Source organism: Mesorhizobium sp. M0048, from assembly GCF_040323405.1.
GTDB lineage: Bacteria > Pseudomonadota > Alphaproteobacteria > Rhizobiales > Rhizobiaceae > Mesorhizobium.
Genome location: NZ_JAMYUV010000002.1, coordinates 285,190 through 340,747, shown reverse-complemented (window position 1 = coordinate 340,747; position 55,558 = coordinate 285,190). Strand labels below are relative to the sequence as shown.

The window sequence follows — 55,558 nt, the reverse complement described above, 5'->3', positions numbered from 1 at the left end:
CAGCCTCTACCTCGGCAGCGTCGCTCTGTCGTCCCTGACAAGTGCCGTGGCGGGCGGCGAATATGAAACGCGCAGCTTCGACATGCCGAAATGGCTGGTCTTTCTGCCCATCATGCTCGCCTTCTACCTCTCGGCGCTGGAATGGCTAAGATATTTTCTCGGCCGTGACACGCTGTACACGCTGGATCCTCTGGAAATGGAAGGGCTCTGACCGGTGGCCTGGCTGTTTCCATTCGCCGTGCTCGTTGGCACCATCCTGGTATTGATGGGGCTGGGGCTGCCGGTCGCCTTCGCGTTCTTCGTCACCAATGTGATCGGGCTGTATCTGTTCTTCGGCGGTTCGATCGGCGTGACGCAGATGGTCGCCAACTTCTCCGACGCTGTCTCGACCTATGCGCTTGCCCCGCTGCCGATGTTTCTTGTCATGGGCAGCCTGTTCTTCCGCTCCGGCCTCGGCGAGAAGGTCATCTACGCGCTCGACCTGTGCATCGGCAATCTGCGCGGTCGCCTCGCCTATGTCGTCCTCGCCGCCGGCACGATCTTTTCCGCGCTGTCGGGCTCGAGCCTCGCCAATACCGGCATGATGGGCTCGCTGATGGTGCCCGAGATGCTGAAGCGGGGCTACAAGCCGCATATGGCCTACGGCCCGGTGCTTGGCGCCGGAAGCCTTGCCGTCATCATCCCGCCATCCTCGCTGGCCGTCTTGCTCGGCTCGCTTGCCCAGATCGACGTCGGCGCGCTGCTCATAGCGGGGGCTCTGCCCGGGCTGCTGCTCGTTGTCATGTACGCAGCGCTGATCTTCGCCCAGACGAAGATCGACCCGGACGCCGCTCCGCACTATCCGGTGCCCGCCGTTCCCGCGGCCGAGAAGGTGAGGGCGGTCGCCGTCAACATCATTCCGATGAGCGTCATCGTGTTCATGGTGGTCGGCACGATCATCCTTGGGATAGCGACGCCGACGGAATCGGCGGGACTCGGCTGTGCCGCGGTTTTCGCCTTGTTGTTTGTCTACCGACGGTTCAGCTGGTCGGTTGTCTGGAAGTCGCTGGACGATGCGATGAAGGTCACCGGCATGACCTTCCTGATCATCTCGGCTTCGACGACGTTCTCGCAGATATTCGCCTTCTCCGGCGCCTCCAACGGCTTTATCCAGTTCATCGTCGGCTACGATCTTGGACCGTATCCCATGCTGCTCATGATGGTGCTCGTCATCCTGCTGCTCGGCATGTTCATGGATCAGGTCTCGATGATGCTGATCACGCTGCCGATCTTCCTGCCGATCGCCCAGCAATTCGGCTACGAGCCCGTATGGTTCGGGCTGATCCTGCTGCTCGCCTACGAGGTCGGCTTCACCACGCCGCCGTTTGGCCTGCTGCTGTTCATCATGATCGGTGTCGCGCCGAAAGGCACATCGCTCAAAACGGTTGCCATGTCAGCGGCGCCTTACATCGCGCTGACGCTTCTGCTGATCCTGCTGATTGTCCTCTTTCCGCAGATCGCTCTCTTTCTTCCGAATTTGATCTAGCCGAACTCGATCCAGAGGGTCTCCACATGCGCTTTGCCTATCTTGCCTTCTTCCATGACGACCGCGAGGCAAATTTGGCCATCGCCGGTGAAGACGTTGACGCTGTGCGGCGCGTGATTGCGTCGACCCCGGGCCTTGCGCTTGCCAACATCTACCTGCCCGAAGTGGCGACGGACATGTTCAACAACGATGGTCCACCGCCGGTCTTTGGCTTCCAGCTCTATTTCGACGACTTGGCGGACATGGAGGCGGCGCTGGCGCCGTCCGGCCATCTGCAGGCACTTGCCGCACCCGGCATGCTGTCGAGCATCGCCGGTTCGAGGCCGACGCAACAGGCAATGTGCGTGCGTCCGTTTCCCGTCGATGACGCTGGCGTCAAGACGTCCGGGCTGCCCTGCAGCTATCTTGTCCACTATCCCGGGCCGGCCGAAGACATGAATGTCTGGCTCCACCACTATGTGACGCATCATCCGCAATTGATGCGGGGCTTCCCCGCCATCCGCCACATCGAGGTTCTGTCGCGACTGGATTGGTGCGGTTCGCTGCCCTGGCCGCGGATCGACCATATGCAGCGCAATCGTGTCATGTTCGACAGTCCCGCTGCATTGACGCACGCGCTGCAATCGCCGGCGCGGCTGGAGATGCGCGCCGACTACAAGACTTTTCCGCCGTTTTCAGGCGGCAGCCGGCATTTTCCGATGTCGACGGAAGCCGTGCATCCTTCGTCAAGGGCCACATAGGCAAACAGGTTTTGCCGACGCCGAAAATTTCTGGAGATTTCATGTACGACTTTCGCAAGAAATGTATCTCTCTCGATCGCCTCATCGGCACCTTCTGCGCCATCCCGCACCCTGTGGCGGTCGAAGTGGCGGCCGCGAGCGGGGTCGATTTCCTGTGCATCGACTGGGAGCATTCGCAGATCGGCCGCGAACGGCTCGAGGATCTGATCCGCGCCGCCGATGTCCACAAGGTTCCCGCGATGGTGCGCGTTCCCGGCCACGCGCCGGAGTGGATCGCGGCCGCGCTCGACGCCGGCGCGTCGGGCGTCCTGGTGCCGCGTGTCTCCACGGCCGAGCAAGCCCGCATGGCGGTCATGGCCTGCCGTTACCCGCCGGTCGGCGCACGCGGTGTCGGCCCAGGCCGCGCCGCCGGTTATGGCTACAGCATTCCGGACTACCTCAAATCGGCCAACGAGGTCCTGGCGGTCGCCATCCAGGTCGAGACGGCGGAAGGCCTCGCCAACATCGACGACATCGTCCAGGTCGACGGCGTCGACGTGGTCTTCATTGGCCCCGGCGACCTGTCGGTCTCGATCGACGCCATGGGGCCGTCCGGCCAGGACAAGCTCAATGCCGCGATTATGAGGATCGCGGCCGCGGCGCGCACGGCCCGCAAGGCCGTCGGCATCTTTCGCCCTTCGGCGGATGATGTCGGCAAATGGTCGCGGCACGGCATCAGCTTCCACGTGCTGGCCAGCGACACGATGTTTCTCGGCGCCGGCCTTGCCGCCGGTGTCGCGTCGGCGCGCAGTGCCTCATAGCAAGAGTTTGGCATGAAGATCATCAAGACCGACGGCGTGTTGTCAGTCGAGGAAGAGCAGTTGCGCTACCTCGACGGCTTGGGCGCCGAGTTTGTCGAAAAGACGCTGCTCACGGAAGACGCCCTGATCGAACACTGCCGCGACGCCGACGCATTGATGGTATTGCGCGAGCCGATCACGGCTCGCGTTTTGGCGGAACTGAAGAGGCTCAAGGTCATCGGACGGTTCGGCGTAGGGCTCGACTCGATCGACGTAGAGGCCGCCAGCCGTGCCGGTGTTCAGGTAACCTACGTGCCGGACGCCAATCTGGTGGAAGTCAGCACCCACGCCATGGCCCTGATCCTGGCCTTGACGCGCAGGCTGAAGCAGTTCGACAGCGCGGTGCGCGCCGGCCGCTGGGCTGCAATGACCGATGGCGCCGGCATCACACGGCCCGACAGGCAGATCATCGGCCTGATCGGCTTCGGCCAGATCGGGCGCCTGACTGCCGAACGGGCGCGGGTCTTCGGCTACCACATCATCGCCTACGACCCGTACATGCCGGCCGAGCGCATCACGGCCGGTGGTGCTGAACCGGTCGGCTTCGACGAGTTGCTTGCCAGCGCCGACGTCGTCTCGCTGCACGTTCCCGCGACACCGGAGACCAGAAACATCATGTCGGCGCAAGCCCTGTCGCGGATGAAGGAAGGGGCGATACTCATCAACGTGTCCCGCGGCGGCCTCGTCGACGAGGTCGCCTTGGCGGATCTGATCCGGCGTCGCCATCTGGCTGGCGCCGGCATCGACACTTTCGAGCGGGAGCCGCCTTCGCCCGACAATCCGCTGCTGGCGCTGGACACCGTCCTGGTCAGTCCACACGCGGCGCACTACTCGACCCAGTCCTACGCAGAGGTTCGCAACAAGGTGTTTGCCGATGTCGCGTCGGTCCTGCGCGGCGGCAAGCCGGTATATCCGGTCAACCGGATATGACCATTCCCGATGTGGACACCATCCGCTGCCTGTCGATTCCACCTTAACGGTCCGGGGCAGGCGCCCCTTGAGCGCGACCTCGGCAAGCGGATAAAGACGGGAACGGGTGAAGAGTGAATTCGCATTTTTTGCCGACAGCGCCACATTTTGTTCTTGCTTTGTGCCGGCAGCTATGCTATTAATTTGTGCATGGTGCTGATTCGCACCGAGGACCCGCCGCAAGGCGGGTTTTTTGCCTTTAGGTTTCAGCGCCATCCGTCGAGGCTCTGCTCGGCTTGTCGCGACGCTCGACGATGTAGATGTGGTCGGCGACCAACACCACGTCGCCATGCTGGTTGATCACCTCGCAGCGCTCGACGACCCGGCCTGAATCGGGTCGCTTCGGGTCGTCTTCCCTGGCCGAGATGGTGGTGCGGGTCCGGATCGTATCGCCGATGAACACCGGCTTGATGAAGCGCAGCCTGTCGTAGCCATAGGAGAAGGCAACCGGATTGACGACGCTTGCCGTCAGCCCGACGCCGACCGAAAAGACCAGCGTGCCGTGGGCGATGCGCTGGCCAAACGGCGTCGTCTTCATGAACTCGGCGTCCATGTGGTGGGGAAAGAAATCGCCGGTATGGCCGGCATGGACGACGAAATCGGTCTCGGTGATGGTGCGCCCGCTGGTCATGCGCGACGACCCGATCTGGTAGTCCTCGAAGTAGATCGTCTGCTCCATGTCAGGGCCTCGCCGCTATCGGTGTTGCCGGCGCCGCGCTCGATTGATAGGCGGCTTCGACCAGCGCCATGGTGCTCCAGCCGTCCTCGACGGAACTGACAAGCTCGGCGTCCTCGCCCGACGCGTAGCGCTGGACATTGGCCATGCGGCCGGCAAAGGCGTCCGGAAACCATGAGCCGACGAGTGGAACCGCAATCCAGTCCCTGCCGCCTTTGGGGTAGATTTCGAGAATGTCCGGCTCGCCGCGCGGATAGTCGAGGTTGACGCCTAATTTGAGGTAAGCGGCGCCCTCGGTGCCGCAGATGCGGAATTCGCAGGCCTGGTGTTTTCGGCCGAATTTGTGATCGTGGTTGATCGACAGTGCACAGCGCACGGTGTCGCCATAGTCGAGGATCGCGCTGGTGCGCGTTTGCGCAACCTTATGGCCGGGGTGGCCGAGTGTCTTGGCGTGAACCCCCTTGGGATCGCCGAGCAATTGCCGGATCAGGTCGAGATAATGGATCGAATGCATGGCGATCTCGACGCGCGGCGCCTGCAACAGGAATTCCCAGAGCTGCCAGGGTGTCGCCAGCGCCAGCCATGCGTCGAAATCGACCACTTCGCCCAGCCAGCCCTTGGCGATCGCATCCTTCAGCGCCAGCATCATCGGCGCAAAACGGAGTTGGAAATTCACAGCGGCCCTGAGGTTTTTGGAGCGGCAGATTTCGAGGATCTCGGTCGCCTCGGTGAGGTCGCTGCCCATCGGCTTCTGGATCAGCGCCACCGCACCATCGGGCAGCGCCCTGAGCACGCCGGCGTGATTAGCCGGCGGTGTCGCCAGGTCGAAGACGGCGTCCTTGATTGACGCAGCTTCCTCGAGCGACCGGTAAGCGGTGACGCCCCATTTCTGCGCCAGTTTTTCCGCCTTGGCCAGGTCGGGGTCGAAAAGCCCGACAACCGGGAAACCGGCTTTCCCATAGGCCGGGAAATGCGCATCGCCGACGATCGAGCCGGCGCCGAAAATCACGATCGGCCTGGGCTTTGACGGTTGTGCCCAGGCCTGGGAAAGCGAGGCAGGATCGAAAATGTCATCAGTCATAATGGAAGACTTCGTCCATCGACGCCCACCACTCGCCCTCCTTGCGGGTCGGCAGTGGCTCCTGGCATGGCATGCACAGCGCCCACCATTCCTGCGTCGTGGGATCAGCAGCCATCTTCGCCATGTCGGAGGCATAGTCGGTGCCGTGGTACTCGAAGGTGCTGAACAAAAGGTGCTCCGGCTCCCTCAGATAGATCGAATAATTCTTGATGTTGCAGGCGGAAATCATCTTGAGGACGTCCGGCCAGACGGCAGCGTGAAGCCGCACATACTCGGCGACTTTCTCCGGCTTGAGACCGAGCACCATTCCCATTCGCTGCATGTCCGCCTCCTATTTCACTATCGCCATGGTGAATTCCGCGATGCTCTTCGACTTGATCGCATCCCAATCCCAGTCGATGCCGATGCCGGGCTCGTCCGGCGCCAGCGCGTGCCCGTCCTCGATACGCATTTTCTTGCCGGTCAGCTCGTCGAGCTGGGGAATATACTCGACATATCTGCCGTTCTGAACGGCGCATGTCAGGCTGACATGCAGTTCCATCAGGAAATGCGGGCAGACCGGTATGTCGAACGCCTCGGCTGCATGCGCCACCTTCAGCCACGGCGTGATGCCGCCGATGCGACCGACATCGACCTGCACGATCGAACACGCGCCCTTTTGCATATATTCGCGGAAATGCCGGATCGAATAGAGCGACTCGCCGATGGCGATCGGCGTCGATGTGGCACTCGACAGCCGCACATGGCCGTCAATGTCGTCGGCCGGCAGCGGTTCCTCGATCCAGGCGAGGTCGAGTTCACGCAAGCGCTCGGCCCGGCGGATCGCCTCGTCGACAGAAAAGCCCTGGTTGCAGTCGGTCATGATCTCGTAGGAGTCTCCAACCGCCCGGCGCACCGCCGTCAGCCGGGCAAGATCCTCGGAACCGTGCGGCTTGCCGATCTTGACCTTCGAGCCGCGAAACCCCTTGGCCTTGGCGGCCAGCGCATCCTCGACCAGTGCCTCGGTTTCGATATGCAGCCAGCCGCCTTCGGTGGTGTAGAGCGGGCAGCGGTCCTTGGCGCCGCCAGCAAGCTTCCACAGCGGCAGGTTTTGCTTCCTCGCCCACAGATCCCAAAGGGCAGTGTCGATGGCCGCCAGCGCGATTGCCGTGATCGCGCCGATCGTCGTGGCGTGGGTGGCGAACTCCAGCTCGTGCCAGACCGCCTCGATCATGTCGGCGTCGCGGCCGATCAGCCGCGGTGCAAGGTGGTCGGCCAGGAGCCGCATCACCGACGAGCCGCCGGTGCCGATCGTGTAGCTGTAGCCGGTGCCGACCGCGCCGTCGGCGTCGGTGATGGTGACGATCGGTGTTTCCTGGCTGACAAAACTCTGGATGGCATCGGTGCGCTTGACCTTCGGCACCAAGTCGACCATGCGCAGTTCGACTTTCTCGATCTTTGCCATGATTTTAACCTCGCAATGTCTTGCCCGTTTCGGCAGAAAACAGATGGGCCTGCGACAGGTCCAGGCTCATCTTGACCCTGTCGCCGGCCCTGAGCGGCTTTGGATTGAGCATGCGGGATACCCAGTCGCTGCCGTTGAATTCGGCAAACACCAGCGTCTCGTTGCCAAGCGGTTCGGTGACGGTCACCGGCAGTTCCACCTGGTGGACGTCGACCTCTTCGCCGGAGCTGATGCCGTGTCCCGTCGGATAAATGTCGTCGGGCCTGAGGCCGAATACGACCTTGTCGCCGGTTCCGACATTTGCCTTGAACTGGCTGGGCAGAGGCAGTCTCTCGCCGCTGGCGAACAGCAGCTGTCCGTCGTCGACAACCGCCTCGTGCAAATTCATCGGCGGCGAGCCGATGAAGCCGGCCACGAAGCGCGTCTGCGGCCGGCGGAAGACCTCGTCGGGTGTGCCGACCTGCTCGATGAACCCGTCACGCATGATGACGATGCGGTCGGCCAATGTCATCGCTTCGACCTGGTCATGGGTGACGTAGATCACCGTCGACCGGACCTTGGCATGCAGTTTCTTGATCTCGGTGCGCATCTGCGTCCGAAGCTTGGCGTCGAGATTGGAAAGCGGCTCGTCGAACAGGAAGACGTCGGGATCGCGCACGATGGCGCGACCCATGGCGACGCGCTGGCGCTGTCCGCCCGACAACTGCGACGGCCGGCGGTCGAGCAACTGGTCGAGGCCGAGAATGCCGGACGCTTCGGCTACGCGACGGTCCATTTCTTCTTTCGCGGCGCCGGCTATCTTCAGCGAGAAGCCGAGGTTTTCGCGCACCGTCATATGCGGATAGAGCGCGTAGGACTGGAACACCATCGAGATGTTGCGCGAGCGCGGCGGCAGGTCGTTGACCATGCGGCCGCCGATCTCGATGATCCCGTCGCTGATCGCCTCGAGGCCGGCGATCATGCGCAGGGTTGTCGACTTGCCGCAGCCGGACGGCCCGACCAGCGCGATGAACTCGCGGTCGGCGACCTCGAGGTCGATGCCGTGCACGACCGCCACCGGACCATAGCTCTTGGTGAGTTTCTTGAGCGATACAGTTGCCATGTCAGCCTTTCACCGCGCCGGAAGTGAGGCCGCCGACGAGATGTTTCTGGACGATGAAGGTAAGCGTGAGCGCCGGTATGATCATAACCACGGCCAGCGCGCACATGCCGCGCCAGTCGATGGTGAATTCGGCCGTATAGTCGAGCAGGCCGACCGGCAGGGTCTTGGAGTTGATCGAGCGTGTCAGCTGCGAGGCGAGCGCGAACTCGTTCCAGGAGGTGAGGAAGGCAAAGATGCCGGCCGAGGCGATGCCAGGCCCGGCCAACGGAAACTCGACCTGCCAGAAGGCCTGCCAGCGCGTGCAGCCGTCGATCTGCGCCGCCTCGGCAAGGTCTTTCGGCACCTGGCGGAAAAAGCCGTCGATCAGCCAGACGGTGAAGGGCACGTTGAGCGCGACATAGACCAGGATCAGCCCGAAATGCGTATCGATGATGCCGAGCCGCGCAAAGACGAAGAACAGCGGCAGCGACAGCGCAATGCCAGGCACCGTGCGCGTCAGCATCAGGCCAAGGAACATCGCCGATTTGGCGCGAAAGCGGTAGCGCGCAAAGGCATAGCCGCCGGCCATGCCGATAACGATGGCGATCACCGTCGAGGTCACCGAGATGATCAGCGAATTGCGGAAGTAGTCGAGCACCGGAATGCCGCCCTGGCCGACGCCGCTGAACATGGCTATGTAGGCATCGAGCGAGAGTTGCTGCGGGATCCACACCGGCGGCTTGGCCATGATCTCGACGGTCGGCCGCAGCGACGACAGCACGATCCAGATGCCGGGCAGGCAGATGACCAGCATGGCCAGGAACAGTCCGATGCCGTGAACGATGCCGAGCGCTTTGTTGCCGACGCGATGCAGGCTGTCCTGGTCCATCCTCACCACTCCGCCGCGATCTGTGTGCGCGCCGCGGCGAGCTTGCGGTAGAAATAGACGGTGAACAGGATGGACAGCAGGATGGAGAAATAGGCCATGGCATTGGCCATTCCCATCCGGGCATCGCCATAGGCAGTGCGGGCGACGAGCGTCCAGACCAGTTCGGTGCGGCCGGCAGGACCGCCGTCGGTCATGATCTTGACGATGTCATAGGCGCGCGCGACGTCGAGCGAGCGGATGGTCATGGCGATGAAGGCAAACGGCATGATGAACGGCCAGGTGACATAGCGGAATGTCTGCCACGGCGTGCAGCCGTCGACGCGCGCCGCCTCGACCGGTTCGCGCGGCATCGCCAGCAGCCCGGCAAGGATCAGGATCGCGAACACCGAGGTCGACGACCAGATCTCGGCGGTCAGGATGGCGATGAAGGCGAGATTGCCGTCGATCAGCCACGGGATGGCGCGGTCGGTCAGGCCGAGCCCCTGCAGGGCGTTGTTCACCAGGCCGATATTGTCGTTGAACATGAATTTGAACTGGAATCCGACCAGGATCGGCGAAAACATCATCGGAAACATCATGATGGTGCGCAGAACCCGCTGGCCGCGCGATGCCTTTTCCACCAGCAGCGCCAGCCCGAGCCCGATCACCATTTCCAGGTTGAGCGCCACCGTCAGCAGGACCACGGTGCGGGCAAAGGCAACCCAGAAAGCGCGGCTGGTCAGGATGGCGACGTAGTTGCGCGCGCCGATGAAGACCCAGAACGTCTCCGGCCTGGTCAGCCGGAACGGCGTGAAGCTGGAATAGAGCGACAGCAGCAGCGGCACCACCACCACCGCCGCAAGCACGATCACCGCCGGCAGCAGGAGCAACAATGGCGGCGAAGGTCTCCAGCCTTTCATGGCGATCCGGTTCTGGTTGGTGCCCGGACACCGAAGGCCGCCATTGGCGAGCTGGGATCAAGACACAGCGTGTTGCGCATGGTTCGAAAAAAGTTCGGGGCGCCGCCCTTCAATGAGCGCGGCGCCCCCCTTGGTTGAATGATCAAAGCTTGCCTGCGTCCTCGAGGATCTGGGTGGCCTTGGCGGCAGCGTCGTCCAGCGCCTGCTTGGAGGTCTTGTCGCCAAGGATGGCGGCCTGCAATTCGGGATAGACGGCGTTGGAGATTTCGATCCATTCAGCTGTCTGCGGCACGGCAAAAGCGTGCTTTGCCTCTTCCTGGAAAGCCGCCAGCACTTCCTTCTTGTAGGGATCGCTTGCCGCCTGCTGGATGTCCCAGTCCCACACCGCCGTGCGGGTCGGCAGTGGGCCGCTTGCCGCCTCGAGCTTCTGGCTGTCCTCATTGGTCAGGAACCAGACCAGCGACGCCGCAGCCTCCTTGCTGGCGCAGTTTTCGGTGACCGAAAATCCGTGGTGCCCCGACCAGCCGGTGCGAATGCCGGCCGATCCCTTCGGCGCCACCTTCACCCCGACATTGCCGGCGACCTTCGACGACTTCGGATCGTTGAAGAAGCCTGCCCAGCCTGGCCAGTCGAGGTTGATGGCGACGGTGCCTGAGGCAAAGCCCTGGCCGAGATCGTCCCACAGATAGTTGGTGGTGCCGGCCGGCACCGCCTTGGCCTTGTAGAGATTGACGAACCAGTCGAGTGCGTGCACGCCGGCTTCCGAGTTGAAGGCCGGCTTGCCATCCTTGTCGAGGTATTCGCCGCCGTCGGCGATGAGCATCTCGTAAAACCGGCCGTTGATCGCCTCTTCCTTGCCGGCGAACTGGGTGCCGTAGAAATCGGGCGGGCTGGCGAAGAATTCCGCCTGCTGGGCGACCTCGTCCCAGGTGTCGGGCGGTGTCAGCTCCTTGCCGTACTTGGCCTTGTAGGCGGCCTTCTTGGCTTCGTCCTGGTAGAGGCTCTTCTGGTAATAGAGCGCCGACACGTCGAACTGCGCGCGCGGCAGCATCACCAGCTTGCCGTCGAGCGTCGAGGCCTTGATCGTCGACGGCACGAAGGCGTCGATCTCCTCCTTCGGCAGCAGCTTGTTGAGGTCGGTGTAGATATCAGGATACTGCGGCGCGAAGGACGAGTGGTTCGACCCAACGCACCAGTTGATGCTGCCGGAGGCGATGTCCGACTTGATTTCCTTGTCGAGCTCGAAGTGGTTTTTCTTCGAGATCACGTTGACCTTGGCGCCGGTCAGTTTTTCCCATTCGCCGATGCGCGCGTAGAGCCCTTCATATTGCTGGCCGCCGATCAGCTTGGCGTCGATAGTGACGCCGTCGAATTTGCCGGGCAGGTCGGCAGCAAGGGCAGCACTCGCACCAAGTGCGAGCAGCGTTACGCCGGCTGACAGGCCGCAGAACAGTTTCGTCATTGGTATCCTCCCAAGAGCCTGCATCGATCGCGTAGTGAGGTCGATCGGCAGCTTCATTCATATACAAACAAAACATTCATAGGATCGTCAAGCCGAAAGTTCTTTCGGAAGCAATACCGTTATGCGTATATGAAAAATGCAATTCACTGGAGAGGCGGAATGGCAGAGGACGAGGAAGACGACCGCTATCGAGCCCCGGCGCTGGACAAGGGGCTCGACATCCTCGAGCTGCTGGCCGGGGTCGATGGCGGCCTGACGCAGGCGGAAATCGCCAAGAAGCTCGACCGCAGCCCGAACGAATTCTATCGCATGCTGGACCGGCTGGTGCGGCGCGGCTATGTCACGCGGCCGGATGGTGACCGTTACTCGCTGACGCTCAAGCTGTTTGGTCTGGCGCAGCTGCACGCGCCGGTGCGCCGGCTGGTTTCCTATGCGACGCCGCTGATGCGCGAGCTGGCCGAGACCACACAGCAGGCAAATCAGCTGGTCGTCTTCGATCGCGGTTCTGCGGTGGTGATCGCACAGCAGGAGGCGCCGGATTACTGGGGCATCTCGATCCGCGTCGGCTCGCATATCAGCCTGTTCGACACCGGCTCCGGCCATGTGCTGCTGGCGTTCCGCCCGCCGGAAGAGCGGCAGATGATGATCTCAGAACATCTGCGCAGCACCGACAAGCCGCCGCAATCGCCGGAGTTCTTTGCCCGCCTCGACCAGATCCGGGAACGCGGCTACGAGATGATGGCATCGATGCAGACCGCCGGTGTCTTCAACCTGTCGACACCGGTTCTTGGCTCGGACGGCAGGGCGATCGCCGCGCTGTCGATCCCCTACATAACCCTGGTCAACGCACCCAAGGCGCCCGACATTACGAGGACGATTGAGCTGCTGCTGGCAGCGACCGAAAAGCTGTCGCAGCTGGCGGGATCGACCGTCAAGCAATCGCGATGAATTCTTATTTGAATGAAGAATTTCTCCGTGAGATGATCGCGAAGTCGCCAAGGAGGAGCGCGCCACCATGATCTTCGACACTCATCTGCACCTGATCGACCAGTCCGCGCTGCGCTATCCCTGGCTGGCCGGTGTGCCGGCGCTCAACCGCGATTTCTCCTACGACGAATATGCAGTCCAGGCCCGCCGCGCCGGCATCGAGGGCGCATTGCACATGGAGGTCGATGTCGATCCTGCCGACATCGAGGCCGAGACCAGCCATGTGAAAACGCTGTCGCAGCAGAAGGGCAGCCTGCTACGCGGTGCAATCGCCTCCTGCCGTCCGGAAGAGCCGGGCTTTGCCGGCTATCTCGAGCGCCAGCGTGAAGATTCTTTCGTCAAGGGCTTTCGGCGTGTGCTGCACGTCATGCCGGATGAACTGTCGGAAGGCGCGCTGTTTCGTGAAAACATCAAGCGGCTTGCCGGCAGCGGCCTGACCTTCGACCTCGTCGTCCTGCCGCACCAGATCCCCAAGGCGATCGTACTCGCCGACCTCGCGCCGGATGTGCAGTTCGTGCTCGACCATTGCGGCGTGCCCGACATCAAGGGCGGTGCCGAGCACCCCTGGCGCGAGCACATGGCGGAGATCGCGCGGCGCCCGAACGTCGCCGGCAAAATTTCCGGTGTGGTCGCCTATGCGGATGCTGGATCCTGGACTGTCGAAACGCTGCGTTCCTATGTCGAGCACACCATCCAATGCTTCGGCTGGGATCGCGTCGTCTGGGGAAGCGACTGGCCGGTCTGCACGCTCGGCGGCGGGCTTGCGACCTGGATTGCGGCGACGCACGCGCTGCTTGCCGGCACCAGCGACGATGAACGGCAAAAGCTGCTGTCCGGCAACGCCAAGCGGCTGTGGAGTTTGTAGAGCATTTTGCAGCCAAGTGGAATCACTTGGCGTCGCACAAATGCGGCTAAAACGAATAGACGGCCTCAGATGGTCGCCGACATGTGCCGCTCGCGACCGTAGAGCGAAACCAGGAGCACGACGACCAGGCCAAGTGCCGCCCAGGCCGACGGCAGCACCTTCTGCGGCGCGCCGTCATATTGCGCCTTCAGTTCGGTCGGCAATCCAGCGATCACGCCCGAAACAGGCGATTGAGATCGGCAACGACGCGAGCCGCATTGTGCCTTTCGCTCAGGCCAAGATTGATGCGATCTGACGCCGCCTGCTGGAAGGCCATGTAGCCGTCGTGCCGCGGCCTGACCCAGGCACCTTCGAGCGTGGCTCGGGTGTCCTTGTAGAAATTGCCGCTGGCGGCATTGACGGCGGCGTCCGCCCAGGCTGCCGCATGGCCGGGCTGGCCGCCGGCCGAGGCGTAAGGGCCGCGCTGCACGTCACCGCTGGCGATCCAGTAAGCGAAGTCGATGGCCGCCCGCCTGGCCTTCGAAAAGGCCGACACGGCGATGCCGGTCCCGCCAAGCGCCGAGCCTTTGGGACCGACATTGCCCGCAGCAGGGATATCGGCGAAAACAACGCGGCTGGGCCGGAATCCGGCGATGGCGTAGGAGACATAGCCATAGATCAGCGGCGCACAGGCGATCCGCGATCCCGATCCGGCCATTTGCTCAAGAACCGCGATCGGGTCCATGCCAAGACAGGCCGGGTCGACGAGCGCCGCGATCTCGCGCATCATCTCGAAAACCTGCTTGCCGATTGCAGGATCCACATGGTCGCCCGGGCCTTCACCGGCGGGCCGGCCGAGATTGCCGGCGAGCGTGTAGAACACCATCAGCGAATGCGGCGGCCTGAGCGGCAACAACACGCGGCCCTGCCGCGCCAGATCGAGCGCATCGGCCCAGCTCGCCGGCGCAGCCGAGAGCATGTCGGGGCGCCATGCCTGCACCTGGCTGGCCGCGTCGATCGGAAACGCCCACTGCCGGCCCTGCCAGTTGTAGCTGGCATAGGACCGGCCGACGCTGCCCGCCGCAAGTGCTGCACGTTCGGCTTCCCGGCCGGCAACATCGAGCGGCGTCAGGCAGTTCTCGGCGGTGATCCGGCCGACATGCGGATGGTCGATGACGATCAGATCATAGGCGTGGGCCAGTTCCTCGACCGGAAAGGTCTCGAAATCCTGCAGCGAGCGCTTGTCCCATTCGATAGCGACGCCGGTCCGTTCCTTCCACAGCGCCGAACAGGCGACCATCGGGTCATAGCCGCGCGGATGGCTCCAGGTCATGCCTTTGAGCGTGACGTCGCTCAAAGCCCGAATTCCGCGCGGATTTTTGCGCTGTGCTCGCCGATGCGTGGCGCGGCCCGCTCGACCTTGGCGCGGATGCCGTCGACCCTGAGCGGCGAGCGCGTGGTAAGGATCGAAACGTCATCCTCGCGCGTCACCGTCTGCAACATGTCGAGAACCTGGAAGCCTTCGCTGGCCATCATTTCCGGCCAGGTCAAAACCTTGGCGCACCAGATGTCGGCAGGTTCGAGGATGGCAAGCCACTCGTCGACCGTTTTCGTCGCGATTTTTTGTGCGATGATCGCCTTGATCTCGTCGCGGGCAGTGAACCAGGTCGACGGCTGATCGCGGTAGGGCGCAAGTTCCTCGAGGCCGAGGAGATCGGCGAGTTTCGAGATCGGCGTCATGGCGATCGCCAGATAGCCGTCCTTGGCCGGATAGACGCCGTAGGGCGCCGACAGATAGGCGTGTGCGCTGCGGAAGCTCGACCGCCGCGGCAGCCGGCGCCCATCATTGAGATGCGTGGTCAGCACCTCGAACTGGAAGTCGACCAGCGCTTCGAGCAGGCTGGTCTCGACATGGCTGCCCTTGCCGGTCACACCGCGCCGCACCAGTGCGGCGAGGATGCCTTGCGCGGCGGCCGAACCCGCCAGCATGTCGGCGATCGCCAGGCCGAAGGGCACCGGCCCCTGGTCCTCGTCGCCGTTCAGCCACATGACGCCGGAGCGGGCTTGCGCCAGCAGATCCTGCCCGGGCCGCTTGACCCATGGGCCTTCCTCGCCATAGCCGCTGATCGAGGCATAGACCAGCCGCGGATTGATCTTGCGCACCGCCTCATAATCGAAGCCCAGTCGTTCGATGACGCCGGGCCGAAAATTCTGGATCAGCACGTCGGCCCTGGCCAGCAGGCCGCGCAGTGCCGCAAGATCGGCCTCGTCCTTGAGGTCGATGGCAAAGCTTTCCTTGGCACGGTTGATCGCGTGGAAAATAGTGGAATCGCCGCCGATCTCGGTGTCGCTGAGATAGAGTCGGCGCGACAGGTCGCCGCCATCCGGCCGTTCGATCTTGATGACGCGAGCGCCGAGGTCGAGCAGTCGCAGCGAGCAGTAGGGGCCGGACAAGAACTGGCTCATATCGACAACGATGAGCCCGGTCAGCGGCAGTTCGGCAATGGCAGCCATTGCCTATTTCTCCGTCTTGCCGGCGAAATCGGCCGGATTGCGGTACTTCACCGTCTGCAGGTGCTCGCAATAAAGCACAAGCTCGCCTTCACCTTTGAAGACTTCATAGCTGGCGCGGATCAGCCCCATTTCCTTGTATTTTGGCTTCTTGTCGAGGTTGGAGCGGATCGAATAGATCGTGTCGCCGATGAACACCGGCTTGATGAAGCGCAATTTGTCGTAGCCATAGGAAAAAGCGTTGATGCAATTGGTGGCAACGAGGCCGAGCCCGGCCGAGAACACGAAGGCGCCGGCGACCAGGCGCTTGCCGAAGATGCCTTCTGTTTCGGCGAACATCTGGTCCTGCACGTAAGGATGGATATCGAGCACCAGCGCGTTGAAAAGATGGCTGTCGCCCTCGGCAATGGTCCTGCGCAGCGAGCGGATCTTCTGGCCGACCGGCCAGTCTTCGTAGAACCAGTTCTCCGCGTTCCAGACGGGAAGGTCGGCGTGATCCCTAGGCATGTTGGCGGGGTGTGTCGATGCCACGCCCACGGTTGGCGCGAAACCGCTCATGACGACTTCCTCTGGAGCGGGAATCGTCCATCAGGGCGCGCCGCAGACCAGCGAAATGCATGATCGATCCTCCCGTCAATCTTCTTTTGTGAATAGTATTTTCACATATGGGGTTGTGATGCAAGCGAGTCTCGGTGAAATTTTGGCGGCTCCGTCGCGGCCAATGCCGGCGGAACATGGGAGGAAGTGATGCAGAATGCCTGTCTGGTTTTCGTCGGCAGCCTCAATCGCGACGCCCCATATTTTCAGGGCGCGCGCGGCGTCGGGCTGGGCGTCTACAGTTTCGACGAGGGGACGCTGGAGACAAAGAAACTGGCCGAGACGGCAGACATCGACAATCCGACCTTCCTGTCGGTGACGCCGGACGGCTCCCACGTCTACGCCAATTCCGAAGTGTTCACCTGGCGCGAAGGGGTTGTCTCGGCCTACCGTTTCGACAGGCAGACCGCCACGCTGTCCTACATCAACAAGCAGCCGACGCTGGGCAGCATCACGGCGCATAACACCATCACGCGCGACGGGACCAAGCTGCTGGTCGCCAATTACGGCATGGGCGAGGGCGGCCCCGATCGCTCGGTCGTGGTCTTGGGGCTGCGCGAGGATGGCGGCCTGACCGCACCGTTGTCGAGCGTCGCCCATAGCGGGACCGGACCAGACCCCGCACGCCAGGAGCGGCCGCACGCCCATAGCGTAACCGAGACGGTTGCCGGCGGCATTGCGATCGTCGCCGACCTCGGCATCGACCAGCTGGTGTCCTATCGCATCGGCTCAGACGGCAGTCTGACGAAGCTCGCCGAATCGGCGCTTGCGCCGGGGGCTGGTCCGCGCCATCTCGCGCTGCATCCGGGCGGCCGCTTCGTGTTCGTCATGAACGAGCTGGATTCGACGGTCGTCTCGCTGGCGCTGGAAGACGGATCAGGCAAGCTTGCGGTGATCGACAGTAAGCCGGCGGTGCCGCCCGAGGCGCGCGACGGCAATCACTGCGCCGACATCCAGATCTCGCCCGACGGCCGCTTCCTCTATGGCTCCAACCGCGGCCATAATAGCATCGCCGTGTTTTCGGTCGACCAGCAAGCCGGCAGACTTGCCCTTGTGGGCTATACGCCTTGCGGGGGCGCCACGCCGCGCAACCTGGCCCTGACGCCTTCGGGCGGCCATCTGTTCTCGGCCAACCAGAATGCCGACCGCATCTCGATTTTCGCCCGTGATGCCGCAACCGGCCGGCTGACCGATACCGGCCGATCCATCGACATCGGCACGCCGATGTGCGTGAGGATCGTGCGTTGAAGTGACCTCAGAACTCGAGCGCCTGCCTGAGTGCCGGGCCGCTCCTGACGCGCAAATCGAGGTCGGCCTCGATATGGTCGATGTGGTGCAGCATCAGGGCGCTGCCGCGTTCGGCATTGCCATTTTCCAGCGCTTCGAGGATCTGCGTGTGTTCGTTGTGGCCGCAGCTCGAGATACCCGAGCGGCCATAGAGTGCGATCACCAGCGATGAACGAGCGACCAATTCCTCCATGAAGCGCTGCAGGATGACGTTTCCCGCGACCGACGCCAGAAGCAGGTGAAAATCCCCCGACGCCTTGATCTCCGATCGCCTTGCATTCGGTCCGCGTTCGGCGATGAAACGGCCTTCTTCGTCGAGCTGGGCCTTGAACGCGGCGACATGCGCCGGCGTCATCCGCCCGACGGCGGCAATCGCGATGCCGGGTTCGATGAGCCGGCGCGAAGCAAAAACTTGCCGCGCTTCCTCCGGCGACGGATTGGCGACGAAGGCGCCGCGATTGCGCTCGGTGCGCACCAATCCCTCGAAGGAGAGCATCTGCAGTGCGGCGCGCGCCACGGTGCGGCTGACATCGAACAGCGTGCCGACTTCGCCCTCGGAAAGCTTGGTTCCCGGCGCCAGCCGGCGATCGACGATCGCGTCGCGCAACTGGTCGCGGATCGCCTGCGCGCGATCCTCGTTGGCGGCCTCGATAGCAGGGATAGTCTGGTTGGCAATGTTCATGGCAGTGGTCCTGCCTTCTTCTATCCTGAATCGCGTCGCTTGGACGAGAGACAAAGTGAATACAGGAACGAAAAAGATTGCATACGATTTTCGCGAGGATCGGTGGCAATCGCCTATAATTTGTGCATTGCACAAGGATGCCGTATCGGCAGCCATATAGAGGCGGCCCTGATTTCTTCGAGGATTCAGCCGGTTGGTGCGGCGGTGCGCAACTGGCACGCATGATGCTTTGGCTAATCCGACCAAAGGGGAAGCTGGATGTCCAAAGCCGCCGAAATCGACATTGTGTCCGTTTCGAAAGTCTATGGCGCGACGACTGCCGTCGAAGGCATCGGCCTGAAAATCCCTGCGGGAACCTATTGCTGCCTGCTCGGTCCGTCCGGCTGTGGCAAGACCTCGACGCTGCGCATGATCGCCGGGCACGAGAGCATATCGAGCGGCGACGTGCGTCTCGGCAACACAGTGGTTACCGACCTGCCGCCGGCCAGGCGCGGCACCGCCATGATGTTCCAGTCCTACGCGCTGTTTCCGCATCTCGACCTGATCGACAATGTCGCCTTCAGCCTGAAGATGAAGGGCGTCGGCAAGGAAGAGCGCCGCGCCAAGGCACTCGACATGCTGAAGCTGATGCAGATGGAGGCCTATGCCAGCCGTCGTCCGGCGCAGCTTTCCGGCGGCCAGCAGCAGCGCGTTGCTCTTGCCCGCGCATTGATCACCGATCCCGAGGCGCTGTTGCTCGACGAACCGCTTTCGGCGCTCGATCCGTTCCTGAAGATCCGCATGCGGGCCGAACTGAAGAAGCTGCAGACATCGCTCGGCATCACTTTCGTCCACGTCACCCACAGCCAGGAAGAGGCGATGGCGCTGGCCGACCTGATCGTGGTGATGAACGACGGCCGAATCGAGCAGGCGGCGCACCCGCGCACGGTGTTCGAGCGGCCGGCCACCGCCTTCGTCGCTCGTTTCATGGGCGACCACAACGTCATCTCCGGCCGCGTCGCCGGTAGTCGCGACGGCATGGTCGTTTTCGACGTGCCCGGCGGCGTCGCGTTCGCCGCGAGCGGGCAGGGCAGGGAGACCGGGGAGCCCATCGACATCGCCATTCGCACCGACCACGTGCGCATCGGCGTGCCGGCGGCAGCCGGGCTCGGCTTCACCGGCATCATTGCAAACGTCGAGTACCGCGGCTCGTCCGTGAAGCTCTCGGTCAATGGCGCCGGCATCGAGGATTTCACGGTGATCGTCGACGACACCAGCTTCTTCGCCAGGCCGGTCGCCGTCGGCGACGCAGTGCCGATCGCCTGGGACGCCGAGGACGCGATCGTCCTTGGCCGTCTCGATTCCTGAAACCCAGCATAACCAACCAAAACAGGGGAACTGAACATGACCAACACCACCGACAAGAAGACTGGAATATCGCGACGTTCGCTGCTGAAGACAGGTGCCGCCGCCGTCGGTTTCGCCGCCGGTTCCGGCGCCATATCAGGCTTTCCGACCATCTGGGCGCAATCGAACATCACGCTGCGCCAGTTCGGCACCGGCGTCTCCAATCTCAATGCCATCGCCGAAAAGTGCAAAGCCGATCTCGGCATCACGCTGGAGATGACAGCAACCGATTCCGACGCCGCCGCGCAGCGCGCCGTGACGCAGCCCGACAGCTACGACATCGCCGACATCGAATACTGGATCTGCAAGAAGGTGTTCCCGACAGGCGTCCTGCAGCCGATGGATGTCAGCAAGCTGAAATATTACGACGAGCTGGTGCCGCTGTTCAAAACCGGCAAGCTGACGCCCGACAGCGTCATTGCCCAGGGCACCGCGCCGCATACCGTCGGTTACGTCGAGGCGCAGGACAGCAAGGTTTTCGCCAAGGCGCCGACCAATTGGTTCACCATGGTGCCGACGATCTACAATGCCGATACGCTCGGCATCCGCCCCGACCTCGTCGGCCGCGATATCACCACCTGGGCCGACATCATGGATCCGGCCTTCAAGGGCAAGACCGCCATCCTCAACATCCCGTCGATCGGCATCATGGATGCGGCGATGATCATGGAGGCAACGGGCAACATCAAATACGCCGACAAGGGCAACATGACCAAGGAGGAGATCGACAAGACGATCGACTTCCTGATCAAGGCCAAGCAAGCCGGCCAGTTCCGCGCCTTCTGGAAATCCTTCGACGAAAGCGTCAACCTGATGGCTTCAGGCGAAGTGGTAATCCAGTCGATGTGGTCGCCGGCCGTGGCCGCAGTCCGCTCCAAGGGCATCGCGTGCCGCTTCCAGCCGCTCAAGGAAGGCTACCGCTCCTGGGGTGGCGGGCTTGGCCTGGCAGCCCATCTCTCCGGCGCCGAACTCGACGCCGCCTATGAATACATCAACTGGTACACGTCAGGATGGGTGGGCGGCTATCTCAATCGCCAGGGCTACTACTCGGCCAACATGGTGTCGGCCAAGAAGTTCATGTCCGAGGACGAGTGGGGCTACTGGATCGAAGGCAAGCCGGCAAAGGGCGATATCCTGTCGCCGGACGGCAAGGTCATGGAAAAGGCCGGCGCCGTGCGTGACGGCGGCTCGTTCGAAGAGCGTATGGGCAAGGTCGCCTGCTGGAACTCGGTCATGGACGAAGACCGCTACATGGTGAAGCGCTGGAACGAGTTCATCGCTGCTTGATGCAGCCGGGCAACAACTGAGATGCCTCATTCCTTCCCACCCCCCTCTGTCCTGCCGGACATCTCCCCCGCAAGGGGGGAGATTGCGCCGTCATCTCTGATTTCGCCAATCTCCAATGCTTCAAGAGGAGAGCTAGCAGCCAAATTGCAAATCTCCCCCCTTGCGGGGGAGATGTCCGGCAGGACAGAGGGGGGCGGGAAGGATCACGGCGTGCCGGACTATCGGCCCTTTGCGACACCCCAGGGCTGTTCCAGATGACAGTGGCACTCGATCAGCCAGCAACCATTGCCACAAAGCCTGCCAGACGTAGGCGCTCCTTTGCCGGCGTCGCACCCTATCTCCAGGCGACACCGCTGGCGATGATCCTCGGCGCGTTTCTCTTGCTGCCGATCCTGATGATCGCCGTGGTCTCATTCTGGGACTACGATTTCGCGGCGATGTACCCGGATTTCCTGACCACCAACTACGCCGACACGCTCGGCTCGTGGGTTACCTGGAAGACCTATCTAAATACGCTGAAATACGCCGCCATCGTCTGGGCGCTGACGCTGTTCATCGGTTTCTGGGTCGCCTATTTCCTCGCCTTCCATATCAGAACCACAGCCATGCAGATGGTGCTGTTCCTGGTCTGCACGGTGCCGTTCCTGACCTCCAACATCATCCGCATGATCTCGTGGATTCCGGTGCTTGGCCGCAATGGCCTGGTCAACTCGACGCTGGTGCAGATGGGACTGATCCCGAAGCCGATCGAGTGGCTGCTCTATTCCGAATTCGCCGTGGTGCTGGCCATGGTGCATCTCTACACGCTATTCATGGTGACGCCGATCTTCAACACGCTGATGCGCATCGACAAGTCGCTGATCGAGGCCGCGCGCGACGCCGGGGCTTCCGGCTGGCAGGTTCTGTGGAACGTCGTCATGCCGCTTGCCAAGCCCGGCATGGCGATCGGCACCATCTTCGTCGTCACGCTGGTGATGGCCGACTTTTCGACGGTGCAGGTGATGTCCGGCGGCCAGAGCGCCTCCGTCGCGCTGATGATGAAGAACCAGATGTCGCTGCTGCAGTATCCGGCGGCCGCTGCCAACGCGGTCGTGCTGCTGGTGCTGGTCCTGCTGATGGTCGCGGGCATCCTGCGCATCGTCGACATTCGCAAGGAGCTGTGAGACTTTGAGACACGACAAGCGCAGCTTCGAATTCTACGTGCTGGCGGCGTTCTTCGCGGTTTTCGTGCTGTTCCTCTACGGCCCGCTTTCGGCGATCCTGATCCTCTCTTTCCAGGGCGAGAATGGCGGTCTGACATTTCCGCTGAACGGCGTCTCGCTGCACTGGTTTGCCAACCTGTTCGAGCGCCAGGCGGTCGGCGACTTCGGCGGCAGCTTCAAACGCTCGCTCGTCCTTGGCCTGATGGTGATGGTCGTCACTGTCGCCGTGTCGCTCCTTGCCGGCCTTGCCTTCCGGCAGAAATTTCGCGGCGCAACCGCACTGTTCTATCTGGCCGTCGCCAGCTTGGTCGTGCCCTCGATCATCATCAGTCTCGGCATTGGCGTCGTCTTCCAGCAGATCGGCTTCCGCCCCGCCTGGTACACATCCGCTTTCGGCGCCCATCTGACCTGGACCTTGCCTTTCGGCGTGCTGATTATGTTTGCTGTCTTCAATCGGTTCTCGCCGGCCTACGAGGAAGCCGCGCGCGATCTCGGAGCATCGTCGTGGCAAACCTTCGCGCATGTCGTCCTGCCGATGATCGCACCCAGCCTGATCGGCGTCGGCCTGTTTGGTTTTACCCTCTCCTATGACGAGTTTGCTCGCACGCTGATGACGTCGGGCACCTTCAACACGCTGCCGCTCGAAATCTACGGCATGACGACGAATGTCACGACGCCGGTGCTCTATGCGCTGGGCACCGTGACGACCGTGTTTTCCTTCCTGGTGATCTTGCTGACGCTCGGCGCAATCGTCTATCTCGGCCGCCGCCGCGAGCGCGCCTAACCGTGCAGATCCTCGTCGTCAATCCGAACACCACCGCCAGCATGACCGAGACTATCGCGGTCGCCGCCCGATCGGTCGCTGCTCAATCGACGAAGATTGTTGCCGTTACCTCTACGATGGGCCCGGTGTCGATCGAAGGCTATTACGATGAAGCGCTTGCCGTGCCCGGCCTGCTGGTCGAGATCGCCGCCGGTGAACGCTCGGGCGCGGGGGCCGCGATCATCGCCTGCTTCGACGACACCGGCCTCGATGCCGCGCGCGCCATGGCCAACATTCCGGTCATCGGCATCTGCGAGGCATCGCTCAGCACGGCCTCGTTCATCGCCCAGCGCTTCACCGTCGTCACCACCACCGGACGTTCGCGCGTGCCGGTCGAAGGGTTGGTGCAGCGCTATGGCATGGCAGGGCGCGCGCGTGTGCGCGCCGCCGACATCCCGGTTCTTGCCCTCGAAGATCCGGCGTCCGACGCACTGCTCAGGCTGCGCAACGAGATTGCGCGCGCCATCGACGAGGATCGCGCCGAGGCGATCGTGCTCGGCTGCGCCGGCATGGCCGATCTGGCGGCGGCGCTGCAGCGGGAATTCGGGCTTCCGGTCATCGACGGCGTGGGCGCTGCCGTGAAACAGGCCGAGGCATTGATCGCCCTTGGCCTGACGACATCCAAGCGCGGCGCCTATGCAAGCCCGTTGGCAAAGTCTTATCATGGCGCGTTGAAATCCTTCGCGCCTGGCGCCGCCGAGTGATCGAAAATGCTCAGAACGATCCGAACACTCGCACTTGAAGAGGTGGAAACCCTTGTCGACTGGGCGGCGCAGGAAGGCTGGAATGCCGGCCTCGGCGACGCCGCTCTGTTCCAGGCAGCGGACCCGCAGGGCTTCATCGGCGCCTTTGTCGAAGGCGAGATGGTGGCCGGCATTTCGGCTGTGGCGTATGGCGACGATTTCGGCTTCATCGGCCTCTATATCTGCCGGCCGGACAGGCGCGGTGCGGGCCATGGCAAGGCGGTCTGGGATGCCGGCATGGCGCGGCTCGGCAACCGCACGATCGGACTCGACGGCGTCGTCGAACAGCAGGCCAACTACCGCAGCATGGGTTTTGCACCGGCCTACCGGACGATCCGGTTCGTCGGATTGCCGGATGTTCCGGCAGCCGTCGGCAGTGACATTTGCGCAATAGGGCCGGATCTCGTGCCGGACATACTGGCCTATGACCGCCGCTTCTTTCCCGGCCCGAGACAGTCCTTCCTGGAACACTGGCTGCGCCCGCCGCATATGGCGCTTGCCATGGTCAAGGACGGCGCAATTGCGGGATACGGCGTCGCGCGCCGATGCCGCGACGGCTGCAAGGTCGGCCCGCTCTTTGCCGACAATCTGGACACGGCAAGCCGTCTCTTCGCCGCGCTCGCGCAGATGTGCGGCCCCGGAAACGTCCATCTCGACGTCCCCGAAACCAGCGGGCAATTTGCAGATTTGCTGTCGTCCGCCAGCCTTCAACCGGGCTTCGAAACGGCTCGAATGTACAAGGGAAGGGCGCCGCAGCTCACGCAGTCCGGTGTCTATGCGATAACGACCTTGGAGCTTGGTTGAGACGGTGCAAGTCGGCTTCAGCGCGCAAGTCGGGGAGCAGAAATGTCTACTTTTCCTGAACTGAAATGCCGGAATCGTCGATACGAAGTTCCACGCCTTTCGGCTTGGTCTCCTCGCGATAGACGTAAATGCCCAAGGCAATGACGGCGACGACCAAAGCGCCGATGATGAGATAAAGATAGTTCTGCTTCATCCGCTGTCGTTAACAACATGATTTGAGCGAGTCTAGCGGTTCGGTATCAGGACGGCGGACGGACGCGCACGTCGATCAGCCATCCAGCCGATCGCGCAGCATGCTTAGGGGAAGCAGCATGTTTGGCGCGTGCCGCGTCAGGCCGTGGAACGGGATCGGCGACGGCGGCGCAAACGGCAGCGGCAAATCCTGAGGCTTTGTTCCGTCAGTCCAATCCGCGAGCACCTTGCCCATGCTCGTCGTCATGGCGATGCCGCGTCCGTTGCAGGCAAAGCCCGCGATCAGGCCGGGGCCGAGATCGACAAGGCGCGGCAGGAAGTCGGGCTCGACGGCAGCCATCCCCGACCAGCTATATTCAAGCGGCGGGATCTCCGGGAGGTCAAGGTGTTTTGCCAGGCGCCGCCAGATCGCCCGCGGCACCCGCGTGTCGGCACCGGGGCCAAAAACATGCATGCCGCCAGTGATCAGCCTGTTTTCGCCGTCGAAGCGGAAGGTGAAGAGATTGCGTCTTGTGTCGCCGACGCCTTGCCCGCCAGGAAGCAGGCGAGTGCGTATCTCGCGCGGCAGCGGCGCTGTCGCGATCTGGAAGATTTTCAGCGGGAAATAGGTTCGCTGCAGCGCGCGATCCAGCGGCCCGCCATAGGCGTTGGTGGCGACCAGCACCTTTCCTGCGCGTACCGAGCCGGAGGCCGTCTTCAAAGCCCAACCATCGCCTATGTGATCGATCAACGCGACACGCGTATGTTCGAAAATGCGCGCGCCGGCCTTTTCCGCCGCATCGGCGAGGCCGCGCGCATATTCGACCGGATTGAGGACGCCACCCGACCGATCCATCCAGCCGCCGACATAGCCGTGAACGCCGGTCAGATCCTCGATCGCTTGCCTGTCCAGCGCAACAGTCGGCCTTCCGCGCCTTGCCCATTGTTCGGCCCGCGATCTGGTCTTTTCCAAAGCGGCCGGTGAATGGGCTGGTTGTATCCAGCCGCTCTGGATGGCATCGCATTCGATGGCATGCCGCTTGATCAGGTCGAAGACGAGGTCGGCGCTGCCGGCGGCGAACCCGACAAGGCGTTCGCCGCGTTCGGGTCCGAGCTGGGCAATGATATCGTCGGGGTCTCTTTTTGCGAAATTCGGCACGACAAAACCGGCGTTCCTGCCGGTCGCCCCCCAGGCGATGATTTCGGCTTCGAGGACGGCGACCGAGATGCCTTTCTCGGCGGTGTGCAGCGCGGCGGAAAGGCCAGAAAATCCGCCGCCGACAATCGCCAGATCGACCTCGAGTGCACCTTCGAGCGAAGGCCGGTCGCGGCGGTTACGGCCGACGGCGTGCCATAGCGAAAGGCCGCGTGGCACGGCAACGCTGCTCATGACCTTGCAGCGCTCTCGTCCGGAGCCGCTTTCGCGCCCTTGCCGAACCTTGCGCGCCGCGGCCTGTCGCCGAACAGGCCGTTCGGCCTGACCAGAAGGATGACGCACAACATCACGCCGATCGCCACGATCTGCAGCGAAGCGGCGCGTGCCTGCTGTTCCGGCGAGAACAACACACTGGTCAAGGCTCCCGATCCGGCCCATATCGCCCAGACCAGGATGCTGCCGATGACGGCGCCGATGTTGCTGCCCGAGCCGCCGACGATCAGCATCACCCAGACCTGGAAGGTCAGCGCCGGCAGATAATTGTCCGGAGCGATGAAGCCGGTGAAATGCGCCTGCAACGCGCCGGCCAGTGCCATGATGGCACCGCCCACGGCAAAGGCCTGGACGCGGTAGAACCGTGCGCTTTTACCTAGGGATATCGCGGCCCGCTCGTCCTCGCGAAGCGCCTTCAACACGCGCCCCCACGGGCTGCGCGACAGATGCTCCAGCGCGAGATAGACGATCAGCGTCACCACCGAGACGATCGCAAGGTTCGAAAGGTTGAACAGCAACGGCGTTTCGGCAAGACCGCCGAGCGGACGCGGAATGAAGCCGATGCCGAATGGGCCGCCGGTCAGCTTCTGGGCATTGAGCGCTACCAGTTGCACGACGACGGCGACGCCGAAAGTAGTGATCGCCAGATAGTCCGATCTCAGGCGCAGCGTCGCGATGCCGGTGATGGCGGCCGCGACGCCGCCCACCAGCATGGCGCCGAGCCAGCCGACAAGGATCGGCAGATCGAAGCCGCCGAGCCGCGCGGCATCGTCGGGCGTGGTCAGCAGTGCCGAGGTGTAGGCGCCGATGGCAACGAAGCCGGCGACCCCGACATTGAAAAGCCCGGTCAGCCCCCATTGCAGGTTGAGCCCGAGCGTGACGAGCGAAAAAATCATCGCGGTGGTCAGGAAGAAAGCGCCGTAGCCGAGCAGATCCATCAGCGTTCCCTCACTCCGAAAAGGCCGATGGGGCGCACGAACAGCACCGCCATCAGGATGATGAAGGAGACGGCCGCCCGCCATTCGGCGCCGATCAATTGCACGGCACCCGCTTCGGCCATGCCGATGATCAAACCGCCGAGAACGGCGCCGGGCACGCTGCCGATGCCGCCGAGGATGGCGGCCGCGAACATCGGCAACAGCATCTCGAAACCCATGAATGGCCGGATCTGAATGAGAATGCCGATCATGACGCCGGCGACGCAGGCCAGCGCCGCGCCGATGAGCCAGGTGACGCGCACCACCTTGGCGACGTCGATGCCAACGATGCGCGCCAGTGCCGCGTTCTGGCTCAATGCCTGCATCGAACGGCCGGTCTGGGTGCGGGTCATCAGGAGGTGCACACCGAGCACCAGCACGGCGGTCAGCAGCAGCAGCGCGATCTGGTCGGGGGTGATGCGAATGCCGAAGCCGACGGGCATGGCGATCTGGATGGCCCGGCTGAAATAGGTCGGACGCGAGGTGAAGATGAATTCGAGCAGGCTTCTCAGCGCCATCGAGGCGCCGAAGCTGGCCATCACCACGATGATCGCCTGGCCCTTGGCCCGCAGCCGCGCGAACAGCACCAGATCGAGCGCCAGTGCCAGCAGGCCGGTAACCGCCATGCCGATGATGAGCGCGGCGATCAGCGGCCAACCGAAGGAGAGGGGCGCGATCGGCGCGATCTTGCCGAACATCGCGCCAATGGCGCCAACCACGGCCAGCGTCGCATAGGCGCCCCAGGCCATGAAGTCGCCATGGGCGAAGTTCGAGAAGCGCAGGATCGAATAGGTGAGCGTCACGCCGATGGCGCCGAGGCCGATCATCGAGCCTGCCAGCAGTCCGTCGACGACAAATTGCAGGTTCATGCCGCGCCTCCTTTCCCGAAGTCGGGGCGGCGCTGGCCAAGGTAGAGTTCGGCGACGACCGGATCGTTCCAGAGCTCGGAGGCGATGCCCTGGTGCCGCTCCTTGCCCTCGACCAGCACGTAGGCGCGGTCTCCAATGGCAAGCGCTGCCTTCGCGTTCTGCTCGACCAGCAGGATGGTGACGCCGGATTTGCGGATGCCGGCCAGCATCTCGAACACCATCGACACGAATTTCGGCGACAGGCCGGCCGACGGCTCATCGAGCACCAGCGCCTTGGGATGGACGATCAATGCCCGCGCGACGGCCAGCATCTGCCGCTGTCCGCCTGAGAGATTGCCCGCGGCTGTTCTGCGCTGAAGGGCGAGATCGGGAAAGACCGCATACATTTCCTCAATGCGGGCGGGGACCTCGCGCGGCCTCAGAATGCCGCAGGCGACCTTGAGATTGTCCTCGACCGACATCAGCGGGAAGATGTTCTCCGTCTGTGGCACGAAGGCAAGGCCAAGGCGGACCATGGTGTGGGCGGGCGACGCCGTGATATCCTTGCCGTCCAGCAGCACCGTGCCGCCGGTGATCGGGACAAGGCCGGCGATGGCCTTGATAAGGCTCGACTTGCCGGCGCCGTTGGGACCGAGGACGACGACGATCTCGCCCTTGTCGACGGTGATCGAGGCGCCGCGCACGATCGGAACGCCGGGCTCATAGCCGGCTTCGAGATCGCGGACATCGAGTACCCTTTGGCTCATGCCGTGCCTCCGAGGTAGGCCTGGATGACGCGTGGGTCACGCGCCACCTCGTCCGGAGTGCCTTCGCGCAGAAGCTGGCCGCTCGCCATGACCAGCACGCGGTGGCAGAGTCGCGTCACCATGTCGATATTGTGCTCGATCAGCAGGAAGGTGATGCCGCGCGCATTGATGTCGCGGATGCGGTCGATGATGATCTCGAGCAGGGTTGCGTTGACCCCGGCCGCCGGCTCGTCGAGCAGGATGATCGCCGGGTCGGCCATCATCACGCGGGCCAGCTCGAGCAGCTTGCGCTGGCCGCCTGAAAGCACGCGCGCCGGCTCGTGCGCAAGGTGAGCGATCGTGACGAGCTCGAGTAGTTCGACGGCTCTTATCTCGGCAGCCCTTTCTTCGGCAGCGACCCGCCGGGGCGTCAGGAAATTGGCGAGCAGTTTTTCTCCGGCCTGCCCTTGAGCAGCCAGCATGACGTTTTCGATCAGCGTCAGGTTAGGCAAGGGCCGGGGGATCTGGAACGTGCGGCCGAGGCCGCGGCGGATGCGGCGATGGGCAGCTTCCCCCGACACCGATACGCCGTTGAGGAGGATTTCGCCGCTGGTCGGCAGAATGCTGCCGGCGAGCAGGTCGAACATCGTGGTCTTGCCGGCGCCGTTCGGGCCGATAAGGCCAAGTATTTCGCCCGGCCGGACGTCGAACGAGACATTGTTGACCGCGACCAGGCCGCCGAAGCGTCTGAGGACGTTCCTGGCCGTGAGGACCGGCGTACGGATCTCCTCCTGCCGTTCCGTCGTGTCGCTCATCAATTCCTCTGGCCGAAAAGCGATCTTCGTCGCCTATGATCTGATTTGTGATCACGCTTGCTTTGATCACGCTATTCGGCTTTAATTTCTTCCGCAAGCCGAAAACGGCCAAGACCGGGATTGCCTATGCAGAAGGCCGCCATCGAAAAGAACAATGAGATGATCGCAGCCCAGCTTACGCCGGTCGGCCGCGAGACCGTGCAGGATCGCGTCTATTCGGAGCTGCGCCGCGCCTTGATCGGCGGCCTTTTCGAGCCGAGCCAGGTGCTGACCATCCGCGGCCTCGCCGACGCGCTGGTCACCAGCACCATGCCGGTGCGCGAGGCGCTCGGACGGCTGATCACCGAGAAGGCACTGGAGGCGCTTCCCAACCGTTCAGTGCGCGTGCCGCCGATCACGCTGGAGCGCATCGACGACCTCTTGCGCGCCCGCTCTCTGATCGAGGGCGAAGCGATCGCGCTGGCCGCGACGCGCATGAACCCGCGCCAGATCGCTTCGGTCGAGGCCATGCTCGGCGAGTGGGACGAGATGCGGGCGCTGAAGCACAAGAAGGACATCGACCGGGAGGCGACGCTCAATCAGAGCTTCCACTTCGAGATCTACCGATGCTGCGGTTCCGCCGTGCTGATCCCGATGATCGAGAGCCTCTGGCTGCAATCCGGACCGTGCATCCGCGTAGCCATCTACGCCTTTTCCGACGCCGGCGAGGTCGATACGGCCCACTACCACCGCAGCATCGTCGCAGCGCTTTCAAGGCAGGATGCGCAAGCGGCGCGCGAGGCTCTGGTGGCCGACATCAGCCGGCCCTTCGCCTTTCTGCGCGACAAGCTCCAATCCACAAGCAAGGAAGGATTGAGGGCATGAGGGCGCCTGGCATCAGCATCACCGAGCCACACTCGATGCTTTCCGTGACCGCGCTGATGTTGCCTGAAAAGGCGCCCGACAACGCTGCCTTCCTGCTGGCCTATCTCGAGCAGCCGCGCGTCGTTGCCGGCATCCATGCTATGTGGACGGGGCCGGAAATCTCCTGCCCGGTTCCATCAGCCGAACTTGAGGGCCAAACGTATGCCAGGCCCTTGCCGGCGGAGAACGCAACGCTGACGCCGCAGCCGGGGAACATCGTGTTGTCCTACGTGCCGCCGCGCATGTGGGGCGGCAACCCGAATGCCATCTTTGACGTCGGCCTGTTCTACGGAGCGGGTGCACGCCTGCTATTCCCGATCGGCTGGCTTGCCGGAAGCGTCGTCGCGCAGGTGGTGCCTGAGGATCGCGATAAATTCGCAGCCGCTTGTGGCGTGATCCGCCGCAACGGTGCCTGCGACATCACCTTCACCCGGGTGGAGATCTGAATGGCTGAGACCGACGACAGTTTCGAACTCTTCGACCTTCGCGTCGAGGCGGTTATCCCCAAGGGCAAGCCGATCTATTGCGGCGCCAAGCCCGGCGACTATTTCGAGTTGAAGGGCGAGATGCTGTCGATGCCGGCGGGGCAAGGTTTCTCGATCTATTCCATTGCGGCAGTGTTGCCGCTTCTGGCCGCAAAGCAGCGCCCGACCCACAGGAACGACTGGATGACGTCGGACGCCGAGATCGCTTGTCCGGATCCGAATTGCGCCAGCCGGCTGCGGATCGTCAGGACGGGCAAGCGGCGGTTCAGCCATGCCGAGACCACGGCGGTTCCGCTGCCGAAGGAGAGTGACCAGAGATGACCGCCAAGGCATTCGAACTGAGTCCCGGCTACACGATCTCGCGCGTCATTCGCGGCGGCTGGCAGCTTGCCGGCGGGCACGGCGCGGTCGATCGCCAACAGGCGGTGAGCGACCTGATCGCCACGTTCGACGCCGGCATCTGGACCTATGATTGCGCCGATATCTATACCGGTGTCGAGGAACTGATTGGTGCGGCGCGCCTGCGCCTTGCCAATGAGCGTGGCCTCGACGCTGCCGCCAAGATGAAGGTGCACACCAAGCTGGTGCCTGACCTCGAACGGCTCTCCACGATCGGCCGCGACTACATCAGCAGCATCGTCGACCAGTCGCTGCGGCGGTTGAAGACTGAGCGCCTCGATCTTGTGCAGTTCCATTGGTGGGACTATTCGGTGCCCCGCTATGTCGACGCGATGGGCTGGCTCGACGAAATCCGCAGGGAAGGCAAGGTGCGCAATATCGGCACCACGAACTTCGACACGCTGCGGCTGGCCGAGATCCTGGCCGCGGGTGTGCCGCTGGTCAGCCAGCAATTGCAATACTCGGTGCTCGACCAGCGGCCGGCGAACAGCCTTGCAGCACTCGCCAGCCGGCATGGCGTCAGTTTCCTCTGCTACGGTTCGGTGGCTGGCGGCTTCCTTAGCGAAAAATGGCTTGGCGTTACCGAGCCGCAGACGCCGCTCGAAAACCGGTCGCTGGTCAAATACAAGCTGATCATCGATGATTTCGGCGGCTGGGAGCTTTTCCAGGAGTTGCTTCGCACACTGAAGGCCATCGCCGACCACCGCGGTGTCGACATCGCCACCATCGCCAGCGCCTGGGTGCTGCAGCAGCCGCAAGTGGCGGCCGTCATCGTCGGCGCCCGCAACCAGGCGCACGCCCTTGCCAATGCCAGAATCATGGACGTCGCGCTCGATGCAGACGAACGGGCGAGGATCGCTGCCGTAATCGCGCAAAGCCGGGGGCCGCTGGGCGACGTCTACACATTGGAACGCGACCGTCACGGCCGCCACGGCTCGATCATGCATTACAATTTGAATGCAGGCAGGAAATGAACGCGGCCATGGACGAAAACCCCTCCTTGCTTTCCCGCGCCAGCGTCGAGGTGGTCGATCTCCACCGCTTCTTCGTCGACTGGTTCAATGCAGCAAGTGCGGACAATGCAGATTTCAGGCGCTTCGAAAGCGTCATGGGCAAAGGCTTCCAGATGGTTGCACCGGATGGCCAGGTCCTCGATCGTGACGCGGTGCTCGACCATGTCAGGGCAAGCCGCGCCAGCTGCGACGGCGATTTCAGTATCTCGATCGAGGACATCCGGGCCGACTGGCAGGCCGGGGACACGATCGTCGTCTGCTACGTCGAGGCACAGCAACGCGCCGGCAGGCACAGCCGCCGTCGCTCGAGTGCCGTTTTCACCACCAGTTCATCGGCGCCTAACGGCGTCGAATGGCGACATCTGCATGAAACCTGGCTGCAGGTGCCGGAAGGCTGAACAGGCTCAAGACGTGAATGAGAGTCGTGTAACGAAAGGGGAACAACAATGACAAAGACGGTACTTCAGATCACCACCGCGCTCGCCTTGCTGACAGCGGCCGGCGCAGCGCAGGCCGCCGACTGCAAGATCACCGTCGGCCTCGTCATGGAACTGACCGGCCCGGCCGGCGAATACGGCCAGGCCGGCGCCAAGTCGGTCGAAATGGCCTTCCGCGACATCAACGATGCCGGCGGCGTGCGCGGCTGCGATCTCGCGACCGACACGCGCGACAGCCAGAGCCAGGGCAACATTGCGGTCGACGCCGCAACCCAGCTCGTGCAGGTCAAGAAGGTGCCGGTGATCATAGGCGGCATCATCTCCTCTGTGTCGATCCCGATCCTGACCTCGGTCACCGCGCCGGCCAAGATCGTCCAGGTGTCGCCGGCTTCGTCGTCGCCGACGCTGACGGCGCTCGGGCGCGACGGCAAGACCAACGGCATCTTTTTCCGCACCATCACCTCGGACGCTCTGCAGGGCGTCGCCGCCGCCAAATATGCCATCGACAAGGGCTTCAAGAAGCTGTCGGTCATCCACGTCAACAACGACTTCGGCGTCAACATGGTGGCGGAATTCTCGCGTGCCTATAAGGCGCTCGGTGGCACCATCGTCTCCGACACGCCTTACAATGAAAAGCAGTCGAGCTATGCCTCGGAGGTAACCGCGGCCATGGCCGGCGAACCGGACGGGCTTTACCTCGTCAGCACGCCTGTCGATGGCGCAACCATCGCCCGTACCTGGATTTCGCAGGGCGGTGTCCAGAAATTCCTGCTCAATGACGGCATGAACAGCCCGGATTTCATCGAATCCGTCGGCGCCGACTATTTGAAGGATGCCTATGGCACTTCCTCGGGCACCAGCCCGACCGCATCGACCGAATATTTCACCAAGAACTACAAGGAATTTTCGGGCATTGAGCCGTCGAACCCGGCGGCCGACCGGTCCTATGATGCCGGCGCCATTGTCGGCTTGGCTATCGCGATTGCCGGCTCCGAGGATCCGGCCAAGATCAAGGACGCGATGTACAAGGCGGTCGATCCGGCCGGCACGCCGATCTATGCCGGCAAGGACGAGTTCGCCAAGGCGCTCGGCCTGATCAAGGACGGCAAGCCGATCCGCTACGAAGGCGTCATCGGCCCTGTAGCCTTCGATAAGTACGGCGACATCACCGGCCCGTTCCGGCTCTGGAAGATCGTCGACGGCAAGGTGACGACCGATGGCGAAATGACGACGGATGACGTCAACGCCTTGCAGGCGAAGCTTCAGTAAGCCCCCTATGTCTTGTCCGGCATTGATCCCATTTCATTGAGGTTGATGCCGGACACTTGCATGTCCTGTTGGTTAGGCCGGCCTGGAAACGACCACCGCACCAGCCGTCGGCATGATCCAGCGGCAGGCATAATAATCGGTGATGCGATTTATGGTCCCGCCAGCGGCTTCGATCCGAACCGGATGGGCCGGCTTCCAACCGTCTTCGCCATGGTGGAGCACGAGCAGCACCGCCTCGCCATCGATCATGCCAATCGCCATTTTCCAGGCCGTCGAGGCTCTTTCATATTCGACGAAGTAAGGTGATTCCGACAGCCTGCCCTTGAAGCAATCCGCGACCCGCAATTGTGCGTCGGCGCTGGTCAACGCCCGAACCCCGTCCCAGTCGCGGCGGTTGAACAGTTCGACATAGCGGCTGAGCAATTCCAGAAGTTCCGGATCGCGTTGGGGCTCCGAACGCACGATTGGCTCGCCTGACAAGGCGCCCAATTTGGAGCGGCCACGGCCCAACGCGGCCTTGACGCCACCCACGGTCGAGCCGACGAGATCGGCGATCTCTTCCAGCGAATAGTCGAAGACGTCCTTGAGCAGGACGCAGGCGCGTTCCTTGGGCGGCAGGTGGATCACCAGCCGTTCCATCGCGCGATCCGCGCCCTTGCCCGCCGGCTCGACCGGCAGGATGATCTCGTCTTCGACGAAATTGGCCTCCGCATGCTGACGCACCTGCCGGCTTCGCAGGAAATCGATGCAGCGATTATGTGCAATGCGAAACAGCCAGGGGCGAAGAGCAGTCGCATCGTCCAGCTTCTCGATCTTCCGATAGGCCTCGAACAGCGCCTCTTGCATCACGTCTTCGGCGTCGAGCGTCGAACCGGTCATACGTGCACAGTAGCGGTGCAGCCGTCCACGCAAATGCGCGACTGTCTCCAGGAAGCCGGCGTAGCGGACGTCGAAAAGCCCGGTCGGGTCAAGTCTTGGCTGCATCTTCATCGGCATTCAATTCGGCGGCGGATCACAGCGGGACATAGGTCAGCGTAATGACCCCGTTCTTGAAACGGTGCGTATCTATAAGCTCCAGCTTGACCAGGGACGGGTCGACATCCTGGAAAGCGCGTTTGCCATGCCCGACGCGGGTCGGCACGATCGAGAGTTGATACTCGTCGACAAGCCTGTTGGCGAGCAGCGTCTGGTCGAGATTGCTCACTCCATACTTCAATATGTTGCCGCCGGTTTGCTGCTTGATCCTGGCGATTTCGGCAGCGACGTCGCCTTCGATCAGCGACGCGTTCCAGCTCACTGCCTTGAGGCTGCGCGAAGCGACGAGCTTGTTCAGCCCGTTCATGCGGTCCATGTACTTGCTGCCTTTGACCTGCGGCCAACGCGCCGAAAACATTTCATAGGTGATGCGGCCGAGCAGGAAAAAATCCGCCTCGCCGGCCTTTTCATATGAGTGTTCCTTCATCTCCTCGTCGAAGAAGGGCGAGGCCCATTCCATTGGTGCTTCGATGACGCCGTCCAGCGAAATGAAGCTGCCTACGATTAATTTTCTCATCGCGTGTCTCCGGTTGCGCAACAGGCATTCCGTCGGATCCAAAAACCGGCGCAAACGAACCGGCCCGACGGATGACCACAGGATGCAGTGCCTAAGACGTTTCCGGTTCGACGTTGGATACGCGTGAGGATCGTATGAGCTAATAAAGCGGCTTGGCCATGTGCCGGGGGGTCGGCCATTCCGTCGTTATCCCCGGCTGCACCGGCCGCTCGAGATAGGTCGACAGCACGACGTAGCTTCGGGTCGAGGTGACACCAGGCGTTTCGTAGAGGCGCGACAACAGGCCTTCGAGTGCCCGCGTGTCCTCGGTGCGGACCTTGATCAGCATGCATGTGTCGCCGGCCACCGAATGAATCTCCTCGACTTCGGGGTGTTCGGAGATTGCCATCAGCTCCGGCGTCTTGCCCCACCCCTTGGTGTCGATATGGACGAAGGCAAGCAGCGGCTTGTGCACCGCTTTTGGATCGATGATGATCGCGGTGTTGCGGATGGCACCGCTGCGCCGCAGGCGCTTGACGCGTTCATGGGCTGCCGGCGGTGAAAGGCCGACGCGGTCGCCGAGCTCGGCATAGCTGATCGTGGCGTCGTCGACCAGAACGCTTAATATTTTTCGGTCGATTGCATCGATATCGCGGGCGGCAGGCCTGTTCTGCGGAATGCCATCTGTTTCTTCATCCATAATGAAATTCCCTATTGATGCAGAATTTAGTACGGCCAATATCGCCATATGTCGAACAATGATCAAGTCGCAACATTTACGGCAAGGCCGCCTATCCCGGCGCTCGCTTACCTCCTCACCGGATGCATTGCCGTGATCGGCTCGAACTCGCTGGTGCTCGGTCCGATCGCACCGGCGGTTGCCGCGTCCTTCGGCACAAGCGTGCCGGCGGTTATGATCGCGTCCGCCGCGTTCGGGCTCGGTACGTCGGCGAGCGCTTTGTTCCTGGCGCGCTATATCGACCGGCTTGGTGCCCGCCGCATGCTGCAAGGAGCGTTGCTGCTGCTGGCGATAGCGCTCGTCGCCAGCGCTGCTGCGCCGACGGTGACGGCGCTGGTCGCGGCCCAGCTTCTCGCCGGCATCGCTGCAGGTGTCGCCATGCCGGCAATCTACGCCAGCTCCGCCGCGATTGCACCGCCCGGCCGCGAAAGCGGCACCATAGGCGTCGTGCTGACCGGCTGGACGCTGAGCATGATCGCCGGGGTTTCGCTGTCGGCCGTACTTGCCGACCTGGTGCATTGGCGCGCCGTTTTCGCGGCGGTCGCGGTGCTCTCAGCACTCGCATTGGCAAGCCTGACGCTGACGTCGCTGAGCGATGTCAGGAAGAGCGGCCCGGCGCCGACGCCGCTGGGCGCTTTGAGCGTCTCCGGCATAGTGCCGCTTCTGGTTGCCTGCGCCGCATTCATGACCGCGTTCTACGGTGTCTATGGCTATCTTGGCGATCACCTTCACAATGGCTTGGGACGGCCGGTCAGCGCCAACGGGCTGGCCGCGCTCGCTTATGGCGCCGGATTTGGCGCGGCGGCACTTCTTGACGGCGTTATCGACCGCCTGGGCGCGCGGCGTGTCATGCCATTTGCCTACCTGCTCGTCGCGGCCGTCTATGTCGCGATTGCCGCGGCGAGCAGTAGTTTCCATCTGACCATAGCGATGATAGCCGTCTGGGGCCTTGCCAATCATTTCGGCCTGAATGTCCTGGTGATGCGCCTGTCCGCGCTCGATCCTGCGCGGCGCGGCACGATCATGGGCTTGAACAGCGCGGTGACCTATCTCGCGGTGTTCGTCGGCACCACGGCGTTCGGACCGCTTTATTCCACATTCGGTTTTGCGGCGTCGGCGGTGGTTGCAGCCCTGCTCATGCTGATCGCTGCTGTGGCAGCGGCGTGGCGTTCGCCGAAGCTATAGCGCAGCAAGGCTTGCGTCTCGGCCCCGTCCATCGATAGATGCTTGGTGGATGGACAATACAACGCTTGAGACAACCGCCGATCCCTTGCCGCACGAGCTGGCTTTTCTCGGAGAGCGGCTTGCTGCGTTCAACGACAGTGATGTCGGCGCCTCCCGCAGGAAGGCAATGGCCGTGTTCGTGCGCGATGAGCACGGCGTAATTGTCGCCGGCATCTCGGGATACACCGCCTGGGGCTGGCTCTATGTGCAATGGCTCTGGGTCGATGAAAAACTGCGCGGCCACGGCATGGCCGGCAGGATGCTCGAGGCGGCCGAGAGGGAGGCGATCGCGCGCGACTGTCACGGCGCCTGGATCGACACGTTCAATCCCAAGGCGGCCAAGGCCTATGAGCGCCACGGCTACCGGCCGTTCGGTGCGCTCGCCGACTTTCCCATTGGCCGCAGCCGCATCTTCTTACAGAAGAACCTGAAACACGATTAGCCGGCGAGCCGCCCTCCGCGCATCGGCTGCGGCACGCCGGTCGTGCTGGGGAAGCTGATCGGCAAGCCCCTAAGCACGCGCACTGCCAGGAAGGCAAAGCACTCCGCCTCCACCGCATCGCCCTTCCAGCCCAGCGCCTCGGCCGGAACCGCTTCGACGCCGGCGCGGCTGGCAAGCATGGCCATGATCGTTGGATTGTGGCGACCGCCGCCGCTGACCACCAGCCGCTTCGGCCGGTGCGGCAGAAGATCGAGCGCTTTGGCGACGGCGGCCGCGGTGAAGGCCGTCAGCAGGGCTGCCCCATCCGCGGCGTTCATTCCGTCCGCCATCGAGGCGCCGAAATCGAAACGGTCCAGCGATTTCGGGTAGGGTTTGGTCAAGTAAGGGTGCTGCAGGAGCTTGGCCAGCCGCGTCTCGTCGACCGTCCCGGCGCGGGCCAACGCGCCGTCGCGGTCCATTTCGCCAAGCCCCTTCGACTTGATGAAGTCGTTCAGCGGCGCGTTGGCCGGTCCGGTATCGAAGGCGACGACATTGTCCTTGCCGTCCCACCAGGTGATGTTGGCGACGCCACCGAGATTGAGCACTGCCGTGTCTCCACTGGCATCAGCGTCGCGCAGCAGCGCGGCGTGATAGGCGGCAGAGAGCGGCGCACCTTGGCCGCCGGCGCGCATGTCGGCCGAGCGGAAGTCATAGGCGACCCTGGTGCCAAGGATCGCATGCATCAGCTCGCCGTCGCCGAGCTGGCGGGTCTGGCCCAGCCGGCCCACTTGCGGGGCACGGTGCAGCACGGTCTGGCCATGGAAGCCGACGACGCCGATATCGGCCATGGTCAGGCCGTGACTTTCGACAAGATCCCTGACCGCGGCGGATTGGGCGCGCGTCAGTGCCTCCTCTGCCTCACGAAAAATCGCCGGTTCCGGTCCGGTGAAATTCCAGATCCTGGCCTGGCGCAACGTCTCCTCCAACAGGCTGCGGATCGACCTGGGGTAAGGCGCCAGCGTGTAGGTGCCGAAATCCGCGATCCGTTCGCCGTCGGTCTTGATCAGCGCGACGTCGATATTACCGTCCAGCACGGTGCCGGTCATCAGGCCGACAGCCCACATTGGTGCGCCATTTTTAGCAATCATGACTTGTCAGGCTCCGTTGACGAGATCGCCGATCGATTGCCTTAGCGCTGCGATCCCGCTGTTGAAATGACGTGTCGGATGGATCCGGTTGGTGAGCAAGGTCCATGCTCTGCCTTTGTCGAAGTCGACCCAAAGCCCGGTGCCGGTGAAGCCGGTATGGCCAATTGTGCCGGGGCTGCACAGCCGGCCGCCGGACCAGCCTTCGTAAGGCCGCTCCCAGCCATGGGTGCGGGTTGCCGACAAGGGCGTGCGCATCAGCGCTATTGAACGCTCGGATGCGCCGCTCCCGTCCAGCAGCCCTAGCGCAAAATCGAGGATCGCGGCCGCCGTTCCGAACAGCCCGGCGTGACCGGCCCCTTGCAATGCCGAGCAATTGTCGTCGTGGACCTCGCCGCAGAGAACACGATGGCGCCATGTGCAGTCTTCTGTGGCCGCCGCGCGATCCGGTTCGGTGGAGAACGCGAAGCCCGGACCGGGATCCATGTAGCGAATGGTCTTGCCGGACAGGCGCTCCAGGACGAAGCCGAGCAGAATGAAATTGATATCGGAATAGACCGGCTCCCCGACCTGCCACTCGCGCTGCAGGACAAAGGCGCGCAACAGCTCGGGATCGCGGCCATAGGTGTAGATTGGAGCAACGGCGGGAAACGGCGTCTGATGACCGAGACACTGGCGAAACGTCACCTTCCGTTCCCAGGCTTTTTCGTCATATTGGCGAAGGTCGGGCAGGACCGAAATCAGCGGCGCGTCGAGGTCGATGACGCCTTCTTCCGCCAGTGCAAGGATACGCGGCGTGGTGAAGATGACTTTGGTCAGCGACGCCAGATCGAACCATGTTTCGATATGCATCGGCCGTATCTTCGGCACGACTTGGGCTGAGCCGACTGCCCGGACGATGCGTTGACCGTCCCAGTCGACCATGCCGAGCACGCCGCCAGGAATGCGCGACGCAGCCACGGCCGTTTCGAGCGGGGCGAATGCACGGTCGAAGAGATCATGCTCGATCAAATGCGGCCTCCGTCTGAAAAGCAGCGAGGGGGCTGTCCGTCTGACTCTGCATGCTTTCGAGCGACAATCATCACGCTTCCACCCGTGCCCTATGGTCCGGCCCGAATTGCTGCCAATTGGCCGGGCCCGGCTCAAATCCCAGCGGGCGCACGAGCGAGGGAACCTGGCGCGTGTCCAGCTCGAAACGTTCATGCCGCCGGTCTATGGTGGGAACGGCCGCGATAAGCTGTTTGGTATAAGAGTGCTTCGGCTGCGAGAGCACCGATCTGGCATCGCCGATCTCGACGATCTGGCCGGCATAGATGACCGCAATGCGATGGGCGATCCGCTCGACGACAGCCATGTCATGCGAGATGAACAGGTAGGCCAGCCCGAATTCACGCTGCAGCTCGACCAAAAGCTCCAGCACCCTGGCCTGCACCGACACATCGAGCGCCGAAACCGCTTCGTCGAGGACGACAACCGAAGGATTGAGCATCAGCGCGCGAGCGATGCACAGGCGTTGCCGCTGGCCGCCGGAGAATTCGTGCGGATAGCGCTGCAGGCTGTTTTCCGGAAGGCCGACGCGTTTCAGCAGCGCGGCCATTTTCGCCCGCGTTTCAGCAGTTATCCGTCCGCCGCTAGCGATCACCGGCTCTGCGAGGATGCTTTCGATGGTGAGTCTGGGATTGAGCGAGCCATAGGGATTCTGGAACACCATCTGCACGGGAAGGGCGCTCTGCCCGGCGACGGCCTTGCGCGTGCTGGCCGAGATTGTGCCGCGTGTCGGGCGCACCAGCCCCAGAATCGCGCGGGCGGTGGTGGACTTTCCGGAACCGCTCTCGCCGACGACCGCCAATGTCTCGCCCGGCATTAGCTCGAAATCCACACCGTCCACCGCGTGCACGGTACCGCTGGCGCGGCTGAAAAACCCAGCCTTGACTGGAAACCGCACCACGAGGCCATCGACCATCAGCGCCGGCTCGGCAGCTTTTTGCGTTTCGCATTGCACGTCCTTGCGTACGGCACTGCCGCCGGCGAAATGCGGCACCGCATGAAGCAGATGCCGCGTATAGGGATGCTGCGGATCGTCCAATATCTGGTTCAGCGCGCCCTGCTCGACAGCTTCCCCGCTTTGCATCACCATGACCTTGTCAGCGATGCCTGCAACCAGACCGATGTCGTGGGTGATGAAGATCATCGACATCCCGGTTTCCTGCTTCAACTCGGCGAGCAGCGCCATGATCTGCGCCTGCACCGTAACATCCAGCGCCGTCGTTGGTTCGTCGGCAATGAGCAGGCGCGGGTTGCAAGCGAGCGCCATGGCGATCATCACCCGCTGCAACATGCCGCCCGAAAGCTGGTTGGGCGTATATTTCAGTCGCCGTGCAGCGTCGGGAATACGCACGCGGTCGAGCGCGTCCTTGGCCGCCGCCGTCGCTTGCCGGCCGGTCAGGCCGCGATGCAGGCGAAACGATTCCTCGATCTGCCTGCCGATGGTCAGCACCGGATTGAGCGAGCTCATCGGCTCCTGGAAGATCATGCCGATTTCACCGCCGCGGATCTTCGTCAGTTGCGGCTCGTCCGCGGCGGTCAGGTCGAAAATGCTGTTGTCGACCCGCTTCAGCGTGATCGAGCCTGCGGTGATGCGGCCGCCGCCATAATCGACAAGGCGATTGATCGACAGCGCCGTGACCGATTTGCCCGAGCCGCTTTCGCCGACGATTGCCAATGTCTCGCCGTCGGCGAGATCGAAGCTGACGCCGCGCACGACCTCATTGGCTTTCGGGTTGCGGCCGAAGCCGACGCGCAATCCGCTGACGGACAGCAGCGGAATCATGCGATCGATCTCCGCATCTTCGGGTCGAGGACATCACGCAACGCATCGCCGAGCAGGTTGAAACCGAGGATGCTGATCATGATCGCCACGCCGGGGAAGATCATCAGCCAGGGAGCTGTCTCCATCAGATTGCGGCTGTCGCTCAGCATCAGGCCGAGCGACGCGGCGGGCGGCTGCGTGCCTAGCCCGAGGAAGCTTAAGCCGGCCTCGGTCAGCAGTGCCCAGGCCAGCGCCAGCGTCACCTGAACCGTCAGTGGCGCCACCAGATTGAGCAGCAGATGGCGTGTTACGATGTAGCCCGCACTGCTGCCGAACGTGCGGGCCGCGTCGACGAACTCGCGCGCCTTGAGCGACAGAGCCGGACCTCGCACGACGCGCGTGAAGATCGGCGTGTAGACGATGGCAATGGCAATGACGCTGGTCGAGGTTCCCGGTCCAGCAACCGCGACGATCAGCAGCGCCAGCAGGATCGCCGGGAACGCCAGCACAACGTCCATGATGCGCATCACCAGGCCGTCCCAGCGGCGCCCGAACCAGGCTGCCGCCAGCCCGAGCACGGTGCCGGCCAGTGTCGCGAAGGCGACCGAAAAGAAGGCCACGATGAAGGACTGGCCGATCCCGGTCATCAGCCGACTTGCGACATCGCGGCCGAACAGGTCCGTGCCCATCAGGTAGGTGCCGTCAGGCGCATGCAGTCGCTCGACCCGGTGCTGCGTCAGCGGATCGTGCGGCGTCAGCCCCAGCATGCCAAGCACGGCAAGCAGCAGATAAAGCGCAACGATGGCACCGCCGATGCGGCCGCTGGGATGCGCAAATATAGCCCGCAATGTCGCCATCAGTGCTCGCTTAGCCGGATACGCGGGTCGAGCGCGACATAGGCGAGGTCGACGAGGAGATTGACGATCATGAAGTTGAAGGCGATGAACAGCACGCTTCCCTGCACCAGCGCGTAGTCGCGCTGCAGGATGGCATCCAGCACCATACGGCCGAGACCGGGCAGCGCAAATATCTGCTCGACGATGACTGCCCCGCCCAGCAGATAGCCGAACTCTATGCCGCTCAGCGTCACGACCGGGATGAGCGCGTTGGGCAAAGCATGCCCCCAGATGACGCCGCGCGCCGAAACGCCTTTGCTGCGCGCCGTCCTGACATAGTCGTCGCTGAGCACATCGAGCATCGCCGAACGCGATATGCGGGTCACCGAAGCCGCGAAGGCAAATCCAAGCGTGACCGCAGGCAGCAACAGCTGGCCGAGATTGCGCAGCGGATCCTGCCACAGCGGCGAAAACTCACCCATCGCCGGCAAAACGCCAAACCCCGCCGACAGCGTGTAGATGATCAGCAGGGCAAGGACAAAGTTCGGCGTCGACTGCCCGATCATTGCGACAACGCGCACGCCGAGGTCGGACAGCTTTTCATTATGGGTGGCGGCAAAAATCCCGGTCGGCATGCCGACAACCAGGGCGATGACCATCGAAAGCAGGGCGAGCTCCAACGTTAGCGGGAAACGCTCGAGGATGACGTCGAGCACCGGCCTGCCATAGGTGGACGAAATGCCGAGATTACCTTGGACAAGACCAAGCAGCCAGCGCCAGTACTGGATGAACCAGGGCTGGTCGATGCCGAAATAAGCTGCAAGCGCATCGCGCTGCTGCGGCGTCAGCAGGCCGGCTTCGGTCCCCAGCATTGCCGTGATCGAATCGCCCGGAACCATCCTGATCGCCAGGAACACGACGATGGACACGCCAAGCAGGACGAGAGGGAAGGTTGCCAGTCGCCGCATCAGATAGTTCACGCGAAGAATACCCTCTCGTCTGGCACCAAAGCAGCTACTGGATCGTCACCTTGGCGAGGCTGAACAGCGAGCCTGTCGGCACCGGTTCGAATCCTGCGATATTCTTCTGCTGTGCGGTGTAGCTGTAGGACGTGTAGAGCCAGATCCAGGGCGACATCTCAGTGATGTGCTTCTCGAAGTCGGCGAAGATCGCTTTGCGCGCTGCCGGGTCGGTCTCGCTGCGGCCCTTCTGCATAAGACTGTCCAGCGTATCGTCGATATAGTTCGCGACCTTCTGCAGATTGCCCGTCTTGGTCCAGTAACGGTTGTACATAGTGTAGGGATCGGCCCTGCCGCCGTTCAGGGCGATGGCCATGTCGAAATCGCCCTTCAGCCAGGCATCGACATAGACGTTGAGCTCCATCATTTTGATGTCGAGCTTGACGCCGATTTCTGCGAGTTGCGACTGGATGACCTGGGCTTCCGCCGCCGCTGTCGGCGGCTCGCCGGTGGCGCCGATCACGGTCGCCGAAAAGCCGTCGGCGTAGCCCGCTTCGGCCATCAGCTGCTTGGCTTTCTCGACGTCGCGCTTATAGCAGAACAACTGGCTCGGATCGGTCGCCAGCGCAGGGATAGTCAGCGGGCCGGTGACTTTGCCTTCACCGAGCGAGGCGGTGTCCAGCACTTCCTGCCGGTCGATGGCGCAGGAAATCGCCTGACGCACCTTGAGTTCGGTCATCGGCTTGCGGGAAGGATTGAGCTGCAGCACGTGATAGGCAAGCACCGGCACACGGTTCAACTGCAGGCTGGCTTCCTTGGGCACAAGCGTGGCGACAAGCGGATCGTTGAGCAGGGCAAAATCGATCTGCTTGCTGCGCATCGCCGCCAGGATCGCCGTCTCGTCCGGCAGCACGCTGACCTCGATGCCGTCGATGCCGGTCGTGCCGCCCGCCCAATCCTTGTTGGCGACAAGCACTTCCTTGGAATTCGGATCCCACTTTTCCAACTTGAACGGACCCGAGCCGATCGTCGTCGTGCCGATCGAGCCGGCCATGATTTCGCTTGCCGGGACGATCGCGGCGTTGACGTCGCTCATCGCCGTCAGGATCGGCACATCCGGCTGCGAGAGGTGGAACACGACGGTGGCTGGATCGGGTGTGTCGATGCTGGCGATCGAGAGAAAGTTGGCGCGCGCGGCCGCGCCGGTCTTCTCGTCGAGTATGCGCTCGAACGATGCCTTGACATCGGCCGAGGTCACGGCGGCGCCGTTCTGGAATTTTGCTTTCGGATTGAGTTTGAAACTCAGCTCCTTGCCGTCCGGCGAGAACTGCCATGAATCGGCAATCGCGGGCGTGATTTGCAGGTTTGCGTCGAGCCGCACCAGTGGCTCATAGATCAGTTCCAGCAGCCGCAGTGAGGAGAATGCCGTCTGCTTGTGCGGATCAAGACCGGTGGCGTCCTGCGACCACGCCATATGCAGCGTCGCCGCACTCGCCTGCGCCGGTAGCGCCGCGATGCCAATCATTGCCGCGAGGGTCATGCCGGAAAGCAGTTTCTTGCCAATGTGCCGTACCATTGTCGTCTCCCATTATTGTTAAACCTGATGCCTTGCAGTTCGCCGGACCGCTTCAAAGGGACACACGCCCCGGAACATCGGCCCAGTGTCCATGCGGTCTTACACCGTCTTTTCGCCTATCGCCTTGCGCAGGAAACCTCCCGCGTTGCCAAGCGCCTTACGTGCTTCCTCGACGCCCATGCCGGTGATCGTCACCAGGATTGCCAGTTTTACATCGTTGCCGGTCTGGTCGAGTGCCTGTCGTGCCTGCTGTGCCGCGCAGCCGGTCGTCTGCATCACGATCCTGACCGCCCTGGCGACAAGCTTCTTGTTGCTTGGATTGAGGTCAACCATCAGGTTCTGATAGCTCTTGCCGATGCGGATCATGCTGGCGGTAGACAGCATGTTGAGCACCAGCTTTTGCGCGGTTCCCGATTTCAGTCGGGTCGAGCCGGTGAGAACCTCCGGGCCGACCACCGGAGAGATGGCAATGTCGGCTATGCCGGCAATGGTCGATCGCGGATTGCAGGACAGCGCCACGGTGGTCGCTCCCACCTGCTTGGCATAGGTCAGGCCGCCGATGACGTAGGGCGTGCGCCCGCTGACAGCGATGCCGACCACCACATCGTCGGCGGTCAGCTTGATGTCCTGCAATGCCTTTACACCCTGTTTCGGGTCATCCTCGGCGCCTTCCGCGGAGCGCACCAGCGCGTCGTCGCCGCCGGCGATCAGGCCCACCACCATGTCCTCGGGTACGCCGAAGGTCGGCGGACATTCCGAGGCGTCGAGGACGCCGAGCCGGCCGCTGGTGCCAGCGCCCACATAGACAAGGCGCGCACCCTTCTGGAACGCGCTCACGATCCGGTCCACGGCAGCAGCAATCTCAGGAATGACCTTCTCGACGGCGGCCGCAACGCCTTTATCTTCGTCATTGATCTTCCGCAGCACCTCGATGGTCGGCAACAGGTCGATGTCGATGGTTCTCGGGTTGCGGTCCTCGGAAACCAGCCGCTCCAACTCCGACATCAACCCGTGTTCGACCACTTGCTTACTTTCAATCTGCCGTGAGCGGGAACGCGATGCCGTGCCGGGCAGGCGACCGGCTGTCGTGTTTCTGCTTAGTTAACTTTTTAGAATTCGGTATTCCCGGTGTCAACGGATTGTAGGAATAAAATATTCCTCTTTGAGTAGCGCGTTACTCGCCGCAAAGCGACTTTCTGGCCAGGATTATGGCTCCCGAAACCGCATCGCCGTCGGCCGGCTTCAGCCGTCGGCGGACGTCGGGAGCGAGCCATGGCTCAAGCGGGCTGGACAACCCTCCGAGCAACGTAACCCGCGGCGCGCCTTTTTCGAACAGCACCCGCACGAAGGTGTCGATCTGCTCGGCAGCGCCTTGCACGATCCGCCGACCGGCCGGATCGCCCTGGTCGGCATGGCGGATCACCATCGGCGCCATGGCGGCATAGTCCGTCGCACTGGCGCGGTCCATCCAGGCCACCGCCTCGAACGGGTCGTCCTTGAAGCGCTGCATCACCTCGGCCAGCAGCGCGGTCCGCTCGTGCCGGCCGTCATGGGCGCGCAAGGCGAACTGTACCGCTTTCAACCCTAGATCGGCACCGCTTCCCTCGTCGGAAATCGGAAAACCGTAGCCGCCGACACGCAGGTTGCGCCCTTCGACAAAGCCGAGCCCGATCGAACCGGTGCCGGCTATGACGATGGCGCCGTCCTGGCCCGAATGCGCGCCCAGGCAAGCCGCGACGCCGTCGCTGACGAAGTCGAGACTTGCAAAGGGATGGGAGATCGCACGAAACGCCTCAATCGACCCCTTGCGGCCGATGCCGGCAAGACCGACGCCGGCACGGATCCTGGCGATTTTCGTCGCCGTGAACCCTGCCTCTTTGATCGCAGCACCAAAGGCTTTGGCAACGGAGGCCCAGGCCGCCTCTATACCGAGCCGCGTTGTCGCCGGACCTGAGAGACCTTGCCCGAGCACGGTTCCCGCCTCGTCTTCGATACGCGCCCGACAGCCGGTTCCGCCGCCATCGACGCCCAGGAAATAATGCGAAGACGCCGCGCCGGCACTCATCCACTTATCCGCTCGATCTGGGCGCCGCAAAGCCGGAGCTTGCGGTCCAGTTGCTCATAGCCGCGATCGAGATGATAGACGCGGTTGATCGTCGTCTCACCCTGGGACACCAGCGCTGCCAGCACCAGCGAGACGGAGGCGCGCAGGTCGGTCGCCATCACTTGCGCGCCCTTCAGCTTCTCGCCTCCGCGCACCAACGCCATGGTGCCTTGCAGCTTGATGTTGGCGCCGAGCCGCATCAGTTCAGGCACATGCATGAAGCGGTTCTCGAAGATCGTCTCACGCAACAGCGAAGCGCCCTCGGCACAGCACATCAACGCCATGAACTGCGCTTGGAGATCGGTCGGAAAGCCCGGATAGGGCTCCGTCGTCACATCGACGGCTTTGAGCGGCCCGTCTCTCGATACGATCAGCCCGCGGTCGCCCGGCCAGATTTTCACACCGGCTGTTTCGAGCAGCTGGACGACGGATGCCATGTGCTCGAGCCGCGCGTGGGTCAGCTCGAGCTGACCGCCGGTGATAGCCGCCGCGACGGCATAGGTGCCGGCCTCTATCCGGTCCGGGATGATGTCGTGCGTGGCGGCGCGCCAGCCTGTGCTGCCCGCGATCAGGATACGGTGCGTGCCGGCGCCCTCGATCCGCGCGCCCATGGCGTTCAAGCAGGCGGCAAGGTCGGCCACCTCCGGTTCGCGCGCCGCATTGAGGATCTCGGTTTCGCCCTTTGCAGTCGTCGCTGCCATCATCGCCGTTTCGGTCGCGCCGACCGATGGTGAGCTCAAAACGATACGCGCGCCTTTCAGTCCGCCCGGCGCGGACGCGACGATCAGCCCGTTTTCGACCGCAATGTCGGCGCCAAGTGCGGCAAGTGCGGCGACATGCATGTCGACCGGCCGTGCGCCGATCGCGCAGCCGCCGGGCAGCGAAACCCTGGCGTGGCCGAAGCGGGCAAGCAGCGGGCCGAGCACCAGCACTGTCGCGCGCATACGCCTGACGGTATCGTAGGTTGTCTCCTTGGAGACGGCAGCACTGGTATCGATTGTGGCGGCATGCGCCGATCTGGTGACTTCGGCCCCATGAAGGCCGACGACGCCAAGCATGTTGTCGACGTCGGTCACCGCAGGCAGATTGGTCAGTTGCAGCGGATAAGGGCTGAGCAACGCCGCCGCTATTTGCGGCAAGGCCGCGTTCTTGGCGCCGGAGATCGTCACCGCGCCCTCAAGCCTATGCCCGCCGACGATCCGCAATTTGTCCATGGCTCTGACCTAATCCCGAGCTCTCGGCGTGTCTACGATCTTTCGTGGCCGAATCGTCGGCTTGCCCGAAGGCTGGGCCGCAACCGCACCGGTAGAGATTTGATGGATCATTCTTGGCTGTCAATCAGAGACGGAATAATTTATTCCTTGGTTTGGCATTGTCCGTGACTGGCAACAGGTGAACGCATGTCCATCCTGAAGAAAATCGAGGCCAAGCTCGAAATCATGGCGCCCGGCGACCGCGAGATCGGTCGGTATATCGTCGATAATCCCGACCAGATGCTGCGCCTGTCGACGGCGGCGCTTGCCGCTGAGATCGGCCGCAGCCAGTCGAGCGTCGTCAAGTTCAGCCAGAAGCTCGGCTATTCCAGCTATCAGGAGCTCAAGCTCGCCGTCAGCGAGGCCAAGTCGCAGGAATGGCACGTGCCGGCCGGCATGATCCACGGTTCGATCGAGGTCGGCGACAGCTATCTGGTCATCCTGCGCAAGCTGATCGGCAGCAAGCTTTTGTCGATGCAACAGACGGTCGCGGCCAACACCGAGCATGAAATCGGCAAGGCCCTCGAAGCATTGAACGGTGCGCGCCGCATTCATTTGGCAGGCGTCGGCGCATCCTCTCTGGTGGCGCGCGATTTCTCATACAAGCTGATGAAGCTCGGCCGCAACGTGCTGCACGACAGCGACAGCCATGTGCAAATGGCCAATGTCTCGACGCTTGGACGAGGCGACGCGTTATTCGCGCTCTCCTATTCCGGGGCGAGCATCGAAACCCTGCGGATAGCTGAACTCGCACATAAACGCGGCACCACCGTTATCGCCGTCACCGGGCTTCGCGACAATCCGCTGAGCCGGGTTGCCGACATTCGCCTCCACACGATCGCCGATGAAGAGCGCGCGCGCTCTTCATCGATAACCGCGCGTGATGCACAACTGACGCTAACCGACCTGCTGTTCATCCTGCTTGTGCAGAAGCAGCCTGACGCCAATGAATATGTCCACAACAGCGAATTGGCCGTCTCGGTGCTGAAGGCTTAGCTGTCTTCGGCATGGCGTTAAGGCCTCTGTTCCTCCCTGATGCTGCACGTCGACAAGAGCAGGTTTCGTCCTCCGAATAGCTTTCTTCAATGCGCTCACACGCTCTCCGGCTGGCAGAGCCGCGGGAGCGCCGATTGGTCAAACGCCGCCATGGCAAACCAATGTTGACAAGATCATCTGTTGTTTCATACATCGAGTTCAGCTTCGAATTTGGCGGGCCAGGTGAGACGATGGACGACCTTGGAGCACAAGAACAAGCGGTTCTCGACCTCATTGCGGCGAATCCGTTCTCCGGCCAGCAGGATATTGCAACCGCGCTCGGCATTGCCCGCTCGACGGTCGCCGCCCACATCGTGCAACTCATCAACAAGGGCTACATTCTCGGCCGCGGCTATGTCTTGCCGGCGTCCAAACGTATGGTCTGCATCGGCGGCGCGGTGCTCGACCGCAAATACCACGCCAGGAAGGATCTGATCTTCGAGACATCGAACCCGGTCGAAGGCCATCGCAGCTTCGGCGGGGTTGCCCGCAACGTCGCCGAAAACCTTGCCCGCCTCGGTGTCGACATAAGCTTCGTCTCGATCGTCGGCGAGGATGAAACCGGCCGCGCGCTGGTGCGGCATTTGCGTGACTTCGGCGCCGATGTCAGCCAGGTCATCACCACCACGGAGCGGCCGACGGCCGAATACGCGGCCATCCTCGACCGCAACAACGATCTCGTGCTCGGCATCGCCGACATGGAGATCTTCGATCTGTTTTTGCCGTCCTATCTCGACCGTTTCTGGCCGCACCTGGCTTCGGCGACATGGGTCTTCATCGACTGCAATCTGCCGGCCGCGACCATCGCAGCGCTGATCTCGCGCAAGCACGGTGCGCGCTTCAAGCTCGCAGTCGACACGGTATCGTCACCGAAATCAGCGCGCCTGCCGAAGGACCTGACCGGCATCGATCTTCTGTTCACCAATCATGACGAGGCCAATACGATGCTCGGCATGACGGATGCCGACAGGCGGCTGACGCCGGAGGAAGCAGCAGCAGCGCTGCGCGCGGCAGGCGCTGGCGAAGTGATCGTGACTGTGGGTGCGCATGGATTTGCCGTTGCGACCGAGAGCGGTGTGACGGCCATGCGCTCCGTCCCGGCCCAGCCCGTCGACATCACCGGCGCCGGCGACGCTATGATCGCCGGCACTCTGTACAAGGTGCTTTCGGGTGAGCCGGTGGCTCATGCCGTGCGCACCGGCGCGCTGCTTGCCACACTGACCACCGAGAGCGAATCCAGCGTCCACCCCGATCTGTCGCCGCGCTTCCTTGCCGCCGGCATGTACCGCATTCCTGCCTGAAAGCGAGATGATATGAAACCTTCCCTTGTCCATTTGAACGATGAAGTCGCTGCTGCGCTTGATAAAGGCCGCGCGGTGGTGGCATTGGAATCGACGATTGTCACCCACGGCATGCCATATCCGGCCAATCTGGAAACCGCTCGTGGTGTCGAGACCGTCGTGCGTCAAAACGGCGCCGTGCCCGCCACGATCGCAGTGGTCGCCGGCAAGATCAAGGTTGGCCTCGACGACCGTGAACTGGAAGAGCTGGCAGCGGCAAAGGGCGTGGTCAAGGCTTCCGGGCGCGATCTCGCCGCAATCATGGTGCGCGGCGGCTCGGCCGGAACCACCGTCTCGGCGACGATGCGGATTGCCGCTTTAGCCGGGATCGGTATTTTCGCGACCGGCGGCGTCGGTGGCGTGCATCGCGGCGCCGAAGCCACTTTCGATATCTCCGCTGACCTGACCGAACTCGGCCAGACCGGCACAACCGTCGTCTGCGCCGGGGTTAAGTCGATACTCGATGTTGCGAAGACGCTGGAATATCTGGAAACTCAGCGCGTGCCGGTGATCGCCTATGGGAGCGATGATTTTCCGGCTTTCTACACCCGCTCCAGCGGGCTCAAGGCCGACCATCGCCTCGATACCCCCGACGAGGTCGCGCGAGCCATGCTGCTGCATGACGAGATGGAATCCGGCACCGGCATTCTCGTCGCCAACCCGATTCCCGAAGCGGACGCGCTCGATCCGGCGTTCATCGACGGCACGATCGTAGCGGCCGTGGCTGAGGCCGAGAAGCGCGGCATCGGGCGCAAGGAACTGACGCCGTTTCTCCTCGCCCGCATCAACGAGCTTTCACAAGGCCGCAGCCTGAAGGCCAACATCGCGCTTGTCCGCAACAACGCCGCGCTTGCTGCCCGCATCGCAGTTGCGCATGCGGAATTGAAGGGCGCGACCAGATAGAGACAGCGTCCGGCCAGCGCTACGTGCCTTTTTCAGCCCGGCACGAGGTCGAAGATGCGCCCGGCATTGAGGATGTTGTTCGGGTCGAAGGCCGCTTTCAGGCGGCGCATGGCCGCGATCTCGGCGTCGCTACGCACCAGATGCAGCCATTCCTTCTTGTCGAGGCCGATGCCATGCTCGGCCGAGACGCCGCCGCCAGCCGCGGCCACACCCCGGTAGATGATCCCGTATGCAGCCGCCGGATCCACGGTGCGGACCTGGTAGTGCAGATTGCCGTCGCCGAGATGGCCGAAGACGTAGATGTCGGCGCTCGGGTCGACGGCTTTGATAGCGGCTTCCGTCTCGCGCAGGAAAGTCGCCATTTTCGCCAGCGGGATGCTGATATCGACGCCGATCAGTCCTGCCATCGAAAACAGGAAACGGTTGGCCTCCTCGCGCACCGCCCAGAGCGCCCGGAATTCGCGCGGCGATTGCGAGACGACGACGTCGTCGATCACGTCGTCCTCGACCGCCTGCATCAGCACCGCGGCGAAGCGGTCGCCGTCGCGGTCCGGCTCATTGCCCTGTATCTCGGCCAGCACATAGACGGGCGAGCCGGCCGGCAGCGGCGCCGGCGCCTCCATGCCGGCGATCATGGCGCCATAGAGCGGTGCGAAATTCACATCATAGGCCGAGAGCAACGGCCCAAGCTTCTGCCGGAGCTGCGCAAGCAGCGCAATCGCCGCATCGAGCGATGGAAGTGCGCAGAAGGCATTTACCTCGGTGGCAGGTTTGGGATGCAGCCGCAGGCAGGCGCGCGTGACCACGCCGAGCGTGCCTTCGCTGCCGATGAAGAGCTGGTTGAGGTCATAGCCGGAATTGTCCTTTGGCAAGCCCTTGAGCGACGTGAGCACACTGCCGTCGGCAAGCACCGCCTCCAGACCGAGCACCTGCGCGCGGTACATGCCGTAGCGCAGCACGCGAATGCCGCCGGCATTGGTGGCGACATTGCCGCCGACGGTGGCCGTGCCGCGCGCGCCGATGTCGACGCCGAAAAGCAAGCCGGCCGCATCGGCCGCGTCCTGCACCATTTGCAGCGGCGCGCCGGCCTCGGCGACGATCGTCGCCGCCTCGCGGTGGGGCGCCGCGACCGCCGTCATGCGCTCCAGCGACAGCACCGCCTCGCCGGGCTGGATGCGCGCCGCGCCCGCAAGACCGGTGCGGCCACCCTGGATGACGAGCCTCTGCCCGGCCTCGTTGCACAGGCGCAGAATGTCCGACACCTCGCCGGTCGTGCGTGGACGCAAGACGATCGCTGGCGGCGCGCCGTCCTTGCCGTCGGGATCTTCCCGGTAGCGTGGTCCGGCCTCCTCAGCCGAGACAATCGCTGACCTGTCCAGCCGCTTTTCCAGCCGCGACAGAAGCTCGGCAATTTTCTGCGACATGTGGCTCAAGGACATGAACGGCCCGGGCGCATCGACGCGGCCGGGAGAGGGAAGGGCGAGGGCTGTGAAAGCGGCCGTGGCTGATTTCTACTGTTCAGCAAATGTGGGGAAAACCCGCCAGGAATACAGCCGGTTGTCTTCGCCATGCGTCGCTCCTGTAACAGGTCGACCATAGGCGCGGCTGGCTATTTGTCAAACCTTTGACCGCAAGCGCTTGCCTGCGGGCTGCCCAGTATTCTGGACCGAGGCAAACGCTCACTCATGCATCCCAGGCGCCTCAGCCCCGGCGCGAATGAGCTTGATGTCGGCTCCCGCCGCCCAGGCGCCGATATCCTCCCGCCGCAGTGCCGCCGCCATCATGTCCGGAAACAGATCCGGCGTGCAGGCGAAGACCGGAATGCCAAGTGCCGCGACCGAACCTGCCATCGCTGGATCATAGCCGGGCTGCCCCTGATCGGTCAACGCCAGAAGCACGACGGCATTGACGCCGGATCGAACCAGCGCCGCCAGCCGCCGCAGCAGTTCCTGGCCATTGCCGCCTTCATAGAGGTCGGTGATCAGCACCAGATGCGACTTGGTGGGCCGCTCGATACGGTCGGCGCAATAGGCGACCGCCTGGTTGATGTCGGTGCCGCCGCCGAGTTGCACGCCGAACAGCACTTCAACAGGATCGCTGAGTTCTTCGGTAAGGTCAACGATGGCGGTATCGAAACAGACGAGCTTGGTGCGCACAACCGGCAGCGAGGCCATCACCGCTGCGAAGATCGAGGCATAGATCACCGAACTTGCCATCGAGCCGGACTGGTCGACGCACAGAACCACCTCGTCGAGATCGACCAGCCGTCGCTGCTTGCGTATGAAACCAACCAGCTTCTCCGGCACGATAGTCTTGTGTTCGGGTTGGTAGTGGCGAAGGTTCGCCGAGATGGTGCGCTGCCAGTCGATATCGCGCGAACGCGGGCGGTTGGTGCGCCTCGACCGGTCGAGCGCGCCTCGGATTGCCTCGACTGTCTTCTGCTCCAGCCTCTGCATCAGCTTGGCCACGATATCGGCGATGATCGCGCGGGCGATGTCCTTGGTCTTGGCAGGCATCACCGAGCGGAGCGAAACCAGGTCGGCGACCAGATTGACGTCCGCCTCGATCGCCTTCAGGAACTCCGGCTCTATCAGCATCTGCTTCAGGTTCAGCCGTTCGAAGGCATCTTTCTGGACGATCTGGACGACCTGCGCGGGAAAGAAAGAGCGGATGTCGCCCATCCATTGCGCAACGCGCGGCGCCGAACGGCCTAGCCCGCCGCGCCGTTTGCGCGGGTCGGCAGCGGCATTGGCGCCGTCGCCGTATAACGCGTCAAGAGCCGCCGAAAGCCGTTTGTCGTCGCTGGAAAGTGCCGCAGATGTCTCATCGTCGGCGCCGATCGCCAGACGCCAGCGGCGCTCTCTTCCGCCATCGGGCGATGGTGCGCCGGTTTGGGTCGCCTCTGCCTCGTCGTCCATCGTTATGTCCCGCTCTTGAGCAAAGGTCCAAGCCGCTCCAGGTGCCGACGCCAGGCCTCGCCGCCATCGGGCGCCGGTATCAGGCCGGCCGGCAGCCGAGCGGCGCGGCCGAGCACCGCTTCAATCAACCGCCGGCGCTCCATGCTGTCCATATTGGAGAAGACGCGGCGCAGCAGCGGTAGATGCGCGATGAAAGCGTCCTCGTCGAGGGACTTCAGCCACGCATCAACCGCACCGCGCAGACCTTCGTCATAGATCAGCCGCTGACCGGCAGTGCTGAAGAAGCCTTCGAAGAACCCGGCCGCTTCAATGACAGGAGTCCCCGGTGACAAGCGTCGCTCGAGCAGTCCGGCAGCGTCCTCGGCGGAAAGCCGGCCAGCTTCGTAGAGCAGGTGCGCGGCGCATCCTGCCGGCAGCGCCGTCGACCGCGATCCCTCCAGCACGGCAGCCAGTCCGTTACGCCATCCGTCCAGCACGTCTTGCCCGGGCTCGACCAGTCTGATCGCCTCATCGGC

The 55,558-nt window shown here is 63.1% G+C and carries 59 protein-coding genes (2 of these 59 running past the window's edge); 25 read left to right on the top strand and 34 right to left on the bottom strand.

Annotated elements, in window-relative coordinates; genetic code table 11:
- The 5 genes in view from NKJ84_RS03850 to NKJ84_RS03830 are tightly spaced (at most 41 nt apart) and all read left to right on the top strand, a layout consistent with a single transcriptional unit that may run on beyond the window.
- Window positions 1-211, top strand: partial view of a TRAP transporter small permease gene (locus NKJ84_RS03850; protein WP_352505402.1) — the final stretch only. Its footprint begins 302 nt before the window's first position; 211 of the gene's 513 nt are visible here — the last part of the coding sequence; its start codon lies off the left edge, out of view; it ends in the stop codon at window positions 209-211.
- Between the two features lie 3 nt (window positions 212-214).
- Window positions 215-1,525 (top strand): TRAP transporter large permease, encoded by a 1,311-nt coding sequence (locus tag NKJ84_RS03845; protein ID WP_254818782.1) that lies wholly within the window; start codon window positions 215-217, stop codon window positions 1,523-1,525.
- Window positions 1,526-1,551: 26 nt separating this feature from the next.
- Window positions 1,552-2,265, top strand: coding sequence for a hypothetical protein (locus tag NKJ84_RS03840; RefSeq protein WP_352505400.1), 714 nt, complete (start codon window positions 1,552-1,554; stop codon window positions 2,263-2,265).
- Window positions 2,266-2,306: 41 nt separating this feature from the next.
- Window positions 2,307-3,065 (top strand): HpcH/HpaI aldolase family protein, encoded by a 759-nt coding sequence (locus NKJ84_RS03835; RefSeq protein WP_352505399.1) that lies wholly within the window; start codon window positions 2,307-2,309, stop codon window positions 3,063-3,065.
- Between the two features lie 12 nt (window positions 3,066-3,077).
- On the top strand, window positions 3,078-4,034 hold the full coding sequence (locus tag NKJ84_RS03830; RefSeq protein WP_352505398.1) for a C-terminal binding protein: 957 nt from the start codon (window positions 3,078-3,080) through the stop codon (window positions 4,032-4,034).
- Window positions 4,035-4,272: 238 nt separating this feature from the next.
- Here NKJ84_RS03830 and NKJ84_RS03825 read toward each other — a convergent pair whose 3' ends face one another.
- The 8 genes from NKJ84_RS03825 to NKJ84_RS03790 form a co-directional block, all read right to left on the bottom strand.
- Window positions 4,273-4,752, bottom strand: a complete 480-nt coding sequence (locus NKJ84_RS03825; protein WP_352505397.1) for a MaoC/PaaZ C-terminal domain-containing protein — start codon at window positions 4,750-4,752, stop codon at window positions 4,273-4,275.
- 1 nt (window position 4,753) lies between these two features.
- Window positions 4,754-5,830, bottom strand: a complete 1,077-nt coding sequence (locus NKJ84_RS03820) for a Gfo/Idh/MocA family protein (protein WP_352505396.1) — start codon at window positions 5,828-5,830, stop codon at window positions 4,754-4,756.
- Window positions 5,823-6,152, bottom strand: coding sequence for an L-rhamnose mutarotase (locus NKJ84_RS03815; protein WP_352505395.1), 330 nt, complete (start codon window positions 6,150-6,152; stop codon window positions 5,823-5,825). The genes NKJ84_RS03820 and NKJ84_RS03815 overlap by 8 nt, the downstream gene beginning before the upstream one ends.
- A 9-nt stretch (window positions 6,153-6,161) precedes the next feature.
- Window positions 6,162-7,274, bottom strand: a complete 1,113-nt coding sequence (locus NKJ84_RS03810) for a mandelate racemase/muconate lactonizing enzyme family protein (protein ID WP_352505394.1) — start codon at window positions 7,272-7,274, stop codon at window positions 6,162-6,164.
- A 4-nt stretch (window positions 7,275-7,278) separates the two neighbouring features.
- A complete protein-coding gene (locus tag NKJ84_RS03805; RefSeq protein ID WP_352505393.1) occupies window positions 7,279-8,376 on the bottom strand; it encodes an ABC transporter ATP-binding protein in 1,098 nt (365 codons plus the stop codon).
- Window position 8,377: 1 nt separating this feature from the next.
- On the bottom strand, window positions 8,378-9,244 hold the full coding sequence (locus tag NKJ84_RS03800; protein ID WP_352505392.1) for a carbohydrate ABC transporter permease: 867 nt from the start codon (window positions 9,242-9,244) through the stop codon (window positions 8,378-8,380).
- Between the two features lie 2 nt (window positions 9,245-9,246).
- Window positions 9,247-10,143, bottom strand: a complete 897-nt coding sequence (locus tag NKJ84_RS03795; RefSeq protein ID WP_254818773.1) for a carbohydrate ABC transporter permease — start codon at window positions 10,141-10,143, stop codon at window positions 9,247-9,249.
- A gap of 142 nt (window positions 10,144-10,285) precedes the next feature.
- Complete coding sequence (locus tag NKJ84_RS03790; RefSeq protein ID WP_352505391.1) at window positions 10,286-11,605, bottom strand: ABC transporter substrate-binding protein; 1,320 nt, start codon at window positions 11,603-11,605, stop codon at window positions 10,286-10,288.
- A gap of 159 nt (window positions 11,606-11,764) precedes the next feature.
- Here NKJ84_RS03790 and NKJ84_RS03785 point away from each other — a divergent pair, with 159 nt between their 5' ends.
- Complete coding sequence (locus NKJ84_RS03785) at window positions 11,765-12,553, top strand: IclR family transcriptional regulator (protein ID WP_352451570.1); 789 nt, start codon at window positions 11,765-11,767, stop codon at window positions 12,551-12,553.
- Window positions 12,554-12,620: 67 nt separating this feature from the next.
- Window positions 12,621-13,457 (top strand): amidohydrolase family protein, encoded by an 837-nt coding sequence (locus NKJ84_RS03780; protein WP_352505390.1) that lies wholly within the window; start codon window positions 12,621-12,623, stop codon window positions 13,455-13,457.
- A gap of 65 nt (window positions 13,458-13,522) precedes the next feature.
- Here the strand turns inward: NKJ84_RS03780 and NKJ84_RS03775 are convergent, their stop codons facing one another.
- From NKJ84_RS03775 to NKJ84_RS03760, 4 genes are read right to left on the bottom strand one after another with little or no spacing between them, the layout of a single operon-like run.
- On the bottom strand, window positions 13,523-13,660 hold the full coding sequence (locus tag NKJ84_RS03775) for a hypothetical protein (protein ID WP_352505389.1): 138 nt from the start codon (window positions 13,658-13,660) through the stop codon (window positions 13,523-13,525).
- Window positions 13,661-13,668: 8 nt separating this feature from the next.
- Window positions 13,669-14,769 carry an extracellular solute-binding protein gene (locus NKJ84_RS03770; protein ID WP_352505461.1) on the bottom strand — a complete coding sequence of 367 codons (1,101 nt, stop codon included), beginning with the start codon at window positions 14,767-14,769 and terminating at the stop codon, window positions 13,669-13,671.
- A gap of 20 nt (window positions 14,770-14,789) precedes the next feature.
- Entirely contained in the window at window positions 14,790-15,950 is a 1,161-nt protein-coding gene (locus tag NKJ84_RS03765) for a CaiB/BaiF CoA transferase family protein (protein WP_352505388.1), read from the bottom strand.
- 3 nt (window positions 15,951-15,953) lie between these two features.
- On the bottom strand, window positions 15,954-16,505 hold the full coding sequence (locus NKJ84_RS03760; protein ID WP_352505387.1) for a MaoC family dehydratase: 552 nt from the start codon (window positions 16,503-16,505) through the stop codon (window positions 15,954-15,956).
- Between the two features lie 189 nt (window positions 16,506-16,694).
- Between NKJ84_RS03760 and NKJ84_RS03755 the strand changes: the two genes are divergently transcribed.
- Window positions 16,695-17,792, top strand: a complete 1,098-nt coding sequence (locus tag NKJ84_RS03755) for a lactonase family protein (protein WP_352505386.1) — start codon at window positions 16,695-16,697, stop codon at window positions 17,790-17,792.
- Between the two features lie 7 nt (window positions 17,793-17,799).
- Here the strand turns inward: NKJ84_RS03755 and NKJ84_RS03750 are convergent, their stop codons facing one another.
- Window positions 17,800-18,513, bottom strand: a complete 714-nt coding sequence (locus NKJ84_RS03750; protein ID WP_352505385.1) for a GntR family transcriptional regulator — start codon at window positions 18,511-18,513, stop codon at window positions 17,800-17,802.
- Window positions 18,514-18,771: 258 nt separating this feature from the next.
- Between NKJ84_RS03750 and NKJ84_RS03745 the strand changes: the two genes are divergently transcribed.
- The 6 genes from NKJ84_RS03745 to NKJ84_RS03720 all read left to right on the top strand — a co-directional run bounded on the left by NKJ84_RS03745 (window position 18,772) and on the right by NKJ84_RS03720 (window position 24,758).
- Entirely contained in the window at window positions 18,772-19,860 is a 1,089-nt protein-coding gene (locus tag NKJ84_RS03745; protein ID WP_352505384.1) for an ABC transporter ATP-binding protein, read from the top strand.
- A 36-nt stretch (window positions 19,861-19,896) separates the two neighbouring features.
- Complete coding sequence (locus NKJ84_RS03740) at window positions 19,897-21,186, top strand: ABC transporter substrate-binding protein (protein ID WP_352505383.1); 1,290 nt, start codon at window positions 19,897-19,899, stop codon at window positions 21,184-21,186.
- A 254-nt stretch (window positions 21,187-21,440) separates the two neighbouring features.
- A complete protein-coding gene (locus NKJ84_RS03735; protein ID WP_352505382.1) occupies window positions 21,441-22,349 on the top strand; it encodes an ABC transporter permease in 909 nt (302 codons plus the stop codon).
- Between the two features lie 4 nt (window positions 22,350-22,353).
- Window positions 22,354-23,172, top strand: coding sequence for an ABC transporter permease (locus NKJ84_RS03730; protein WP_352505381.1), 819 nt, complete (start codon window positions 22,354-22,356; stop codon window positions 23,170-23,172).
- Window positions 23,173-23,174: 2 nt separating this feature from the next.
- Complete coding sequence (locus NKJ84_RS03725; RefSeq protein ID WP_352505380.1) at window positions 23,175-23,915, top strand: aspartate/glutamate racemase family protein; 741 nt, start codon at window positions 23,175-23,177, stop codon at window positions 23,913-23,915.
- A 6-nt stretch (window positions 23,916-23,921) separates the two neighbouring features.
- Window positions 23,922-24,758: a GNAT family N-acetyltransferase gene (locus tag NKJ84_RS03720; protein ID WP_352505379.1), complete on the top strand. Its 837-nt coding sequence runs from the start codon at window positions 23,922-23,924 to the stop codon at window positions 24,756-24,758.
- 46 nt (window positions 24,759-24,804) lie between these two features.
- Here NKJ84_RS03720 and NKJ84_RS03715 read toward each other — a convergent pair whose 3' ends face one another.
- From NKJ84_RS03715 to NKJ84_RS03690, 6 genes are all read right to left on the bottom strand, one after another.
- On the bottom strand, window positions 24,805-24,951 hold the full coding sequence (locus NKJ84_RS03715; protein WP_023716676.1) for a hypothetical protein: 147 nt from the start codon (window positions 24,949-24,951) through the stop codon (window positions 24,805-24,807).
- Window positions 24,952-25,026: 75 nt separating this feature from the next.
- Window positions 25,027-26,319: an NAD(P)/FAD-dependent oxidoreductase gene (locus NKJ84_RS03710; RefSeq protein ID WP_352505378.1), complete on the bottom strand. Its 1,293-nt coding sequence runs from the start codon at window positions 26,317-26,319 to the stop codon at window positions 25,027-25,029.
- Window positions 26,316-27,299, bottom strand: coding sequence for a branched-chain amino acid ABC transporter permease (locus NKJ84_RS03705; RefSeq protein ID WP_352505460.1), 984 nt, complete (start codon window positions 27,297-27,299; stop codon window positions 26,316-26,318). Before NKJ84_RS03705 ends, NKJ84_RS03710 begins: the two co-directional genes overlap by 4 nt.
- On the bottom strand, window positions 27,296-28,204 hold the full coding sequence (locus NKJ84_RS03700; RefSeq protein ID WP_352505377.1) for a branched-chain amino acid ABC transporter permease: 909 nt from the start codon (window positions 28,202-28,204) through the stop codon (window positions 27,296-27,298). The genes NKJ84_RS03705 and NKJ84_RS03700 overlap by 4 nt, the downstream gene beginning before the upstream one ends.
- Window positions 28,201-28,950, bottom strand: a complete 750-nt coding sequence (locus NKJ84_RS03695; RefSeq protein WP_352505376.1) for an ABC transporter ATP-binding protein — start codon at window positions 28,948-28,950, stop codon at window positions 28,201-28,203. The genes NKJ84_RS03700 and NKJ84_RS03695 overlap by 4 nt, the downstream gene beginning before the upstream one ends.
- Window positions 28,947-29,744, bottom strand: a complete 798-nt coding sequence (locus NKJ84_RS03690; RefSeq protein WP_352505375.1) for an ABC transporter ATP-binding protein — start codon at window positions 29,742-29,744, stop codon at window positions 28,947-28,949. Before NKJ84_RS03690 ends, NKJ84_RS03695 begins: the two co-directional genes overlap by 4 nt.
- 126 nt (window positions 29,745-29,870) lie before the next feature.
- On the opposite strand from NKJ84_RS03690, the gene NKJ84_RS03685 reads away from it, so the two are divergent.
- The 6 genes from NKJ84_RS03685 to NKJ84_RS03660 are packed head-to-tail and all read left to right on the top strand — an operon-like array spanning window position 29,871 to window position 34,250.
- A complete protein-coding gene (locus tag NKJ84_RS03685) occupies window positions 29,871-30,608 on the top strand; it encodes a GntR family transcriptional regulator (protein ID WP_352505374.1) in 738 nt (245 codons plus the stop codon).
- Window positions 30,605-31,093, top strand: a complete 489-nt coding sequence (locus NKJ84_RS03680; RefSeq protein ID WP_352505373.1) for a DUF3830 family protein — start codon at window positions 30,605-30,607, stop codon at window positions 31,091-31,093. The genes NKJ84_RS03685 and NKJ84_RS03680 overlap by 4 nt, the downstream gene beginning before the upstream one ends.
- Window positions 31,094-31,453, top strand: a complete 360-nt coding sequence (locus NKJ84_RS03675) for a TIGR04076 family protein (RefSeq protein WP_352505372.1) — start codon at window positions 31,094-31,096, stop codon at window positions 31,451-31,453.
- A complete protein-coding gene (locus NKJ84_RS03670) occupies window positions 31,450-32,505 on the top strand; it encodes an aldo/keto reductase (protein ID WP_352505371.1) in 1,056 nt (351 codons plus the stop codon). Before NKJ84_RS03675 ends, NKJ84_RS03670 begins: the two co-directional genes overlap by 4 nt.
- 8 nt (window positions 32,506-32,513) lie before the next feature.
- A complete protein-coding gene (locus NKJ84_RS03665) occupies window positions 32,514-32,942 on the top strand; it encodes a DUF4440 domain-containing protein (RefSeq protein ID WP_352505370.1) in 429 nt (142 codons plus the stop codon).
- A gap of 48 nt (window positions 32,943-32,990) precedes the next feature.
- A complete protein-coding gene (locus NKJ84_RS03660; protein ID WP_352505369.1) occupies window positions 32,991-34,250 on the top strand; it encodes an ABC transporter substrate-binding protein in 1,260 nt (419 codons plus the stop codon).
- A gap of 72 nt (window positions 34,251-34,322) precedes the next feature.
- On the opposite strand, the gene NKJ84_RS03655 is transcribed toward NKJ84_RS03660, so the two are convergent.
- The 3 genes from NKJ84_RS03655 to NKJ84_RS03645 form a co-directional block, all read right to left on the bottom strand.
- Window positions 34,323-35,240, bottom strand: a complete 918-nt coding sequence (locus tag NKJ84_RS03655; protein ID WP_352505367.1) for a sigma-70 family RNA polymerase sigma factor — start codon at window positions 35,238-35,240, stop codon at window positions 34,323-34,325.
- A 22-nt stretch (window positions 35,241-35,262) separates the two neighbouring features.
- Window positions 35,263-35,802, bottom strand: coding sequence for a dihydrofolate reductase family protein (locus tag NKJ84_RS03650; protein ID WP_352505366.1), 540 nt, complete (start codon window positions 35,800-35,802; stop codon window positions 35,263-35,265).
- Window positions 35,803-35,941: 139 nt separating this feature from the next.
- Complete coding sequence (locus NKJ84_RS03645) at window positions 35,942-36,481, bottom strand: Lrp/AsnC family transcriptional regulator (RefSeq protein ID WP_352476516.1); 540 nt, start codon at window positions 36,479-36,481, stop codon at window positions 35,942-35,944.
- Between the two features lie 48 nt (window positions 36,482-36,529).
- On the opposite strand from NKJ84_RS03645, the gene NKJ84_RS03640 reads away from it, so the two are divergent.
- Both NKJ84_RS03640 and NKJ84_RS03635 read left to right on the top strand, forming a co-directional pair.
- On the top strand, window positions 36,530-37,705 hold the full coding sequence (locus tag NKJ84_RS03640; protein WP_352505365.1) for an MFS transporter: 1,176 nt from the start codon (window positions 36,530-36,532) through the stop codon (window positions 37,703-37,705).
- Between the two features lie 49 nt (window positions 37,706-37,754).
- Window positions 37,755-38,186 carry a GNAT family N-acetyltransferase gene (locus NKJ84_RS03635; RefSeq protein ID WP_352505364.1) on the top strand — a complete coding sequence of 144 codons (432 nt, stop codon included), beginning with the start codon at window positions 37,755-37,757 and terminating at the stop codon, window positions 38,184-38,186.
- On the opposite strand, the gene NKJ84_RS03630 is transcribed toward NKJ84_RS03635, so the two are convergent.
- From NKJ84_RS03630 to murA, 9 genes are all read right to left on the bottom strand, one after another.
- Window positions 38,183-39,313 carry an anhydro-N-acetylmuramic acid kinase gene (locus NKJ84_RS03630; RefSeq protein ID WP_352505363.1) on the bottom strand — a complete coding sequence of 377 codons (1,131 nt, stop codon included), beginning with the start codon at window positions 39,311-39,313 and terminating at the stop codon, window positions 38,183-38,185. The genes NKJ84_RS03635 and NKJ84_RS03630 overlap by 4 nt on opposite strands.
- Before the next feature lie 6 nt (window positions 39,314-39,319).
- Window positions 39,320-40,321 carry a serine hydrolase domain-containing protein gene (locus NKJ84_RS03625; RefSeq protein WP_352505362.1) on the bottom strand — a complete coding sequence of 334 codons (1,002 nt, stop codon included), beginning with the start codon at window positions 40,319-40,321 and terminating at the stop codon, window positions 39,320-39,322.
- A gap of 70 nt (window positions 40,322-40,391) precedes the next feature.
- Window positions 40,392-42,140, bottom strand: a complete 1,749-nt coding sequence (locus tag NKJ84_RS03620) for an ABC transporter ATP-binding protein (protein WP_352505361.1) — start codon at window positions 42,138-42,140, stop codon at window positions 40,392-40,394.
- Window positions 42,137-42,976 (bottom strand): ABC transporter permease, encoded by an 840-nt coding sequence (locus NKJ84_RS03615; protein ID WP_352476522.1) that lies wholly within the window; start codon window positions 42,974-42,976, stop codon window positions 42,137-42,139. The genes NKJ84_RS03620 and NKJ84_RS03615 overlap by 4 nt, the downstream gene beginning before the upstream one ends.
- Complete coding sequence (locus tag NKJ84_RS03610) at window positions 42,976-43,935, bottom strand: ABC transporter permease (protein WP_352505360.1); 960 nt, start codon at window positions 43,933-43,935, stop codon at window positions 42,976-42,978. The genes NKJ84_RS03615 and NKJ84_RS03610 overlap by 1 nt, the downstream gene beginning before the upstream one ends.
- 34 nt (window positions 43,936-43,969) lie before the next feature.
- Window positions 43,970-45,490: an ABC transporter substrate-binding protein gene (locus NKJ84_RS03605; RefSeq protein ID WP_352505359.1), complete on the bottom strand. Its 1,521-nt coding sequence runs from the start codon at window positions 45,488-45,490 to the stop codon at window positions 43,970-43,972.
- Between the two features lie 99 nt (window positions 45,491-45,589).
- Window positions 45,590-46,495 carry an N-acetylmuramic acid 6-phosphate etherase gene (gene murQ, locus NKJ84_RS03600; RefSeq protein ID WP_502896030.1) on the bottom strand — a complete coding sequence of 302 codons (906 nt, stop codon included), beginning with the start codon at window positions 46,493-46,495 and terminating at the stop codon, window positions 45,590-45,592.
- A gap of 169 nt (window positions 46,496-46,664) precedes the next feature.
- A complete protein-coding gene (locus NKJ84_RS03595; RefSeq protein WP_352505357.1) occupies window positions 46,665-47,555 on the bottom strand; it encodes a glucosamine kinase nucleotide-binding domain-containing protein in 891 nt (296 codons plus the stop codon).
- Entirely contained in the window at window positions 47,552-48,808 is a 1,257-nt protein-coding gene (murA, locus tag NKJ84_RS03590; RefSeq protein WP_352505356.1) for a UDP-N-acetylglucosamine 1-carboxyvinyltransferase, read from the bottom strand. The genes NKJ84_RS03595 and murA overlap by 4 nt, the downstream gene beginning before the upstream one ends.
- A 186-nt stretch (window positions 48,809-48,994) precedes the next feature.
- On the opposite strand from murA, the gene NKJ84_RS03585 reads away from it, so the two are divergent.
- From NKJ84_RS03585 to NKJ84_RS03575, 3 genes are all read left to right on the top strand, one after another.
- The gene (locus tag NKJ84_RS03585; RefSeq protein WP_352505355.1) at window positions 48,995-49,843 is read left to right on the top strand and encodes a MurR/RpiR family transcriptional regulator; all 849 of its coding nucleotides are present in this window, start codon (window positions 48,995-48,997) and stop codon (window positions 49,841-49,843) included.
- Window positions 49,844-50,073: 230 nt separating this feature from the next.
- Window positions 50,074-51,183, top strand: a complete 1,110-nt coding sequence (locus NKJ84_RS03580) for a carbohydrate kinase (protein WP_352505354.1) — start codon at window positions 50,074-50,076, stop codon at window positions 51,181-51,183.
- A 12-nt stretch (window positions 51,184-51,195) separates the two neighbouring features.
- Window positions 51,196-52,125 (top strand): pseudouridine-5'-phosphate glycosidase, encoded by a 930-nt coding sequence (locus NKJ84_RS03575; protein ID WP_352505353.1) that lies wholly within the window; start codon window positions 51,196-51,198, stop codon window positions 52,123-52,125.
- A gap of 32 nt (window positions 52,126-52,157) precedes the next feature.
- Here NKJ84_RS03575 and NKJ84_RS03570 read toward each other — a convergent pair whose 3' ends face one another.
- The 3 genes from NKJ84_RS03570 to NKJ84_RS03560 all read right to left on the bottom strand — a co-directional run.
- Complete coding sequence (locus tag NKJ84_RS03570) at window positions 52,158-53,549, bottom strand: FAD-binding oxidoreductase (protein ID WP_352505352.1); 1,392 nt, start codon at window positions 53,547-53,549, stop codon at window positions 52,158-52,160.
- Window positions 53,550-53,804: 255 nt separating this feature from the next.
- Complete coding sequence (locus NKJ84_RS03565) at window positions 53,805-55,043, bottom strand: VWA domain-containing protein (RefSeq protein ID WP_352505351.1); 1,239 nt, start codon at window positions 55,041-55,043, stop codon at window positions 53,805-53,807.
- Between the two features lie 2 nt (window positions 55,044-55,045).
- Window positions 55,046-55,558: the final stretch of a DUF5682 family protein gene (locus NKJ84_RS03560; RefSeq protein ID WP_352505350.1), read on the bottom strand. Its footprint extends 1,737 nt past the window's final position; the window shows 513 of its 2,250 coding nt (coding positions 1,738-2,250); the start codon falls outside the window, past its right edge; the stop codon is at window positions 55,046-55,048.

Coding starts and splice junctions, on each gene's coding strand:
- NKJ84_RS03695 (WP_352505376.1), bottom strand. CDS start 28,950: ATGAGCCAAAGGGTACTCGATGTCCGCGATCTCGAAGCCGGCTATGAG.
- NKJ84_RS03655 (WP_352505367.1), bottom strand. CDS start 35,240: ATGAAGATGCAGCCAAGACTTGACCCGACCGGGCTTTTCGACGTCCGC.
- NKJ84_RS03670 (WP_352505371.1), top strand. CDS start 31,450: ATGACCGCCAAGGCATTCGAACTGAGTCCCGGCTACACGATCTCGCGC.
- NKJ84_RS03605 (WP_352505359.1), bottom strand. CDS start 45,490: ATGGTACGGCACATTGGCAAGAAACTGCTTTCCGGCATGACCCTCGCG.
- NKJ84_RS03645 (WP_352476516.1), bottom strand. CDS start 36,481: ATGGATGAAGAAACAGATGGCATTCCGCAGAACAGGCCTGCCGCCCGC.
- NKJ84_RS03570 (WP_352505352.1), bottom strand. CDS start 53,549: ATGTCGCAGAAAATTGCCGAGCTTCTGTCGCGGCTGGAAAAGCGGCTG.
- NKJ84_RS03720 (WP_352505379.1), top strand. CDS start 23,922: ATGCTCAGAACGATCCGAACACTCGCACTTGAAGAGGTGGAAACCCTT.
- NKJ84_RS03760 (WP_352505387.1), bottom strand. CDS start 16,505: ATGAGCGGTTTCGCGCCAACCGTGGGCGTGGCATCGACACACCCCGCC.
- NKJ84_RS03770 (WP_352505461.1), bottom strand. CDS start 14,769: ATGACCTGGAGCCATCCGCGCGGCTATGACCCGATGGTCGCCTGTTCG.
- NKJ84_RS03680 (WP_352505373.1), top strand. CDS start 30,605: ATGAGGGCGCCTGGCATCAGCATCACCGAGCCACACTCGATGCTTTCC.
- NKJ84_RS03660 (WP_352505369.1), top strand. CDS start 32,991: ATGACAAAGACGGTACTTCAGATCACCACCGCGCTCGCCTTGCTGACA.
- NKJ84_RS03780 (WP_352505390.1), top strand. CDS start 12,621: ATGATCTTCGACACTCATCTGCACCTGATCGACCAGTCCGCGCTGCGC.
- NKJ84_RS03710 (WP_352505378.1), bottom strand. CDS start 26,319: ATGAGCAGCGTTGCCGTGCCACGCGGCCTTTCGCTATGGCACGCCGTC.
- NKJ84_RS03635 (WP_352505364.1), top strand. CDS start 37,755: ATGGACAATACAACGCTTGAGACAACCGCCGATCCCTTGCCGCACGAG.
- NKJ84_RS03810 (WP_352505394.1), bottom strand. CDS start 7,274: ATGGCAAAGATCGAGAAAGTCGAACTGCGCATGGTCGACTTGGTGCCG.
- NKJ84_RS03650 (WP_352505366.1), bottom strand. CDS start 35,802: ATGAGAAAATTAATCGTAGGCAGCTTCATTTCGCTGGACGGCGTCATC.
- NKJ84_RS03595 (WP_352505357.1), bottom strand. CDS start 47,555: ATGAGTGCCGGCGCGGCGTCTTCGCATTATTTCCTGGGCGTCGATGGC.
- NKJ84_RS03665 (WP_352505370.1), top strand. CDS start 32,514: ATGGACGAAAACCCCTCCTTGCTTTCCCGCGCCAGCGTCGAGGTGGTC.
- NKJ84_RS03735 (WP_352505382.1), top strand. CDS start 21,441: ATGACAGTGGCACTCGATCAGCCAGCAACCATTGCCACAAAGCCTGCC.
- NKJ84_RS03830 (WP_352505398.1), top strand. CDS start 3,078: ATGAAGATCATCAAGACCGACGGCGTGTTGTCAGTCGAGGAAGAGCAG.
- NKJ84_RS03740 (WP_352505383.1), top strand. CDS start 19,897: ATGACCAACACCACCGACAAGAAGACTGGAATATCGCGACGTTCGCTG.
- NKJ84_RS03765 (WP_352505388.1), bottom strand. CDS start 15,950: ATGGCTGCCATTGCCGAACTGCCGCTGACCGGGCTCATCGTTGTCGAT.
- NKJ84_RS03630 (WP_352505363.1), bottom strand. CDS start 39,313: ATGATTGCTAAAAATGGCGCACCAATGTGGGCTGTCGGCCTGATGACC.
- NKJ84_RS03755 (WP_352505386.1), top strand. CDS start 16,695: ATGCAGAATGCCTGTCTGGTTTTCGTCGGCAGCCTCAATCGCGACGCC.
- NKJ84_RS03840 (WP_352505400.1), top strand. CDS start 1,552: ATGCGCTTTGCCTATCTTGCCTTCTTCCATGACGACCGCGAGGCAAAT.
- NKJ84_RS03700 (WP_352505377.1), bottom strand. CDS start 28,204: ATGAACCTGCAATTTGTCGTCGACGGACTGCTGGCAGGCTCGATGATC.
- NKJ84_RS03805 (WP_352505393.1), bottom strand. CDS start 8,376: ATGGCAACTGTATCGCTCAAGAAACTCACCAAGAGCTATGGTCCGGTG.
- NKJ84_RS03825 (WP_352505397.1), bottom strand. CDS start 4,752: ATGGAGCAGACGATCTACTTCGAGGACTACCAGATCGGGTCGTCGCGC.
- NKJ84_RS03795 (WP_254818773.1), bottom strand. CDS start 10,143: ATGAAAGGCTGGAGACCTTCGCCGCCATTGTTGCTCCTGCTGCCGGCG.
- NKJ84_RS03820 (WP_352505396.1), bottom strand. CDS start 5,830: ATGACTGATGACATTTTCGATCCTGCCTCGCTTTCCCAGGCCTGGGCA.
- NKJ84_RS03815 (WP_352505395.1), bottom strand. CDS start 6,152: ATGCAGCGAATGGGAATGGTGCTCGGTCTCAAGCCGGAGAAAGTCGCC.
- NKJ84_RS03585 (WP_352505355.1), top strand. CDS start 48,995: ATGTCCATCCTGAAGAAAATCGAGGCCAAGCTCGAAATCATGGCGCCC.
- NKJ84_RS03575 (WP_352505353.1), top strand. CDS start 51,196: ATGAAACCTTCCCTTGTCCATTTGAACGATGAAGTCGCTGCTGCGCTT.
- NKJ84_RS03685 (WP_352505374.1), top strand. CDS start 29,871: ATGCAGAAGGCCGCCATCGAAAAGAACAATGAGATGATCGCAGCCCAG.
- NKJ84_RS03715 (WP_023716676.1), bottom strand. CDS start 24,951: ATGAAGCAGAACTATCTTTATCTCATCATCGGCGCTTTGGTCGTCGCC.
- NKJ84_RS03580 (WP_352505354.1), top strand. CDS start 50,074: ATGGACGACCTTGGAGCACAAGAACAAGCGGTTCTCGACCTCATTGCG.
- NKJ84_RS03640 (WP_352505365.1), top strand. CDS start 36,530: ATGTCGAACAATGATCAAGTCGCAACATTTACGGCAAGGCCGCCTATC.
- NKJ84_RS03790 (WP_352505391.1), bottom strand. CDS start 11,605: ATGACGAAACTGTTCTGCGGCCTGTCAGCCGGCGTAACGCTGCTCGCA.
- NKJ84_RS03615 (WP_352476522.1), bottom strand. CDS start 42,976: ATGGCGACATTGCGGGCTATATTTGCGCATCCCAGCGGCCGCATCGGC.
- NKJ84_RS03620 (WP_352505361.1), bottom strand. CDS start 42,140: ATGATTCCGCTGCTGTCCGTCAGCGGATTGCGCGTCGGCTTCGGCCGC.
- NKJ84_RS03800 (WP_352505392.1), bottom strand. CDS start 9,244: ATGGACCAGGACAGCCTGCATCGCGTCGGCAACAAAGCGCTCGGCATC.
- NKJ84_RS03785 (WP_352451570.1), top strand. CDS start 11,765: ATGGCAGAGGACGAGGAAGACGACCGCTATCGAGCCCCGGCGCTGGAC.
- NKJ84_RS03565 (WP_352505351.1), bottom strand. CDS start 55,043: ATGGACGACGAGGCAGAGGCGACCCAAACCGGCGCACCATCGCCCGAT.
- NKJ84_RS03675 (WP_352505372.1), top strand. CDS start 31,094: ATGGCTGAGACCGACGACAGTTTCGAACTCTTCGACCTTCGCGTCGAG.
- murQ (WP_502896030.1), bottom strand. CDS start 46,495: ATGTCGGAGTTGGAGCGGCTGGTTTCCGAGGACCGCAACCCGAGAACC.
- murA (WP_352505356.1), bottom strand. CDS start 48,808: ATGGACAAATTGCGGATCGTCGGCGGGCATAGGCTTGAGGGCGCGGTG.
- NKJ84_RS03690 (WP_352505375.1), bottom strand. CDS start 29,744: ATGAGCGACACGACGGAACGGCAGGAGGAGATCCGTACGCCGGTCCTC.
- NKJ84_RS03835 (WP_352505399.1), top strand. CDS start 2,307: ATGTACGACTTTCGCAAGAAATGTATCTCTCTCGATCGCCTCATCGGC.
- NKJ84_RS03745 (WP_352505384.1), top strand. CDS start 18,772: ATGTCCAAAGCCGCCGAAATCGACATTGTGTCCGTTTCGAAAGTCTAT.
- NKJ84_RS03750 (WP_352505385.1), bottom strand. CDS start 18,513: ATGAACATTGCCAACCAGACTATCCCTGCTATCGAGGCCGCCAACGAG.